The organism is Lactiplantibacillus daowaiensis, from assembly GCF_005405085.1.
Taxonomy (GTDB): Bacteria; Bacillota; Bacilli; order Lactobacillales; family Lactobacillaceae; genus Lactiplantibacillus; species Lactiplantibacillus daowaiensis.
Window position 1 is genome coordinate 113,345 of the sequence record NZ_BJDJ01000003.1, and the last position, 57,671, is coordinate 171,015.

Here is a 57,671-nt window from a genome sequence, read left to right on the forward strand (position 1 = left end):
GGTATCGGGGAACAAGCCGTCTATGACATGAACCAATTTGCCACTGAAGGGCTAACACCGGATTTAACGTTGTACTTTGATGTCGATGCGGCAGTAGGTCTGCAGCGGATTCAGACCCATCGGCAAAATGAAATCAATCGCTTAGATGTTGAAGCCTTGAGTTTTCATCATCGAGTTCAAGCGGCTTATTTGGCACTTTTAAAACAGCATCCTGAACGGATTAAACGGGTCGATGCGAGTCAACCATTGGCACAAGTCGTCACCCAAAGTTTGGCAATCATGCAAACGCAATTGCCACAATACTTTACCACCGAAGGGAAGTCGAAAATATGAAATTAATTATTGCGATTGTCCAAGATAAAGATAGTAATCGATTAAGTAATCAATTCATTGAAGCTAACGTTCGGGCCACAAAATTATCGACAACCGGTGGCTTTTTGCGGTCAGGTAATACAACCTTTATGATTGGTATCGATGATGATCGTGTTGAAGAAGTGCTGGCAATGATCAAAGAAACGAGCCATGCCCGGGACCAATTTATGACCCCACCAGTTAACTTGGATGTCACCATGGATGGGGCTTCGGCTTACCCGGTGGAAGTTCAAGTCGGTGGCGCAACGGTGTTTGTCTTACCAATTGAACAATTTCATCAATTTTAAAAGTTAGGTGGCGCTTATGACAGCTGAGACCATTGCCACCACACTAGCGGCGAAACAACCGCATTTACTGGCGGCTTTTAAACATATTATTGACCAAAATCACTTGGCCCATGCCTATTTATTCGCTGGAATGGAAGGCGCTGGCCAACCAGAACTCGCGACTTGGATTGCCCAACGCCTATTTTGTTTACATGTGACAGCTGGTGAGCCCGATGGCACGTGCGAAGAGTGTGTGCGGATTGCGACTCATCAACATCCGGATATCGTGATGGTCGCACCCGATGGGCAAAGTATCCATGTGGATCAAGTGCGGTATTTAAAATCAGAGTTTTCAAAAAGTGCCGTTGAGGGTAATCGCAAGCTCTTTATTATTAGTGACGCTGAAAAAATGACGGCTAGTGCAGCGAATAGTTTGTTGAAGTTCATTGAAGAGCCAAGTGGCAATGTCACCGCCTTTTTATTAACGACTAATCGGCAACTGATGCTACCGACAATTATTTCACGGACACAAGTGATTGAGTTTCCACCATTGCCAGCACCAGTGCTACAACAAACGTTTGAAGCGGCTGGCATTTCGGCGCAAAATGCGCAAACACTGCGGCATTTAACCAATAGTTTGACGCAAGCACAGCAATTATTGACCGATGATTGGTTACCAACTGCGGTCACACAACTGTGGCAATGGTTCCAACAAGCGGTTAAAGGGGATCCCCGAAGTTTCGTCGCGGTACAGACCCGTTTGGTGGGCTTAGCGAAAGAACGCGATCAGCAATTAGTGGTCTTAGACTTAATTGCGGCGCTATTTCAGGATTTATTGCAGTTACACTTTCAAGTGGATGCTGCAAGTGAGTTGAGCTTTGGCCAATACCAAAGTCAATTAACCGTGTTAACGACTAATCTGACGGCTGATCAATTGGTAACGGCAACTGAACTTGCGTTGACTGCGAAGCGCCAATTAGCTAGCAATATTAGTTTTCAAAACGTCTTAGAAGGCCTAACGTTGCAACTATGGCCGATTTTTAAAACGAACGCTTAAAAAATAGGAAGATGAGGGTGAGCGTGTGGATAAGCGTGATTTGTACGATAGTTTTGGCGACATGGAACAACAGATGCAACAAATGCTCGATAAAATGGCGCAATTACGGGCAGATATGACAACCGTGTTAGAAAAAAACGCCGAACTAGTGATTGAAAATGAACACTTACGAGAACGGATGGTTGAAATCGAAAATGAAGCGCCAAAAAAGACCACCAGTACCACCACGCTATCCAAATCGCGTCAAAACTTGGAGAAGTTGTACGACGAAGGGTTCCATGTCTGCAATCAATTTTATGGCAAACGACGAGATGATGATGAATCGTGTGTATTTTGTCTCGAAGTCATTTATGGTGAACGGGCGTAGGTAGGAGGAAAAAATTTGCAAACGCAACAAAGTTTTGCTGACCATGCTGGTGTTGGCACATTGTATCTCGTACCGACACCGATTGGTAATTTACAAGATATGACGTATCGGGCAGTCGCCACGTTAAAAGCAGTGGATTTAATTGCCGCTGAGGATACGCGCAATACGCAGAAGTTACTTAATCATTTTGAGATTACAACGAAGCAAATTAGTTTTCATGAACATAATACCCAAGAACGCATCCCACAATTAATTGAAAAACTGCAGCAAGGTCAAGATTTGGCACAAGTGAGTGATGCGGGGATGCCATCGATTAGTGATCCGGGAACGGAGCTCGTTGCAGCATGTGTTGCCCAAGGGTTACCGGTTGTCCCATTACCGGGCGCTAACGCGGGGTTAACGGCGCTGATTGCATCGGGATTAGTGCCGCAACCATTTTATTTCTATGGTTTTTTACCACGGAAAAAACAAGAACAAAAAGCGGCTTTAGCCGAACTGGTTCAACGTTCGGAAACGGTGATCATTTATGAATCTCCATTCCGGGTTGCAAAGACCTTGACGAATTTGGCAACGGTTTGTGAGCCGACGCGTCCAATCGTGGCCTGTCGGGAATTGACTAAACGCTATGAAGAGTTCGCACGCGGGTCGTTAGCAGAAATGGTGACCTGGTCGCAAGATCATCAGCTAAAAGGTGAGTTTGTCTTGTTGATTGGTGGCAATCCGGTTGAACCAACAACCGCATCAACTGATGAGCTGGCCGAATTACCTTTGAAGGCCCAAGTTGAAGCTTTGATTGCAGCAGGTAGTAAACCTAATGCTGCGATCAAGGAAATTGCCAAACGGCGTCAATTGCAACGACAAGTTGTTTACAATGATTTTCACGGGATTAATTAGAGATGAGGGACGATGAGATGGCAACCTTAGGGGCACAGGCAAGTGTATACACAGAACAACATCGGATCACTTATTACGAATGTGATCGGACCGGGCGGGCAACTTTATCGACGCTGATCAATATCGTAATTTTGGCGTCACAAGACCAAAGTAATGCACTCGGGTTAACCACTGAATTCGTACAAGGTCACGGTGTTGGTTGGGTTGTGACCCAATATTCAATGGCCATTACGAGAATGCCACACTTAGATGAAACCGTAACACTGGCCGTACGCGGGTCAGCCTATAATCCATATTTTGCGTTCCGGGAATTTTGGGTTCGGGATGCTGATGGTGAAACGTTGGCTTACATTACCAGTATTTGGGTAACGATGAGTCAAACAACGCGGCGTATCGTGAAGCTTGATGAAGATCTCGTCACACCATACCATTCCGAAATGGTTAAGCGGATTCCAAGATTACCACGGCCCATTAGTTTTGAAGCAACTGATGCGACGATTAGTAAACCATATCAAGTGCGCTTCTTTGATATCGATCCAAATCGGCATGTCAACAATGCGCACTATTTCGATTGGTTATTAGATACGTTACCAGCCGACTTTTTGTTGCAACATGATTTGATTCACGTCGATGTGCGGTATGAAAATGAAGTTCAATATGGACATACGGTTACTGCTGAAGTCAACGTGTTACCAACGAATGATGATGGCACGGTGACGACCAGTCATCGGATTCGCGTGGCGGATGAAAAATGTTGTGAAGTGACGATTCAATGGCAACCGACAACAGTTGCGTAACCCTTAATTCAAACGAGCTGACAGTGAAAACTGGCGGCTTTTTTTGACTGAAATTATAAGGGTGAGTATGCTATGATAAGATTATTCTTTGTGGGAGGTACACTATGTCAATTCTTGTTTTAGGTGGGGCCGGTTATATCGGTTCTCATATGGTTGATCGATTGATTGAAAACGGCACCGATACGGTGGTCGTGGATAATCTGGTGACTGGGCATCGCGCAGCAATCAATTCGCAAGCCAAGTTTTATCAGGGGGATGTTCGCGATGCGGACTTCTTAAACCATGTTTTTGATCAAGAATCAATTGAAGCAGTTGTTCATTTTGCGGCATTTTCAATCGTACCAGAATCAATGGCCAAACCATTGAAGTATTTCGACAACAACACGGGTGGTATGATTACGTTGTTAGAAGTGATGCAAGCACATGATGTTAAGCAAATTGTCTTCTCATCAACAGCAGCGACGTATGGGACACCCAAACAGATTCCAATTAAAGAAACTGATCCACAATTACCGATTAACCCATATGGGGCTAGCAAGTTGATGATGGAACAAATCATGCATTGGGCTGATGTTGCCTATGGTGTTAAATTTGTCGCTTTACGTTACTTTAATGTGGCTGGTGCTAAGCCAGATGGCAGTATTGGTGAAGATCATGGTCCTGAAACGCATTTAGTGCCAATCATCTTACAAGTGGCACAAGGAAAACGGGATGAATTAAAAATTTTCGGTGATGACTACCAAACACCAGACGGCACGAATGTCCGAGACTATGTTCATGTGTTAGATTTAGCCGATGCGCATATCTTGGCGTTGAAGTATTTGGCAGCTGGTCATGATAGTAATGCCTTTAATTTAGGCTCATCAACTGGTTTTTCTAATAAGCAGATGTTGATGGCAGCTCGTGAAGTCACTGGACAACCGATTCCAGCAACGCTAGCAGCTCGGCGTCCTGGTGACCCAGATTCATTAGTTGCGGCTAGTGATAAAGCACGTGACGTGCTTGGCTGGCAACCACAATATGATGATGTCAAAGAAATTATCAAAACGGCTTGGGCTTGGACACAAGCACATCCAAACGGTTATGATGACCGTCATTAATTAAATGAAAAGAACTGGTCCATCTGACTCGTGTTTGAGTCGGATGGACCAGTTCTTTTGTGTCTCACTTATTGATTTAATTGTTGATAATCGCCGATGATGGCTAAAAGACGATTGATATCAGTTGTATCAACATCACCAATCGTACCAATTCGGAAACTAGGAATAGTGGATACTTTTCCGGGATAGATAACGAATCCACGGGTTTTGATAAATTGATAGAAATCATCAAAATCAAAATTAGTGTGTGGATACTTGAATGATGTAATGATTGGTCCTTGGTAGGCAGGGTCAATGACTAACTCAAAGCCTAAAGCTTGCATGCCAGTACTTAAAGCACGTTGACTGGCGGCATAACGTTGATAGCGTTCATTGACGCCACCTTCATCAGCCAGTTCAGTTAACGCTTGTGCAAACGCGTGAACAACGTGGGTTGGGGATGTAAATCGCCATTTTCCAGGTTGTTGAGTCATCGTTTGCCATTGTGCGAATAAGTCGAGGCTCAATGAACGGGCATTGCCAGCAGTTTTTGCTAATTCAGCTTGTTTAGCAATGATAAAGGCAAAACCAGGGACACCCTGAACACACTTGTTAGCACTACTGATTAAGTAGTCGCAATCGAGTTCATCAACGTTGATCGGAACGCCACCAAGACTAGACATGGCATCAATAATACTGATGATACCGCGATCCTTTAGTAGCGGCATTAACTGTTCAATGGGATTTAATACCCCGGTTGTTGTTTCACTGTGAACAGTTGCAAAGTGGGTGACTTCAGGATGATCAGCTAATGCTTGTGCAATCCGTTGTGGATCAACGACTTCGTCATCAGCAAAGTCAACATCGATATGAGTAATCTCATAGTAGTCGGCGATTTCACTAATTCGACGTCCATAAGCCCCATTGATGGCAATCATTAAAACCGCATCAGTACGAGGAACCGCAGAACCAATTGTCGCTTCAACCCCGTAACTACCACTCCCTTGAAGTAAAACGGTGGTGTAAGTCGTCGGGTCAGCTTCAGCCAGCGCTAAGATCTCTCGGCGAATGGTTTCCGTAACTTGACGATAATCGCTATCCCAAGTGCAGTAATCAATTTGCATCGCTGCTTTAACCGAGGCTGTCGTACTTAACGGACCTGGTGTTAACAATAAATAAGGTTGCTTCATAGGTTAACAAAATCTCCTTTATACAGCTTATTGAATATCGCTTACTGGGGCATTGATTGAATCGATTAACGCTGGTAATTCAGTCATAGACATTAAAATATGGTCGGCACCAGCTGCTTCATATTGTGACGCTACTTTGGCCCGCAATAAGGCTTGTTGTGGACGAGATAAAGCGTCAAATTCAGTGGCCGATAAGCCCATTAAATTACTACCTTCGACAATCCCAACGGTAATCGCATCAGCATTTTGCCCTTCTAAGATGTCATTGATCGAGTCGCCAACTTTTAAGACTTTAGTAAAGTCGGTGACTTCTAGCTTGTCACAAGCGAGTTCTAACATAGCAGGTGCTGGTCGTCCAATCCCATTAGTTTGTTCAGATGTGACATTGATCGCTGGATGATAGCCTTGATTAGCTGCAATTGGTGCCACGATAGCAAGCATTTCTTCATCGTAACCAGTAGTTGTCCCATAGGCAATGTGATTAGTCGTTAGATAATCGATCACAGCGGACATGCCAGGTTTTAACTGCGCAAAGTCAGTTAATGAAGCTAATAAAATATCTTTAAAATCTAAATAAATTCGGTCACAATCATCGTTAGTTGGTAGCACTTGGAAACGCGCTTGCCAATTGTTTTGGACAACCGGTAAGTTAATGATCTTGTGGATATGGGTGTATTTATCTAAACCCATATCTTTGCGAATTTCGGCTTCAGTGATTTGAACGCCAACGTTAGCGAAGGCTTTTTGAAATGCGACGATTGGTGCTCGACTACCGTAATCGATCGTGGTTCCAGCCCAATCAAAAATAACTGCTTGAATCGTCATGTATAAACTCCTTTAAATCGTGAGACTAGTTTTTCTTTAAATAGTGACCGCGTAATTTCATAGAAACAACTTCTAAGACAATTGCAACGCCTAACAATAGGTAAACGATTAAACCAACTTCATGGAAGTTAAAGTAGAACCCACTGGCCATGAAGAGATAGTACCCAATGTCGTCGGCACCGGCAGCAGCACCAACGGCAACCGCGTTAGCAAAGTTGATTTCAAAACGAATGAAAGTCCAACTAAGCAAGGCTGGAATAATTGATGGTAAGATGGCCTGGAAAATAATTGGCCAAAACCCAACACCACTAGCTTTCAGTGCTTCAATCGTATCGGATGAAGTTTCTTCGATGCTTTCTGAATAAGCTTTAACTAGATAGGCAATACTATGGAACGTCAGTCCAACGACGGCTGCGTTGGCACCTAGGCCCATAACAACAGAATAGATTAAGACCCAGAGAATCGTTGGAATAGCACGAATAAAGGCCATGACGGCTTTTATACTGGTGGCTAACCAACTAGGTGCCAAGTTACGTGCTGAGAAAACGGCAATGAAGAAAGCGAATAAAGCGCCCAAAAGGGTGGTCAACATGGCAAGACCGACACTGGTTGCTAGTGCTCTTAGTAGCAAGCCCCAAGAATCTTGACCGACACTTGGTTGCAAGAACATTGACTTTAAGTTAGCACCTAGACTTTGAAAGGCTTCGCCAAACTTTAAATTAGCAGTATCTAAAGTGGCCAATGAATAAACGGTAATGACCGCTAATGCTAATAGGACAGCCCGTAAAATTAAACGGGGTTTTGTCAGCAAGCTGATCCGTTTGGCTGGTTGGGCTGGCTGTAATGGTTTTGAACCTGGCTGACTATTTTCAATCATGCAATGGCCCTCCGAATCTGAGTTGAGGTAAGTTCCAATAGAATAACCAAAATGGCAATCAATAAGACGATTAAACCAGCAGCGTCATAACGGAATTGTTTGAAGTAATGATTGAAGAGAAAGCCAACGCCAGTCCCGGTTAAGATCCCGACTAAGGTGGCATCACGTAAGTTGTTTTCTATCATATATAACACCCAACTGGTTAATGTGCTGGCAACTTCTGGTAACACGCCACAGAACACGCATTGAAAATAGTTTGCGCCAACTGCTTGTAAGGCTTGTAACTTTTCACCATCTAGATCTTCAATGGTCTCCGTGAAAGCACGGGTAAGGTAGCCAAGTGTCATGAAGAAAAGCGCTAAGAAACCAGTAAAATCACTTTGCTTGAATGAAAAAAGTAAAATCATTGCCCAAGCGACAACTGGAATATTTCGTAAGAGGGAAGCCCCGAAACGAATAATCCAACGTAAAGCGGGTGTTGGGCTAGTTGTTTTTGCGCCGAGAATGGCGAAAATTAACCCTAATATGCTGGCACAAACAGTCGAGGAAACCGCGACAATCAAAGTTCGCCAGAGCTGATAAAGAATCGGTCCCAAGTAGGTGATTGAACGATCCGTAGGAACAAAATTCTTAAATAACCAAATCAAGCCGGCAGGGACTTGAGCCAAAGATGTTAACGTTTGAAAGTTAACGATGGCAACAGAACCGAAGTAAATGACCAATAAGACAGCCAAGACTACCCCAAGTCGGAGACGTCGTTGGCGAAAAAATTGTTGTGGTGATTGAAATTTATTGTTCATTAGCCGTAACCGCCTGTTCTGGTTGTGCTGCTTGACGATAAATCCGTTGTAAAACTTGGTCGTCCACGTCACCACTAGCACCTTCAAAGACAATTTCACCACTATTGATACCAACGATGTGGTCAGCATAGTCAAGGGCGATATCGATTTGATGTAGGTTGATTAAAATAATCAATTGTTTTTCTTGCGCCAGTTTGCGTAAGATATCCATGACAATTTTGGTTGACTTGGGATCTAATGACGCAATCGGTTCATCGCATAAAATCATTTTTGGATGTTGCATCAGCGCGCGCGCAATGCCGACCCGTTGCTGTTGACCACCACTAAGTTGGTCACAACGTTGGTAGGCGTATTCACCGAGGCCAACTTCTTTTAAAAGACTGAGTGCTTCAGCTTTTTCAGCGGCACTATACATACCGAAGACGCCAGCTAAAGTCGATTTAGCGCCCAAACGACCATGCAACACATTTTCCAAAGCAGTTAGCGGACTGATTAAATTATAATTTTGGAAAATCATGCCAATATGGTGACGGATTTTGCGTAATTCGGCTTTATTGGCTTGGCGAATGTCTTGATCATCGAGTAAGATTTGACCACCATCGTCGCGAATTAATTGATTAACACTGCGTAGAATTGTGGTTTTACCAGCCCCGGAAGGGCCGATAATTGCAGTCACTTCACCTGGTTGTGCAGTGAAGTTAACCGCTTTTAGTGAATGTTTGTTTTGACCATAAGTTTTATCGAGTTGGATTACCTTGAGCATAGCAGTTCCTTTCATGAAGCAGAGTTAGCGTGGTTTCTAGTAACCAACCAACTTGTGGGTTGGGGCATACCACTTGTCATTAACTTTGACTAATTGGCTCTTTGATGATGCTTTTTGGAAGAGTTTAGGCGTCTTTGCATTTGGTTCTGAGAAGATTTCCTTATTGTCAGCAAATGATTGTGATGTAAATTCTTTCGTGATCTTTTCTTGGTCAGACTTGCTTAATGCTTTGGTGTTGTAAACCCAAGGTGCTTGTTGAACTGGCATCATAGCAATGTTAACCACTTTCTTACCCTTCAAATTACCGAATGGTGCTTCAGCATCAGATTTGACTTCGAAAGTAGAACCAAGTTTGTTCCAAGAACCTTTGCTAACTTTCAAGTAAGGGAATAAGTCAGTATCATCAAAAGCAGCAACATCGACGTCACCCTTCAATAAGTTAACGGCTGAACCTTGATGTGACCCACCGTAGAGTACCTTACTAAAGAACTTGCCATTTTGAGTCAATGATTCTGAGTCCTTGAGCTTGAATTCACGTACGACTTCAGTTGTTGGCACTAAGAAACCAGAAGTCGAACTGTTTGAGACGTAAGACATCTTCTTGCCTTTGATATTCTTAATGCTATATTTACCATTTGATTGATACTTATTAGCATCTTTTTGTTGTACCATGAAATAGGAGTTGTATGAGGCCTTCTTCAAAGTACCTTCAGCATCAGATTGAGTGGCGAATGGTTGAACATCTTTGCTGATATGATTGGCTTGGATATAACCGTTAGCACCCATATAAGCGACTTGTGCTTTACCAGATGCAATCGCTTGAATCGCGACATTATAGTCAGTAGTTGTTTGTAGCTTAACCGTCTTACCAGTGACTTTTTCGATGCTCTTCTTTAGTGCATCCCGAGAACCGGAAAAGCTCTTAGCGGATTCGTTAGGATAAAACACCACGGTGATCGCCTTGCTTTTATCTGTGTTGTTGCTACTTGACTTATCACTTGTTCCCAGGCTTGTACAGCCAGCTAAACCTAACACTGAGATGAGTGACACACCTAAGATTGACTTACTGAGTTTTGACATAATTTCCAATTACCTCCAAGTAATTTATTTACTAGCGTAGCATATCAAGTGAATGTAAATGTGCTTACAATTATGCGTGAATAATATGTATAAGTTTTGTAAAGGAACTTTACGTACAGCATACATCGTAAAGGTTTGTCAAAAAGTAAGGTTAAGTGCGTCATGATTTTTGTGTCATGGCTTTCAATTCGCTAGTTTAGCGGATGTAAACGGCTTGATAGCTTTCAAAGCTAGTAAATTATGATAAGATATGTGAAGTAATTCAAAATGAGGAGTTTTTTATAATTATGAAGTTGTTGGCAATTGATACATCCAATCGTCCATTAAGTGTGGCGGTTTTAGATGATACAAAAATTCTCGCCACGACAACCACCACGGTCGGTCGCAATTCGAGTGTGACCTTGTTACCGTTAATCGAACAATCTTTAAAGCAAGCTGGGCTAACGCCAGCTGAGCTTGATCGCGTGGTAGTTGCTGATGGTCCTGGTTCATATACTGGACTGCGAATCGGGGTGACTACGGCAAAAACTTTAGCGTATACCTTGGATAAAACGTTAGTCGGCATTTCAAGCTTAGCGGCATTAGCCGGTAATATTGTTGCTGAAGGTCAGCTAGTGGCCCCACTATTTGATGCGCGGCGGGATAATTTATTTGCCGGGTTGTATCGGATTGAAAACCATCAACCAGTCAGTGTGATTGCTGACCAACATGTTAGTGTGACTGATTGGGCACAGAAGTTAGCTGGCTATTCAGAACCGATTATTTTTCTTGGTCAAGCAGTTGATCAATATCAGTCTGTTTTGCAAGCGGCTTTAACGACTAATTTTGTGCGGGGATTACCGCAGTTTGATTTACCACAAGCGGCAATCTTAGGTTTAATGGGGCGGACGGCCGCGCCAGTTGAACAGTTGCATGCCTTTGTGCCAAATTACTTACGGCTCACGCAAGCTGAAAGTGAATGGCTAGCCAAGCATCCGAAAGAGGACCACGCGCCATATGTTGAGAAGATTTAAGCAGTACTTTCATAAAATAAATAAAACACATAAGCATCGTCGTCAGAAAATTATGACGATTGAAAAACACATTGTGCCAGTGGGAGACCAGACTTATTATGTGTCACGAGCACTGATTACAGATGTGCCTGAAATGTTAGCGATTGAACGCGCCGTTTATGCTGGGAAAACACCATGGGACGAAAACGCCTTTAAGACGGAACTACGTCGTCAAAGTGGGCGGTTTTATATCGTGATGCGGCATGAAGATCGATTATGTGGGTTTTGTGGTTGTGCCTTTGATGATCGGCGTCAAGATGCCCACATTACCAATATTGCGGTTCATCCAGACTTTCAACAGCGGGGGCTGGGGCATTTTATGATGCAAACGATGATCAAACGGGCAGCCTATTTAAATTATCGGACGGTGACTTTAGAAGTCCGGTATAGCAATGTGCATGCGCAGCAACTTTATACTGCATTGGGATTTGAAAAAACGGGTATTAAAAAGCGCTACTATTTTGGTGATCATGAGGATGCGATTGATATGACTTATCATTTACCAGAAAAGGCGACTAATGAAGGCTGATTGGCAAATTGTTGAGGCCACAACTTGGACCGCTAGTGATCCGGTAGCTGTTTGTTACGCATTAGCCAAAGCCGCTTACCCGACTGGGGCGCCATGGCAGTTGGCGACGTTTGCGGCTGACTTTGCGTTAGCACCAACGCATTATTGGTTAATTGTCAGTAAGCAACAGCCCGTTGGATTTATCAGTTGTTCAACTTTATTTGATGAGACTGAAATTACCAATGTGGCAATTGATCCCGCTTATCAACAGCAAGGCTTGGCGACAAAATTACTGCAGACCGTGTGTCAACAATTGACGCCGCCAGCAAAAGTATTTTTAGAAGTGCGCCAAAGTAATCAGCCAGCACAGCGTTTATATACCAAGTGTGGCTTTACGACGTTAACGATTCGGCGTGGGTACTATCAAGCGACCGGCGAAGACGCCTTAATTATGCGCAAGATGATCAATTAAAGGATGGTAACTCGTGGAGAAGCGAAATTTAATTTTAGCATTTGAATCTAGTTGTGATGAAACTAGTGTGGCCGTTGTGGCTGATGGTCACGAAATCTTATCTAATGTGATTGCGACACAAATTAACAGTCATAAACGATTTGGTGGGGTCGTGCCAGAAGTGGCCAGCCGTCATCATATTGAACAAATTACGATTTGCATTGATGAAGCTTTAAAGGAAGCCAATGTCACGTATGCTGATTTAGATGCGGTGGCAGTGACTTATGGCCCAGGATTAGTGGGGGCGCTATTGGTTGGTGTCAGTGCTGCGAAGACGGTAGCCTATGCGCATAATTTGCCGTTGATTCCAGTGAACCACATGGCGGGGCATATTTATGCGGCTCGTTTTGTAAAGCCTTTTGAATTTCCGTTAATGGCACTATTAGTTTCGGGTGGTCATACTGAATTAGTTTATATGCAAGCGGATGGCCAATTTGAAATTATTGGTGAAACCCGTGATGATGCGGCCGGCGAAGCTTATGATAAAATCGGTCGGGTCTTGGGGGTACCATATCCAGCTGGTAAAGTGATTGATGAGATGGCCCATCAAGGCCAAGATACCTTTAAGTTCCCACGGGCAATGATTGATGAAGATAACTTTGATTTTAGTTTTAGTGGGTTAAAGAGTGCGTTCATTAACACGGTCCATCATGCGGATCAAATTGGTGAAACATTGGATAAGAATGATTTAGCGGCCAGTTTTCAGGCTAGTGTTGTCGATGTATTAACGACAAAGACGATGCGGGTGTTGCAAGACTATCCGGTTAAGCAATTAGTTTTAGCTGGAGGCGTTGCGGCTAATCATGGGCTACGGGAACGTTTAGCTGAATTATTACCAGCTAAATTTCCACAAACTGAGCTACTGTTAGCACCATTGAAATTATGTGGTGACAATGGTGCGATGATTGGCGCCGCCGGTTATATTCAGTATCAACAGCAACAATTTGGCGATGCGGCCTTAAATGCGGATCCAAGTTTGGAATTTGACTGGATGCCTAATATGGTTCATTAAATAGCCAACAGACTAAAAAAGCCACTTGTCGATTTTGACAAGTGGCTTTTAAGTTAATCTAAATTTTCTAGTGCTTCAGCTTGCTCGGTCCAATCGAGCTCAGCTTGTTCGTGCTCGGCATTGACAGCGTCAAGTTGCTTTTGAAAGTCTTGGAGTTTTCCAGAATCAGCGAAAGCATCTGGCTGTGACATTTGTTCTTGAATATGAGTTGCCTCAGTTTCTAAGTCAGTCATTTTTTCTTCAAGTGCGGCCACGGAACGTTCAAGTTTGCGGCGTTCACGTTGTTGTTGTTTGCTGGCTTGATAGTCTTGATGTCCCTTAGAACGAGTTGGATCGGCTGCTGGCACTGAACTAGCAGCCGGGGCAGCACTAGCGGCGTCTTCTGCCGCCGCACTTGCTGCAGCAGCGGCCAAGTCAGCTTGTTCTTGTTTCTTTTCTAGGTAGTAGTCATAATCACCCAAGAACAACTCAGTGCCTTCTGGTGAAACTTCAACGACACTAGTGGCAACTTGGTTGATAAAATACCGGTCATGAGAAACAAATAGCAACGTGCCGTCAAAGTCATTTAACGCGACTTCTAGGACTTCACGACTATCAATATCTAAATGGTTCGTCGGTTCATCCAGAATCAGAAAGTTGTCGTTTTGCATGGCAAGTTTGGTTAATAATAGACGGGCGCGTTCGCCACCAGAAAGGGCATTGATTGGCTTATCAACATCTTCACCAGTGAAGAGAAAGCTACCTAAAATGGTGCGGATATCTTTTTCTGGTGTGGTGGGATGTTCGTCCCATAACTCACTGAGCACAGTCTTTTTATCATGCAGATTTTTTTGTTCCTGATCGTAGTAACCGGTGATAACATTTGTGCCGAAGATGGCTTGGCCTTTAATAAACGGAATTTGGCCCAAAATACTTTTTAATAAGGTCGATTTACCGATACCGTTTGGGCCAACGATGGCAATGGCTTCATGCTTTTTGATATTTAAATTATCTGGCGCGGATAAAGTCTGTCCTTGATAGCCAACTGCAGCATCTTTAACCGTTAAGACAATGTTACCGCTTTGTTTAGCCGCGTGAAACCCAAAATGAGCCGTCTTTTCGTCACCTTCAGGTCGTTCAAGCCGGTCCATTCGAGCAAGTTGTTTTCGGCGTGCTTGGGCGCGCTTCGTCGTTGAAGCGCGGACAATATTACGATTAACGAAATCTTCAAGCTTACTAATTTCGGCTTGTTGTTTTTCATAATGTTTCCACTCCGCTTGAATGCGGGCCGCCTTCTGTTGGACATACTGGTCGTAATTCCCATTGTAATGGACCATTTCATGATGGGATAAGTCATAGACTTCGTTAACAACGCGGTCTAAGAAATACCGGTCATGGCTGACGATTAATAAGGCCCCACTATAAGATTGTAAATAGCCTTCTAACCAAGTTAACGTCTCAACGTCCAAATGGTTGGTCGGTTCATCCAAAATTAACAAATCACGTTTTTCTAATAATAGTTTTGCTAAAGCTAATTGGGTTTTTTGACCACCAGATAATTCGGTGACTGACTTGTCATAAACATCAGCATCAAATTGAAACCCATGTAACACGCCACGAATTTCGGCTTGATAGCCATAACCGTTTTTTTGTTGAAATTCGGTTTGAACTTGATCATAAGTTTTCAATGTTTGTTGATAGGTGGTGTCATCGGCCATGACGTTGGGATCACTAAGCTTAGCTTCTAAGCGATGCATTTGCGCTTCTAGCGTATGTAAAGTGGCAAAGACACTACTCATTTCTTCCCAAATCGTATTATCGCTGTTTAAACCTTGATCTTGAGCTAAATAACCAATAGTTAAGCCTTTACGCATGGAAATTTGCCCCTCATCAGGGACGGTCTCACCGGCAATCATTTTTAAGAGTGTCGACTTACCAGCACCGTTACGGCCAACTAGGGCCACGCGGGCATGGTCTTGAATGTCCATTTGTACGTTATCGAACAAGACATCGGCGCCAAAACGCCGCATGACTTGCTGTACTTGTAGTAAAATCACGTTTTTTAAGCTCCTTTCACGCTTGATTCGTCAAATAATTGTAGCATATTGTCGCGATTCTCCCTAGTGAAACGGAATAATGAGCGATTATTATTTCACAAAGTGACGGGTTATGCTAGAATAGTGTCAGCAAATTCACAAACTTTTAATAAGGAGGGTCGTCAAATGGCAGAAACAAAAATTCCCCGGGCAACGGCCAAACGCTTACCAATCTATTATCGGTATTTGAACATTCTGTTGGATGCTGACAAAAAACGAGTTTCGTCTACGGAACTCTCAGAGGCGGTTAAAGTTGATTCGGCAACGATTCGGCGGGACTTTTCATATTTTGGCGCTTTAGGCAAACGTGGTTATGGGTATGATGTTGAAAAACTATTGGCGTTTTTCAAGAAAATCTTAAATCAAGATACATTGACCAATGTAGCATTGATTGGGGTCGGGAACTTGGGCCATGCATTGCTTAATTTTAATTTTCACAAAAATAGTAATGTCCGGATTTCCGCGGCATTCGATGTTAACGAGGCGATTGCGAACACCGTTCAAAGTGGGGTTCCAGTTTATCCAATGACCGAGTTAAAGAAGCAATTGATTGAACAACAGATTGAAATTGCGATTTTAACGGTGCCAACTTCAGCGGTGCAATCAGTGACCGATGACTTGGTTGATGCCAATGTGAAGGGTATTATGAACTTTACCCCATTACGGATTTCGGTACCAGAAACGGTACGGGTCCAAAATGTTGATTTGACCAATGAATTGCAAACGTTGATTTACTTCATCGAACATTACGGTGAACAATTGGGCGATAAAAAGCTCGATAATGACGATCAACTCTAAACAAAAGACCATCACCATTAAATTGGTGATGGCCTTTTTTAATGTGTGATAAACGTGGACACAATCACGAAAGCGTTCATTAAAATATGTGCCAGCATTGAAGTCTGGATACGACCGGTATGTTGATATAGCCAGCAGAACCAAAGTCCTAAGCAAGCATATAAGATCAGATGACCGTCCGCATGTGCGAAGCTAAAGAGTACACTGGCAATTAAAGCGGCCCCAATGGTGCCAGTCAGTGGGGCGAGATTACCAAAGATGACCTTTCGAAAAACGATTTCTTCCATGATTGGTGCACCCACGAAAATGGCTAAGAAGAAGAAGGGATACTTTTGTCCTACTGTGAGTAAAGTCGATGTATTAGCGGAAGCAGCCGATTGGCCAAGTAGTTGGGTTAATTGCAAAATAACCATTTGACCGACCACCGCAACGATAACGCCAACTACTCCCCAAAAGGTCGTGGTTAGCCATGACTTAGGGTGTTGTTCAATGGGGTTGGCGGTTTTCCCGCGCCAAGCTAACCAAGCCAACACGACGGCACCGACAAGGTAGTCTAATGTTTGGATCAAAAAGACTTGACTGCCGAGGTGCTTGAAAGTGGCAACTAGTAAGCTAGGTAAGGCATAAATAATAAAGTAGACGATTAAAATCGTCAGTGATTGACGGCGATTTGCCATGGGCTCACATCCTTAAAAGGGGTTCAATAGTCCTATTATAATCGATTTGACTTTCTTTGACTAATTATTGACAAATTACTTGCATTCTCAGTTTAAAATGATATAGTTGATTTTGTGATTAGCACTTAACCTTTAGGAGTGCTAAAAAAGAAATAAATGGAGGGATTCACGTGTTAAAACCATTAGGAGATCGCGTTATCTTGCAACAACAAGCAGAAGAAGAACAAACTGTTGGCGGCATCGTTATTGCCAACAATGCTAAGGAAAAGCCCCAAAGCGGGAAAGTTGTTGCCGTAGCCGATGGTCGGATTTTAGACAACGGTACTAAGGTTGCCCCAAGCGTGAAAGTCGGCGATCAAGTATTGTTCGACAAGTACGCCGGTACTGAAGTTAAGTACGAAGGTACAACCTATTTAGTCTTGCACGAAAAAGATATCGTTGCAATTGAAGACTAATTCCATTTAAAACATTAGACGTATTAAAAATATAATTATGAGGTGAACACAGATAATGGCTAAAGAATTAAAGTTCTCTGAAGATGCACGTTCAGCTATGCTTAAAGGTGTCGACCAATTGGCTGACACAGTTAAATCAACCTTAGGTCCTAAGGGTCGCAATGTTGTTTTGGAACAATCATATGGTTCGCCTACCATCACTAATGATGGGGTGACGATTGCTAAGGCGATCGAATTAGACGATCATTTTGAAAACATGGGTGCTAAGTTAGTTTCTGAAGTTGCTTCAAAAACTAATGACATCGCCGGTGATGGGACCACTACTGCGACAGTTTTAACCCAATCAATCGTTAACGAAGGTATGAAGAACGTTACGGCTGGTGCTAATCCAGTTGGGATTCGTCGTGGGATTGAAGAAGCCACTAAGACGGCGGTTGATTCATTGCATGCCATGGCCCATGAAGTTAAGACCCAAGAAGATATTGCGCAAATCGCATCAGTTTCATCAGCAAGCCAAGAAACTGGTAAGTTGATTGCTGAAGCCATGGAAAAAGTTGGTCATGATGGTGTCATCACGATTGAAGAATCCCGTGGTGTTGATACGAGTTTAGACGTGGTCGAAGGGATGCAATTTGACCGTGGCTACTTATCACAATACATGGTGACTGACAACGATAAGATGGAAGCTGATCTTGACAGCCCATATATCTTGATCACTGACAAGAAGATCTCTAACATTCAAGATATCTTGCCATTATTACAATCAATCGTTGAACAAGGCAAACCATTGTTGATTATTGCTGATGACATTTCTGGTGAAGCTTTACCAACGTTAGTCTTGAACAAGATGCGTGGGACGTTTAACGTTGTTGCTGTTAAGGCCCCTGGCTTTGGCGATCGTCGTAAGGAACAATTACAAGATATTGCCATCTTAACTGGTGGGACGGTCATCACTGATGACTTGGGTCTTGAATTAAAAGACACCACGATCGATCAATTAGGGCAAGCCAACAAGGTTACTGTTACTAAAGACAACACCACTATCGTTGAAGGTGCCGGCGCTAAAGACACGATCAGTGAGCGCGTTGACTTTATCCGTAACCAAATCAGCGAAACCACTTCTGATTTCGATAAAGAAAAATTACAAGAACGTTTGGCTAAGTTAGCTGGCGGGGTCGCCGTTGTGCGGGTCGGTGCGGCAACTGAAACTGAACTTAAAGAACGTAAATACCGGATTGAAGATGCTTTGAATGCGACCCGTGCAGCCGTTGAAGAAGGCTTCGTTGCTGGTGGTGGTACGGCCTTGATCAATGTGATCAAAGACGTTGCTGCTTTGAAGGAAACTGGCGATGTGCAAACTGGGATCAACATTGTTAAACGTGCTTTGGAAGAACCAGTTCGTCAAATCGCTGAAAATGCTGGGCTTGAAGGTTCCGTTATCGTCGAAAAGATGAAGGAACAAAAGCCAGGTATCGGTTTTAATGCGGCAACTGATGAATGGGTTGATATGATTGAAGCTGGGATCGTTGATCCAACCAAAGTAACGCGTTCAGCATTACAAAACGCCGCTTCAGTTTCAGCCTTATTATTAACGACTGAAGCAGTTGTTGCTGAAAAGCCAGCGCCAGAAGCACCAGCGGCACCGGCAGCACCAAACCCAGGTATGGGCGGTATGATGTAAGCCATTAAGACTTTAAACACCTACTCTCTGATGAGTGGGTGTTTTTTTGCGTTATTGCAAAGAATATTATGACCGCCTGGGCCGATGATTGTTAGGTTTAGGCGAGTTCGGCCAACAAAAAAATCAGAAGTTCGGTTGAAACGTGTAGTATTTACGAATTTAAAGTAGTAAAATCATCTTTGACTTAGCACTTACTTGGGAATAATTATTTTGTGGATAAAGGAGTTATTAACATGTGGCGTTATTTAAAACGGTTGATTATCGGGAAACCGTTAAAGACCATGGACGAAGGTGGGCAGTCGCTCACTAAGTTCAAGGCGTTGGCGCTGCTCTCTTCAGACGCACTGTCTTCAGTAGCTTATGGGACTGAGCAAATTACAACGGTGTTAATTACACTATCAGCTGCCGCGTTAATGTATCAGCTATATGCTGCCGCGTTAGTTTTAGTACTATTGTTTGCGATTACGATGTCTTATCGTCAAATCATTCGGGCTTATCCCTCGGGTGGGGGCGCTTATGTCGTTGCTAGTACCAACTGGGGACGACCAGCCGGACTAGTTGCCGGGGGTTCTTTGTTAGTTGACTATATGTTAACGGTGGCGGTTTCGGTAACTTCAGGGACTGAAGCTATTACGTCAGCAGTACCAGCATTAGGTCCTTATCAGGTCCTAATCGCGGTATTGATTGTTATTGCGATTATGGCATTGAATCTACGGGGGATGCGGGAATCAGCGTCCTTTTTAACGTTCCCAGTGTATTTCTTCATCATCATGATTATTGGGATGATTTTATGGGGCGTTATGAATATTGCGAGTGGTAACTTAACTTACCATGCGGCTGCGCCAGTCGGCGGTGCGGTTCAGGGGATGACGTTGATTCTGTTCATCCGGGCCTTTTCATCGGGGTCTTCCTCATTAACTGGGGTCGAAGCTATCAGTAATGCGGTACCGAACTTTAAACGGCCTAAACGTAAGAATGCTGCTAATACGCTAGCAATTATGTCAGTGGTCTTAGCATTCTTCTTCGGGGGAATTACGTACTTAAGTTACTATTTAGGGATTAAACCACAAGCCGATAATACAGTCTTGTCACAAATCGCGTCATCGGTCTTTGGGCATGGCTTGTTTTACTACTTGTTACAATTAGCAACGGCGTTAATTTTAGCCGTTGCCGCCAACACTGGGTTCTCAGCGTTCCCAATTTTGGCCTATAACTTAGCAAAAGATAAATTCTTACCACATGCTTACATGGATCGTGGTGATCGCTTAGGTTATTCCAACGGGATTATTTCATTAGCGGTAGGCGCCATTGCGTTGATTTTTATTTTCCATGGGAAAACAGCGCTATTGATTCCACTATATGCGGTCGGGGTTTTCGTGCCATTTACCTTATCCCAATCTGGGATGATTGTGCATTGGTTCCGTGAACGCGGTCGCTGGTGGTGGATGAAAGCTTCAGTTAACTTGCTTGGTGCGCTAATGTCGTTAGGATTAGTGGTTGCCCTGTTTTGGTTACGTTTTGGCAATGTCTGGCCTTACTTGATCGTGATGCCAGCCTTGCTCTACATGTTTTATCGGATTCACATGCACTACAAGCGTGTGGCAGCCCAATTACGGGTCGTGGCTAAAGAAAAAGCCGAGTTGCATGATTATGATGGTGCAACGGTAATCGTGTTAGTGTCTAATGTGACGCGAGTTACGGCTGCAGCGGTTAACTATGCCCGTTCAATCGGGGACTATGTGATTGCGATGCATGTATCGTTTGATGAGAACCCAGAAAAAGAGCATAAGACGGCAGCCGAATTTAAATCGACTTTCCCAGATGTGCGCTTTGTGGATATTCATTCATCTTATCGGTCAATTGCAACGCCAACCTTACGTTTCTGTGATGTCATTGCGAAGCGTGCGGCTGAACGTAACTTCTCAACGACCGTCTTGGTCCCACAGTTTGTGCCGAAGAAGCCTTGGCAAAATATTTTGCATAACCAAACGAGTTTACGCTTGCGGGCGGTTTTAAACTCACGTGAAAATATTATTGTGTCGACGTATAACTATCATCTTAAAGAGTAGTACCCTAAATTTAAGACGTTATTAGCCCAAATTCAGGGTTAATAACGTCTTTTTTATGTTAAAAGCACGCTCAAATCTGAACTTTCTGTGAATCGAGTTGTCAAGGCTGGTTTAGATTTGTATAATTATCAGTAATTAACGAAAGAGGGGTTACGCGCAAATGATTAGATTTGAAATCTTAGTCTGCTTAATGGCGACCATGATGATCTCGGCGATCTTGACGCCGTTTGTGCGAAAACTTGCGTTTAAAATTGGCGCAGTTGATAAACCGAACCAACGGCGGGTCAATAAAGTGCCAATGCCAACCATGGGGGGCTTGGCCATTTTCTTGGCCTATACGATTGGTTCGACCTTACTGTATTTGATGCATCAATTTCCAACGCGATTGTTTTTCGCGCTACTCGGCAGTGAGCTGATTATTTTAGCGACTGGGGTCATTGATGATGTTTACGAATTAAAACCCCGTCAAAAAATGCTGGGGATTACACTGGCCGCGTTAGAAATTTACTTTATTGGCGGCGTTAAAATGACGACTTTTACCTTCCCATTTGTTGGTCTGATTCATTTTCATTGGTTAAGTTTACCGATTACGTTGTTATGGATTTTAGCCATTACCAATGCGATTAACTTAATTGATGGTTTGGATGGGCTAGCGACGGGCGTCTCGATTATTGCGTTGAGCACTTCTGGAGTCATTGGGTTGTTCTTTTTAAATGCCAATACGTTTGTTTCTTTGATGATTTTTACATTGGTGGCGGCGATGTTGGGTTTCTTACCGTATAATTTTTTCCCAGCGCGAATTTATTTAGGTGATACGGGGTCGTTGTTCATTGGGTTTATGACAGCCGTATTCTCGTTGTTTGGCTTAAAGAACGTTACGTTGATTTCAGTCGGGATTCCGGTCATGATTTTAGGCGTACCAATTACTGATACGGTCTACGCCATGATTCGTCGGATTTTGAATAAAAAACCGATTTCGCAAGCCGACAAGCATCATCTCCACCATCGATTAATGCAACTTGGGTTGACGCATCGGCAAACGGTGATGGTCATCTATGGGATTGCGTTGATTTTCTCATTTATTTCCTTGTTATACCCGATTTCATCAATTGGTGGGTCGATTTTACTGACAATTGGCTTACTATTCGGTCTGGAACTTTTCGTGGAAGCGATTGGGTTAGCTGGTGATAATCGCCAGCCACTACTTAATTGGATTAAACGAACAGTTGCACGGTTTACGTCTAAAAGCAGCCATTAACTTTAGATTGTTACAGCCTGGTCACCGTAAACGGTGCTCAGGCTTTTTTGTTGGCATAGGGTTCCTTGTTGAGTTCACATAAATAGCCTTTACAGAAACTATACAAGGGATTTACATAAACATCATTTTGAATTTACAAACGACTCGTAGTATTAAAACTGTTCCAACGGCAATCAATATTACGTGACCATCAAACGGTGATCATGCTCGTATCACAATAAGGCACTTCCTACCCAGACCTGCTGGCTTTGATGACGCAATGTTGATTGCTCTAATTTTGATAGTAAATCGAGAAGGGGAGTTTCTTATGATGAAAAAAGCAGTGACATTTGGGGCGCTGGCCGTAACGATGACCGTCTTATTAGCCGGTTGTGGTAGTAGTTCTGCTACGAGTACCAAGAGTAGTAGCAGTAGTAGTGATAGCAAGTCAAAAACGACTAAAATCGTGGCAACTGGTTCAACGGCGTTACAACCATTAGTTGAACAAGCAGGCCAACAATATCAAAATGAACATGCCAATGTCACCATTAACGTCCAAGGTGGTGGTTCTGGGGCTGGGTTAAGCCAAGTTGCCAAAGGTTCTGTTAACATCGGTAACTCTGACTTATTCGCCCAAGAACAATCAGGACTCGATACAAAAGGGCTAGTCGATCATAAAGTAGCGGTTGTCGGTATGGCACCAGTTGTAAACAAGGATGCTGGGGTAACCAACATCTCGAAGGCACAACTCGTTAAAATTTTCCAAGGGAAGATCAAGAACTGGAAAGACGTCGGTGGTAAGAATGAAAAAATCACTGTTGTTAACCGGGCCCAGGGAAGTGGGACGCGAGCAACCTTTGAAAAGTGGGGCCTTAACAACGCCAAAGTCGCGACAAGCCAAGAACAAGATTCAAACGGGACAGTCCAAAAGATTGTTTCGACAACGCCTGGGGCGATTAGTTATTTAGCTTTCTCCTATGTTAAAAAAGATCTCCAAGCCCTTTCAATTGATAACGTTAAGCCAACTGAAGCTAACGTAGCTGATAACAAGTGGAAAATCTGGGCTTATGAACATATGTATACTAAGGGCAAACCAACCGGTGAATTGGCTAGCTTCTTAACTTATATGACATCTAAAGGTGTTCAAGGTTCACTAGTTAAGAAACTCGGCTATATTCCATTGACGTCAATGAAAGTTGATCGTGGTTTGTCAGGAAAGATTACCACACTTAAATAAATTAACTCGTAAATATACAAAAAGTCGGTTACCTCAACAGGGTAACCGGCTTTTTTAGGCTGTTGGTGGAACTGGCACTTCATTGAATTGAGGCCCCTGGTCAGCAAACGTCACTTGACCGCTCAATAAGTCGTTGAGTGCAGATTCAGTTTCACTGATCGTTGCTTGATCAACGGCGATGGTTACGGTAACGGCGACACCATAGTCAGTTGCTAAAGTTGGAATCGTATGTTGGGTCAAATAATAATTTAATGAGTCAACATGCCGATAATCAATGGTAATCGCCAGCTTAGTTTGTAAAACGCGTTGGACTTTACCAATTTGTTGAATTGCTTGAACGGGTATGCCGTTGTATGCCCGAATAAGGCCGCCAGCCCCGAGCTTGATACCACCAAAATAGCGGGTAACGACTGCCAATACATCGTGAACTTCATTTAGCTTTAAGGCTTCTAAGATTGGGACACCAGCGGTTCCAGATGGCTCGCCATCATCACTCATCCGTTGAATGTGATCGTCGTCACCTAACACATAAGCAAAGCAATGATGTGTCGCCTTAGGTGCCGCTGCTTTGATGGCTGTAATTTTTTGTTGCGCATCGGCTTCATCACTAATTCGAAAGAGTTGGGCGATAAAACGGGACTTTTTAATCACTTGTTCAAAGGTTGTATCACTGGTAATCGTGTAATACGGAGTTGTCAAAACGTGAAACCTCCTGAAATCTTTTTTTAGTTTTTACGGAGTTGCTGCGTAGGAGGGACAACTATGCAAGCAACTGAATTATATGGGCGCCAAATATTACTAACACCGACAGAGGCAGTGGCGCTACCACCCGGGACACAACAGCTACCAGCGATGACGGTGACCCCGCAACTGGTGCAGTGTCGCCGATGTGGTAGTGTTCTTGATCGACAGTTAGCACAATTGCCGCATCAGCAGTTTTATTGTTATCAATGTTTAACCTTAGGTCGGGTCAGTACGTTAACTTCATTGTATCATCTTCCGGAGCCAAACCACTTTTCAAAACGACCTGAGTTAACTTGGACGGGACAATTAACAGCAACTCAGACCGCTTGTGCGACTCAAATTAAACAGGCCTTTATTCGGCATGATCGTCATTTACTATGGGCCGTTACCGGTGCGGGTAAAACGGAGATGCTCTTTCCTGGTTTAGCTTGGGCATTGCAACACGGTTTAAGAGTCGCAGTGGCGTCACCACGAGTTGATGTATGTTTAGAATTAGCGCCCCGCTTGCAAGCAGCTTTTGCAACAACTACTGTTGCAGTATTACATGGGCGCCAACCAGAACCATACCAATATCAACAACTGACAGTTTGTACGACCCACCAATTACTTCGATTTCGAGCGGCCTTTGATGTTTTGATCATTGATGAAGTTGATGCATTCCCGTTTGCTGCTAATCCGCGCTTATACTATGCGGTTGAACAAGCCCTTAAACCAACCGGGGCGTTGTTATATTTGACGGCAACACCTAGTACCGCGTTATTACAGCAGGTTCGACAAAAGAAGTTGACCATTAGTTATCTGCCATTGCGTTTTCATCGGCATTTATTACCAACGATTCAAGTAACTCTGGCACCAAAATGGTTAGCCAAACTACAACGTGGACAACTTATCAGGCCACTACAACGGTGGTTAGCGGCGTATGCGACGTCTGGACAGCGATTTTTAGTGTTTGTGCCCCGAATTAGTCAATTGGCAAAGGTACAGGCTGCCATTCAACAAGCACAACCGACGCTAATCGGTTTGACAGTGCATGCTGCTGATCCAGATCGACTGACGAAAGTGCAGCAAATGCGTCAAGCGCAAGTGCAATATTTGGTAACGACGACGATTCTCGAACGTGGGGTCACATTTCCAGGCATTGATGTCATTGTCTTAGGTGCGGATGATCCCGTCTTTTCAACGGCGGCCTTAGTTCAAATTGCCGGTCGTGTTGGTCGTAGCAAGCAACGACCAACGGGAGCGGTGCGAATGATTGGGGCCAGTCATAGTCGCCGACTCAAACAGGCACAGCGACAAATAAAACTGGTCAATCGGAAAGGACGGCGTTTATTAAATGACATGTCTACTTTGTCAGCAACCACTAACGACTAAACTAACCTTGGCTTGGGTGTTAAGCTGGCAGGCGTTACCACGACCCGTTGTGTGTGACACGTGCTGGCATCGTTTTCGGCCAATCGAGTCAGCGACGGCTTGTCCAACTTGTGGTCGCGCTCAAGCACAACGCCAAGTTTGCCAAGACTGCCGTCAATGGCCGACGGAGCCGCGTTTTTATAATCAAGCGTTATTTACATATAACGATGCGATGCAGGCTTACTTTAAAGCTTATAAATTTGGTGGTGATTTCCGGTTGCGAACGGTGTTTCAAAATGTCATCCAACAACGACTGGCGCAACTTAGTGGCGACTTGGTGGTGGCAATTCCCGTTAATCCTAGTACGATGCAGACCCGCGGTTTTAATCAAGTTACCGGCTGGTTGAGTCATGGTGAAAATACTAGTCTGCTAAAAACCAAAGCCAGTCATAAAGCAGTGGGACAAGCGGCCAAGAATCGACAAGACCGCTTGTTAACGACGCAACCGTTTCAATTGGCTACATCAACACCAGCGTTGACTGAGCAGACCGTGATCTTGGTCGATGATGTTTATACGACGGGGCGGACGATTCGGTATGCCGCGGCTGAATTGCTGGAAAACGGTGCCAAAGCTGTTATATGGCTGACTTTAGCGCGTTAATTATGATGAAAGTTGGCGTTTGGATTGTTTATTATAGCGCTTTCTATTATAATGAATTTAAGCAAAGTAATGGGAGAGTGGTCCTTTCATTACTTTGGGTACACAGTAATGTGTGTGAAGGGAGAGAAGATCTATGCTTAATTTTAATATTCGCGGTGAAAATATCGAAGTGACTCAGGCTATTCGTGACTACGTTCAAAAACGGGTGGGTAAGTTACAAAAATTCTTTGACAATAACGTTGACTCAATTGCCCACGTAAACTTAAAGATTCACCCAGACAAGACTGCTAAAGTCGAAGTAACGATTCCACTTCCCTATTTAGTTCTCCGGGCAGAAGAAACTTCTCCTGATATGTATGCCAGCGTTGATTTGGTAACCGACAAACTCGAACGCCAAATTCGCAAGTATAAGACTAAAGTTAACCGCAAGTCTCGTGAAAAAGGCTATAAGGCGATTGACTTTGCAGCAACTGACGAAACTGTCGCTGCTGCTGATAACGATCAGGACGATAAGTTAGATGTTGTACGTACGAAGCGGGTTTCTTTGAAACCAATGGATAATGAAGAAGCCATTCTCCAAATGGACATGTTAGGTCATGATTTCTTTATCTATGAAGACGCAGAAACGGATGCGATTAACATCGTTTATCGTCGTAACGATGGTCGTTATGGTTTGATTGAAACTGGCGACAATCATTAATATCAACGAGTAATTAGGAGGGCTGGTCAACGACCAGTCCTTTTTATTAACTAATTAACCGCGCGATATCGGTTTCATTCGGATTGCGCGGTTTTCATTAGCGCTAAAAAATGGTAAAATGACAGTTGATATTTTATTTCAAAATATGCTATTGAATCGGTACTTAAGAATTATTATTTGGAGAGGATTAAGTAAATGGCCAACATTTTAAAACGCTGGGTTGAAAGCGACAAGCGCATCATTCGGCGTCTGGATAAGACGGCGAATAAAGTTGAAGCTTATGCTGACGAATATGCCAAGCTAAGCGATGCCGACTTGCAAGCCAAAACCCCAGAATTTCGTGAACGATATAAAGAAGGCGAATCATTAGATGATTTGCTCCCCGAAGCATTCGCGACCGCCCGGGAAGGCGCCAAGCGCGTGTTAGGTTTATACCCCTTCCACGTTCAAATTTTAGGTGGGATCGTGTTACATCAAGGCGATATTGCCGAAATGAAAACTGGTGAAGGGAAAACTTTGACGGCGACGATGCCCGTTTATTTAAACGCGATTGCGGGTAAAGGGGTCCACGTCGTTACAGTTAATGAATACTTATCAGCGCGTGATGCGACTGAAATGGGTGAACTCTACAATTGGTTAGGGATGAGTGTCGGGATTAATGGCGCTAATAAGTCACCGGAAGAAAAACGGGAAGCTTATAACGCGGATATCACTTATTCGACTAACGGTGAAATTGGGTTCGATTACTTACGTGATAACATGGTGGTTTATCGTGAAGATATGGTTCAACGACCATTAAACTTTGCCATCATTGATGAAGTTGACTCGATTTTGATCGATGAAGCGCGGACGCCGTTAATTATTTCTGGTCAATCCGAAGGGACGACTGGGATGTACAAACGGGCGGACCGCTTTGCTAAGACGTTGACCAAAGACGAAGATTACAAGATTGATTTGGAATCTAAGACGGTTGCTTTATTGGATGAAGGGATTCGTAAAGCTGAAAAATACTTTGGCTTAGACAACTTGTATGATACGGATAACACCGCTTTGAACCATTATTTGGATGAAGCATTGCGGGCCAACTATATTATGTTAAAAGATAAAGATTACGTGATTCAAGACGGTCAAGCATTGATCGTTGATTCCTTTACGGGTCGGATCATGGATGGTCGGCGTTTCTCAGATGGCTTACATCAAGCGATCGAAGCTAAGGAACATGTTGAAATCCAAGAAGAAACCAAGACCATGGCCAATATCACTTACCAAAACTTATTCCGGATGTATAAGAAGTTATCTGGGATGACTGGGACGGCCAAAACGGAACAAGAAGAATTCCGTGAAATTTACAACATGGAAGTTATTACGGTGCCAACTAACCGGCCAATGGTTCGTGATGATCGCGCTGATTTACTCTACCCAACATTGCGGAGTAAGTTTAACGCGGTTGTCAAAGAAATTTCAGAATTACACAAAAAAGGCCAGCCGATGTTGATTGGGACCGTGGCCGTTGAAACTTCTGAATATTTGTCACAACGATTAGAAGAAGCCAATATTCCACACGTGGTCTTGAATGCCAAGAACCATGCTAGAGAAGCTGATATCGTTGCTAATGCTGGTCAACGTGGTGCTGTCACGATTGCCACCAACATGGCTGGTCGTGGGACGGATATTAAATTAGGACCTGGTGTCAAAGAACTTGGCGGTTTAGCGGTTATTGGGACGGAACGTCATGAATCACGACGGATCGATAACCAGTTACGGGGCCGTTCAGGGCGTCAAGGTGATCCTGGTATGTCACAATTCTACTTGTCATTAGAAGATGACTTGATGTTACGATTCGGTTCTGAACGCATCAAGAATTTCTTAAGTCGGATGCAAGTGGAAGATGACGATGCGGTGATCCAATCACGGATGATTACCCGTCAAGTTGAAGGGGCGCAAAAACGGGTCGAAGGGAATAACTACGATTCGCGGAAGAACGTCTTACAATATGATGATGTCATGCGGGCACAACGTGAAGTTATCTATGGTGAACGGCAACAAGTCATCATGGAAGAAAAGACGTTGAAGCCAGTCATTATGCCGATGATTAAGCGGACTGTTGAACGGACCGTGCAATTGCATACGCAAGGCGATCAAAAGGATTGGGACTTAGAAGCCATCGTTGACTTTGCACAAGCTGCAATGGTTAATGAAGATTCAATCACCATCGATAACTTAAAGAATAAATCGCAAAGTGAGATTGAAGATTACTTGATGGGTCGCGTTAAAGATATTTATGACGCCAAAGCCAAGCAACTTTACGATGAAAATCAAATGCTCGAATTTGAAAAAGTTGTCGTTCTGCGAGTGGTTGATTCACATTGGACTGACCATATCGATGCGATGGATCAATTGCGGCAATCAATCGGGTTACGGGGCTACGGTCAGTTGAACCCATTGGTTGAATATCAACGTGATGGTTATCGAATGTTTGAAGAAATGGTCGCGGATATCGATTACGATACGACCCGTTTGTTCATGAAGTCCGAAATTCGTCAAAATATCCAACGTTAATTAAACAACGTCATAAAAACGTAGTTGGACTCAATCTGGGGCCGACTACGTTTTTTGCAAAAATAAATTAAATAATAAGTGGAAAGAAGGTCCCTTTGTGGAATTAAGTGAATACAAACATTTAATCGAAGAAATGCAAAGCGCCGTCGTCGACTTTAGGGGGTCGCTTTGACTTAGATGCTTTGAATGAAAGTATCCAAGAAAATGAAGCCCGAATGGCGGAACCTGGTTTTTGGGATGATCAAGCCGCAGCCCAAAAAGTAATTGATGAAAATAATGCGTTAAAGGGTAAATTCGATGCCTATCAGACGCTCGCTAATGAAGTTGAAGACTTAGCCGTTGCATATGAGTTATTAAACGAAGAACCGGATGCTGAGATGCAGGCCGATTTTGAACGTGACTTTGAACAGGCACAGCATGATTTACAACAATATCGGTTAAACTTGTTGCTAGATGGTCCTTATGATCGTAATAATGCGATTGTTGAAATCCATCCTGGTGCTGGTGGGACTGAATCCCAAGACTGGGGGGCAATGTTGTTGCGAATGTATACCCGCTGGGCCGCTAGTCATGCGTTTAAAGTTGAAACCGTCGATTACCAAGCTGGTGATGAAGCCGGGATCAAGAGTGTGACCTTATTAATTAGTGGGCATAATGCGTATGGTTACTTACGCGCTGAAAAAGGGGTCCATCGGTTGGTCCGCATTTCACCATTTGACGCGGCCGGTCGCCGGCATACATCCTTTGCCAGTGTTGATGTGATGCCAGAGTTAGATGATAATGTCGATATCGACATTCGGCCAGATGACATGAAAGTTGATGTTTATCGGGCCAGTGGTGCTGGTGGTCAGCATGTTAATAAAACGTCGTCAGCAGTTCGAATCACGCACATTCCGACGGGCATCGTTGTTGCCAGTCAAGCCCAACGGTCGCAATTGCAAAACCGGCAAACGGCCTTAAATATGTTACGGGCGAAGTTGTACGAATTAGAAGAAGCTAAAAAGGCCAAAGAACGTGCAGCTATTCAAGGTGAACAGTTAGAGATTGGTTGGGGCTCTCAAATTCGGTCATACGTCTTCCATCCTTATACGATGGTCAAAGATCACCGGACTAATTATGAGACTCATGACGGTCAAGCCGTGATGGATGGGGATTTAGATCCATTTATCGATGCGTATTTACAATGGAAATTAGCGCAACGCAATCCGCAATAAAGCAAAAAATACTAAGTTGACTTAGCAATCGGTGAGTCAATTTAGTGTTTTTTTAGTTATCAGCATTATAATGAAATGGTATTAATGCATTAATATCAAGGGTTTGTTGCGATAATCAGCATTGGTCTGAACCAACAAAAATGCTATACTAACTTCAGAGTTTAACGTTAGGAGTAACGCGCATGCAGGTATTGAAAGTATTGGAATTGTTCTTGTTACAACCATTGGTCTGGCTAGGGCTAATTCGCAGTGGCTTATCCGCGCGGCAACGCGTCAATTATGAACGGCGACATTTTAGAAGTGCGATTGAAGCGCGTTATGTTGAAGTTCGCAATTTTTTTAAGGACGGCTTGCTACTTGGTATTGGTGCAACGCTGATTGGTTTATTATTAGGATTAACGGTCTCGCCAGTTTGGGTCGTGATTTATGAGGCGCTGGCTTGTTTAAGCTTGCTAGTGGTCCCATTTGGCCTTATCCCAGTGACGGTATTGGGTTTCAGCTGGCTGATTTATTGGGCGTTTAATCCGCGCCTAAGTGGTGTTGCGGCCCAGCTGCAAACACATGGGGTAACCACGACTAGTTTAAGTAGTGGCTTGGTTTTAAACGGCTTAGTCATTTTAGCAGTTGTTTTACTCAGCACGGCTTGGTTATTGACGCGGCACAATACTCAGTTGAATTCACCACAAATTCGACCTGATCAACGCGGCAAACGAATCGTTCGCTACCGGTGGCAACAACTTTTAGTTGTTCCAATGGGCGTCTTAGTTCCTGGCGATTGGTTTCAAGGGATGTTTAGCTGGTGGCCCGTCTTTCAAATTGGCCAACAAAGTTATAGTATCCTTTTATTACCACTATTTGTTGGGGTCAGTGCCCAAGTTTATAAACAATTACCACAAGATGCTTGGCGGCGGTTAGCCTTGGGCTATAGTGCTTTAGCCGGGGTTAGTTTGTTGATGGCCGTGGTGGCACGCTTTACGACTTGGGGGCCACAATGGTTATTAGGATTACTGGGATTAGTCATGGTGGCGACTTGGTTATTACTTGGCCAACATCGCTATCATGATGCGCATCAACAATTTTGGTATTCAGACACTGACCTAGGGGTTCGGGTCATTGGGTTACGGCCTAAAACGCCAGCGGATAAGTTAAATTTGAGTATTGGTGATGTGATCTTAGAATGTAATCGTCAGCCAGTACATACTGAAGCGCAATTTTATGCGGCGTTGCTTAAGAGTCCGACCTATGTTCATTTGAAGGTTCGAAATCGGCAACAAGAATTGATCATCACAGAAACAGCAATTTACAATGGGGCACCACACGAGTTAGGGATAGTATTATTCACTGATCAGGAGGATTAAAGACCATGGATAAGATTTTAGTGGTAGATGATGAACCAGCCATCGTAACGTTATTATCATATAACTTAAAGCAGGCTGGCTATGAAGTGGTAACGGCGACTGATGGGGAAGAAGCGTTAGAATTGGGGTTAGCGCAGCCGTTTACTTGTATCTTGTTAGATCTCATGCTACCAAAGTTGGATGGGATGGAAGTGACAAAGCGGTTACGACAAGAAAAAGTACGGACGCCAATTATTATTGTGACAGCCAAAAATGATGAATTTGATAAAGTGTTTGGCTTAGAATTGGGCGCCGATGACTACATTACCAAACCGTTTTCACCACGTGAAGTTTTGGCCCGGATTAAGGCGGTGATTCGACGGGCGGTCCCAACTGATGCGACACCAGCACCAGAACCAACGCCACAGCCGACCAATCGGGCGATTACCATGATCGGTGATTTGCGGATTGATCAAAACAAGTATCGAGTTACTCGCAATGGGGAAAAAATTAGTTTAACGCCCAAAGAGTTTGAGTTGCTCGTTTACTTTATTGAACGAGAAGGTCGGGTCTTGAGTCGTGATGCGATCTTGAACCATGTGTGGGGCTATGACTATGCTAGCGAAACACGGATAGTTGACATTCACATTTCACATTTGCGTGAAAAAATTGAACATGATCCTAAAAAGCCGAAGCTAATTCGTACAGTGCGTGGCTTTGGTTATGAATTTGTAGGTGATGAGCATGCCTAATCAGTGGCAACGCACGTTACGGCTATTAACGCTAGAGAATATCTTAACGTTAGTGCTTGGCATTGTTGTGTTGCAGCATTTTACGAAAATTCATTGGTCAACTGCATTAGTCGGTTGGCTAATTTTAGTTATAGCTGGTTTGGCAGCCATTGAGATGGGTGTCGTTTGGTTCCAACAGCGGGCCCGGCAAAAAACAATTGATCGCATGGAAGCTAAATTACGGCAGATGAGTAGTCGTCAATTTCCACCGCATATTTTGTTGCCACAAAGTGATCCATTATATAGTCTGTCACAAGCTGTTAATCAACTGGAAACCTACCAACGAAGTCAAACGCAACGTGCACAGCTACAAGAAAAAGAATTAATGATGATTATGCGCTATTTACCAGTTGGTGTGATGGTGATCGATCATCATCGGCAAGTACAATTATCTAATCCGGCGATGGCTGAGCTATTGCAGCAGTCAATCAATGCTGTTGCGCACTTATATACGAAAGATATTCAACTCTATGCGCTAACAAAACTGATTGAGGATACGATTGCGACCCAACAAAATCAGCGGGCCACGATAACATTAACGCCAGCACCGAATACGCAAGTTGTCGAGGCTACAACGGTCTATATCCAAAATAGTCGCTCACATTTTCAGATTGTTTTGATGCTCTATGATATTACTGAAGTTTATATGATTGAGCAGATGCAAGATGACTTTGTTAGCAATGCCAGTCATGAGCTAAAGACACCGATTACTGCGATTGCAGGTTTTACGGAAACCTTACTTAGTGGTGCCAAGGATGATCCCGAGACGTTAACGCAATTCTTACAAATTATTGCTGATGAGAGTCAGCGTTTGATTGATTTAATCCAAGATGTTTTATCGTTGTCACGTATTCGAGCCCAGAGTACGACGAGTTTGGCGTGGCAGACGGTCGCATTGCAACCGATTGTTGCGCATGAGACGTCCTTATTACAGCAGGCGATCAGTCGTAAGGATTTGACGATTCAAAATCAAATTGCGTCAGATATGATGGTTACCGTGGATGTTCAGAAGTTAAATCAAATTATAAAGAACCTACTTTCAAATGCCATTAAATATAATCGTCCCGGTGGACAAGTCACTTTGTCAGCTACCGTATCGACTGATCAATGGCAACTAAAAGTACAAGATACTGGGATTGGAATCAGTGCCGATGATCAGCAACGGATTTTTGAACGCTTTTATCGCGCAAGTCCGTCGCGGTCACAACAAGTGGTGAGCGGGACTGGCCTTGGGTTAGCGATTGTGCAAGAACTCGTTCATGCGTTGCATGGTCATGTGACCGTCACGAGTCAACGTGGGGTCGGGACGACCATGACTGTCGTTTTACCAATTAAGCCACCGACCACGATAGCAACTAATTAACAGTTAGTCACAGCATTCAGCTGTCACTAACTGTTTTTTTGTGCACCGATTGATTAAAAATTAACGATATTTACACAATCTTTACAAAACGCATATTAAGCATTTACACAAAATTAGTAATATATATTTTGAGCAATGGGTAGGAGGTATTTTGTTATGAAAAAAAGTCGGGTCATCCAATTAGTAGGACTGATCTTGATTGGCATTGCACTTGGTTTCGGCTACACCCACCGGACTAATTCCAATGCTGGCGAGTCAATCACCGCAGTTGGTTCCACCGCCTTGCAACCACTAGTTGAAGCGGCGGGTGAACAATACAGTTCCAATCACACTGGGGTGTTCATCAACGTGCAAGGAGGCGGTTCTGGGACCGGCCTTAGTCAAATTCAATCGGGCGCTGTCGCTATCGGTAATTCAGATATTTTTGCTGAAGAACAAAGTGGGATCAATGCTAAGAAACTTAAAGATCACCGTGTTGCCGTTGTCGGGATTGCCCCGATTGTCAACAAAAAAGTTGGGGTTACCAACTTAACCAAGCAACAACTCATTCAGATTTTTACGGGTAAGGTAAAAAATTGGCGCGACGTTGGTGGCAAGAATCTGCCTATCGTGTTAATTAATCGGGCCCAAGGTTCCGGGACGCGGAAAACGTTTGAAAGTTATGCGTTAAACGGGCATGCTAGTGCTGACTCACAAGAACAAGATTCATCGGGATTAGCACGTTCAATCGTTGCCAGCACACCGGGCGCAATTAGTTATGTGGCCTTTTCATATTTAAATTCATCGGTAACGACTGTTAAGGTCAATGGTGTTCGGCCAACGGATACCAACGTGCAGACTAATCGGTGGAAAATTTGGTCATATGAACATTTATATACGAGTCAACAACCAAATCAATTAACAAAAAACTTTATTAATTATATTTTATCGGCCGCTGTTCAAGAAAAGTTGGTCAAACAGTTAGGTTATATTTCGGTGCATACGATGCAAGTACAGCGGAGTGCGACCGGGAAAATCACGGCAGTGAAATGAGGGGTATCGTATGGATAAAATTCGAGCGAGTTTATTAAAAAAGTCGGTCGCAAGTAAAATTGAGCGTCGGGGTAAGATTATTAGCTTATCTTGCTTGGCACTAATCATTCTGGTCGTCTTTTTGATTTTTTACTTTGTGGCGTCCCGGGGGTTAGCAACCTTCTTTTCAAATCATATTAACTTGTGGTCCTTTTTAAGCGGTACGCAGTGGAACCCAGGAACGGTTGGCACTAATGGTCAACCAGCAGTGGGTGCGTTACCAATGATTGTCGGCTCGTTTTTAATTACGATTTTTTCGGCGATTGTAGCAACCCCATTTGCAATTGGCACGGCGGTCTTCATGACCGAAATTTCACCACGTCGCGGGGCCAAAATCTTACGACCAGTAACGGAGTTACTAGTGGGTATCCCATCAGTTGTTTATGGGTTTATCGGGTTACAAGTCGTGGTCCCATTTGTGCGGAGTACTTTTGGTGGTAGTGGTTATGGGATTTTGTCTGGGACCTTTGTCTTGTTTGTCATGATCTTACCAACTGTGACGTCAATGAGTGCCGATGCGTTAAATGCAGTCCCACGATATTATCGAGAAGCTTCATTAGCCTTAGGGGCAACCCGTTGGCAAACGATTTATAAAGTTGTTTTGCGGGCTGCGATTCCTGGCATGCTAACTGCGATTGTGTTCGGGATGGCCCGTGCCTTTGGGGAAGCTTTAGCTGTTCAAATGGTCATTGGGAATGCGACATTGTTACCACAAAACTTAGTTTCCCCAGCGTCAACGTTAACGAGTATTTTAACGATGGGGATTGGGAATACAGTTATGGGCTCACTACAAAATAATGCTTTGTGGTCCTTAGCCATGATCTTGCTTTTAATGTCACTCTTCTTTAACTTAGTGATCCGGTATATTGGTCGAAAGGGGAAATTAAATCATGAACGCTAAACGAATCGATAAAGTAGCAACTGGCATTTTATATGCAATTGCCGGTTTTGTGGTCATTATTTTGATTGCCTTGCTTGGCTATATTCTTGTTCAAGGGGTGCCTGAAATTTCCTGGCACTTCTTAACATCACCAGCGCTGGCGTTTGAAGCTGGTGGGGGGATTGGCATTCAGTTGTTTAATTCCTTTTATCTCCTGCTTTTAGCGTTGCTGATTTCATTACCAATCTCGCTAGGTGCTGGGATTTACTTGAATGAATATGCTGGTCAGAATACCATTACTGGTTTAATTCGTACCACGATTGAAATTTTAAGTTCACTACCGTCAGTTGTCGTGGGGTTATTTGGCTACTTATTCTTCGTAGTCCAGTTCAAACTGGGATTCTCAATTCTCTCAGGTGCGTTTGCATTAACGGTTTTCAACTTGCCGATCTTGACTCGAAGTATTGAAGAAGCTTTGGCGAATATCTCAGATAGTCAACGTGAAGCTGGCTATGCTTTAGGGTTGTCACGTTGGGAAACCGTCACTAAAATTGTGGTACCAGCAGCCTTACCAAGTATTATTACCGGGGTAGTCTTAAGTGCCGGTCGGATTTTTGGGGAAGCTGCGGCCTTGATTTACACGGCTGGTCAAAGTGCACCGGCACTAGATTTTAGTAATTGGAACCCATTTGATATTAGTAGCCCACTGAGCCCATTACGGCCAGCTGAAACGTTGGCGGTACACATTTGGAAGATTAACTCTGAAGGTATTATGCCTGATGCCAAGGCTGTTTCAGCTGGTGCATCAGCGGTCTTGATTATCGCCGTCTTATTGTTTAACTTCTTGGCGCGCTGGCTCGGCAAGCGCTTGTATAAACACTTAACGGCAGAATAGGGGGTCCTTTTAAATGCAAAATGACAATATGGAAACGAGTCAACGTAGTATTATGCACTTTGATCCAAAAGCGCATGAAATCGCGTTATCAACTGAAGATTTACATGTGTTTTATGGTCAAAGCGAAGCTATTTCAGAAGGTGATTTGCAATTTGAACGGTATAAAATCAGTTCATTAATTGGGCCTTCTGGTTCGGGTAAATCCACGTTCTTACGTTCGTTGAACCGAATGAACGACCGGATTGCAACCGTTAAGGGTAAAATCATGTATCGCGGTCTTGATATCAATAGTAACGATATTGACGTTTACGAAATGCGGCGCCATATTGGTATGGTGTTTCAACGGCCTAACCCATTTGCAAAGTCGATTTATGAGAACATTGCTTTTGCGTTACGCCAACGTGGGACGAATAAAAAACAAGAATTAGATGAAATTGTTGAGACGTCATTACGGCAAGCAGCCATGTGGGATCAGGTTAAAGATGATCTCAATAAGAGTGCTTTAGCACTTTCTGGTGGGCAGCAACAACGGTTGTGCATTGCCCGGGCGATTGCGGTCAAGCCAGATATCTTACTGTTAGATGAACCGGCCAGTGCGTTGGACCCTGTCTCAACGAGTCAAATTGAAGATACGTTATTAGAATTAAAACAAAATTACACGATCATCATCGTGACACATAATATGCAACAAGCATCACGGATCAGTGATTACACGGCATTTTTCAATATGGGTAAAGTTTTGGAATATGCTGAAACCGGGGATATCTTTACGAATCCAAAAGTCGATATCACCAATGACTATATTTCCGGGAACTTTGGATAGGAGGACTGTTGATGAGTACGATTTTAACGACGGAAAACTTATCATTATTTTATGGTAAGAAAGAAGCCCTTAAAGGCATTAATATGAGTTTCGAAAAGACTGGAATCACTGCTTTGATCGGTCCTTCTGGGTGTGGTAAGTCAACGTTTTTACGGTGCCTAAATCGCATGAATGACTTAATTCCAGGGGTCACGATCACTGGTGATGTGAAGTTTAATGGCAACAATATCTACGCCCCAACCACCGATACCGTACAATTACGAAAAGAAATCGGCATGGTGTTCCAACAACCCAACCCATTTCCATTTTCGATTTATGAAAATGTGGTTTACGGTCTGCGATTGGCAGGCGTTCGTGATAAAGAACGTTTGGATGCGGCTGTTGAAAAGAGTTTGAAGCAAGCAGCCATTTGGGATGAAGTTAAAGATCGCTTGCATGTTAATGCGCTATCGCTATCTGGTGGGCAACAACAGCGGGTTTGTATTGCCCGGGTATTGGCTGTAGAACCTGATATTATTTTATTAGATGAAGCAACCAGTGCCTTAGACCCGGTTTCGAGTCATATGATTGAAATGACCCTATTGAATTTACGGCATGATTACACTATCATAACTGTTACGCATAATATGCAACAGGCTTCACGAATTTCTGATCGGACCGCCTTTTTCTTAAATGGTGAATTGATTGAGGCGAATGATACCAAACAGATTTTCATGAATCCGGTTAAACAAGAAACCAATGACTATATCTCAGGACGATTTGGTTAGGAGGATGAACCATGCGACGACTATTTGACGATGAGTTAAATGATATTGATGCTAATTTCACTGAAATGGGGATGATGGTGAGTGAAACCATCGAAAAGTCAGTGAAGGCTTTTATTGACCATGATCGTGAATTGGCCCAAGAAATCATTGATAATGATGCGAAGATCAATCAACGTGAAGTTGAGCTTGAACAAAAATCATTTGAAATGATTGCGTTATACCAACCAGTGACTTCCGATTTGCGCGAAATTGTCACAATTTTAAAGGCTGTTTCCGAATTGGAACGAATGGCGGATTATGCACGAAACATTGCGCATGCGACGATTCGTGTGAAAGGCCATGTCCGGGTCCCTGAAATTGAAGCCCAACTATCCGAAATGGGTAACCGGGTCCGCAAAATGGTCGAAGAAATGTTAACGGCCTATGTTAAAAGTGATGATGTTGCTGCCCGTAAAGTGGCGGCTAAGGATGCTAAAGTTGGCGAGATGTATGACAAAATTAACGCCAACGGTATTTCCAAAATGGAACGACATCCTGAGACCGTTATCGGTTCAACGGATTATTTAAACGTTGCGAGTTATCTAATGCGGATTGGGGCGTTAGTAACTAATGTCGGCGAATGGATTGTCTATTTAAATACCGGGAAGATTGTCGAATTAAATCCCGAAAGTTCGAACTTAGTTTAGTCAATCATAAATAATGTCTAAAGGTGATTCCTCAAATTTGCAAGTCGGATTTTTAATCGGTAAGATAGAGTTAGACCAGATAAATTCGAGGAGTCGATCTTATGAAAACTAAAACTAATCGTAAATTAACTAAATCAAATGATCGCGTTTTTGCCGGTGTCTTAGGTGGTATCGCGGAATATCTACAATGGAATCCTACTGTATTACGTGTTTTATTTGTCCTTTTAACCATCGCTTCACACGGGGCGGGATTGTTGATCTACTTGTTATTGATGACCATTATGCCTAGCAGACCTGAAAAGGCGGGCTTTTTTGAACAAATGCGCCAGGCCGGCCAGACCGGCTCGACGCAGGCGGCACGTGAACCTAAAGGGCGTAAAGCAATTCATAATGTACATGAAGAAGATGAACCGCGCCATCAAGATTAATGGAGTGATAGTGAAGTGGGTTTTTGGAAACGAATTTTAATTAATACAGTGTTATTCATCGCAATTGCAGGCTTTTTCCAGACTAGTTTTCACGTGGCTAATATTTGGGTCGCGTTGATTGCAAGTTTTGTCTTAGCCATTTTGAATGCCGGCGTCAAACCTTTTCTTGTCCTACTGTCCTTACCGATTACGTTTTTAACGCTAGGGTTGTTCAGTATTGTGATTAACGGCTTGATGTTGCAACTAACCTCATTTTTTATGGGTCATGCGAACTTTGGCTTTTCAAGTTTCGGGATGGCGATGTTAGTGTCAATTTTGATGTCTATTGCGAATGCGATTGTTTCTAATTTTTTCGCTAAGAGTGCTTAACAAGGATGAATAAAGCGCTTTAAAGTGCTAAGATTAGAAGATAGGAATGATCCGTTTCGATCAAGGAAGCACGGTCGGCTTGAAAGTTGGTGGCAATAGCGACCATGGACATGCCGATGGTGCTTTTTTTGATTAACGGAACCGATTTGGGAGGGATTAACTTGGCTGGAAGTGTAACCGTTGCCGATTTAGTGAAAAATACCCGCTTGGATGTTTATCATGGCGCCAAGCTATTAGATGATAAGGTCATTACGACTAGTGATATTTCACGTCCGGGGCTCGCGCTCACGGGCTATTTTAACTACTACCCGCGTGAACGGGTGCAATTATTGGGAAAAACTGAAACCGCTTATTCGAAAAATATGAGTCATGATGAACGGCTGATGATTTTCCGGAAGATGTGTCAATTAACGACACCGGCTTTTGTGATTTCGACTGGTTTACCAGTACCAGAAGAATTGGTTCAGGCTGGTGAAGAAAACGGGGTACCAATTTTAGGTACCAAAATGACTTCTTCACGTGTTTTGAGTAATATGACCAACTACTTGGAAGGTAAGTTGGCAGAACGCCAATCAGTTCATGGCGTCTTAGTGGATATTTATGGTTTAGGCGTTTTGATCACTGGTGACTCTGGTGTGGGTAAAAGTGAAACGGCATTGGAACTTGTTAAGCGGGGCCATCGGTTAATTGCTGATGATCGTGTGGATGTTTATCAACAAGACGAACAAACTTTAGTTGGTGAAGCACCTAGAATCTTGAATCACTTACTTGAGATTCGGGGGATTGGGATTATTGATGTCATGAACTTGTTTGGTGCTGGTGCGGTGCGGCAAGATACGGATATCGATTTAATCGTACACTTAGAGAATTGGACGCCTGATAAGCAATTTGATAGACTAGGGAATGGAGAACAGTCCCGTAAGTTCTTTGATGTGGAAGTACCTGAAATTTCGATTCCAGTTAAAACTGGTCGGAACTTGGCAATTATTATTGAAGCTGCGGCGATGAACTTCCGGGCTGAAAGCATGGGTTACGATGCGACAAAGGTTTTCGATGATAATTTGAACTCCCTCATTAAAGAAAATTCGGCACACGATTCTCACAAGCATTAAGGAGATGGCAACAGCGTGAAAACCGTCTTGGGGGCGTTAAACCCGATTGCGTTACGTTTAGGGCCGATTGAAGTACATTGGTACGGGGTCTTTATTGCGACAGCCGTTATTATTGCGGTGGCCTTAGCTGTTCGAGAGGGTGCGTATCGGCACATTCGTTCGGACGACATTTATGACATGATTTTGTGGGCGTTGCCATTTACATTGATTGCAGCGCGGACGTATTATGTTGCATTTCAATGGTCATATTACAGTCAGCATCCGGGCGAAATCGTTCGTATCTGGGATGGTGGGATTGCCATCTATGGTGGCCTAATTGGGGCTGCGATTGTGGTAATCCTATTCTGCCGATCACGATTGATTCCAGTATGGTTGATGTTGGACGTGGCAGCGCCAACCGTAATTATGGGCCAAGGGATTGGTCGCTGGGGTAACTTTATGAATCAAGAAGCCTTTGGCCGGGTAACTAGTTTAAGCTTCTTGCAAGGGTTACATTTACCAGACTGGTTGATCTCGCAGATGTATATTAATGGTGCTTACCGCCAGCCGACGTTTTTATATGAGTCGGTGTGGGATATCTTAGGATTCATCTTGTTAATGACAACGCGGCATCGGCCGCACTTGTACAAACAGGGCGAAGTCTTCTTGACCTACGTGGCGTGGTATTCTTTTGGTCGGTTCTTTACCGAGGGAATGCGAACTGATTCGTTAATGTTATTTAACGTGATTCGAATCTCACAGGCATTATCAGTTGTCTTGTTCATCGGTAGTATTGCCTTAATTATTTGGCGCCGGCGACATTTGACAGCTAATCGTTGGTATTTAGACGGTTCTGGTCAAAAAATGTCGTAGAAAAAAATTAGATTAGAGGGTTATTGGTATGGCAGAAAAAATTGCCGTTTTAGGAGCTGGCTCATGGGGCAGTGTCCTTGCAAATTTACTAGATGAAAATGGAAACGATGTCCGACTTTGGTCGAACAATCCTGACCAAGTAGCTGAATTAAATGAAAAGCATACCAACGAACACTATGTTCATGATTTTCATTATTCCGAATCTTTAAAAGCATACACTGATTTGGATGCTGCTTTAGATGGCGTTGCCGCCATTTTATTCGTGGTACCAACTGGTGCGATTCGGATTGTGGCCCAACAAGTTACTGCTAGTTTACAAAAGTCTGGCAACCAACCAATCATTATCCATGCAAGTAAAGGGTTGGAATTAAATACCCACAAACGTTTATCACAAGTCTTATCAGAAGAAATTCCAGCGGACTTGCGGCAAGCTGTCGTGGTCTTATCAGGACCTAGCCATGCTGAAGAAGTGGCTAAACGCGATATTACTTTGATTACTGCAGCTAGTGCTGATAATGCAGCTGCGAAATTTGTCCAAAAATTATTTATGAACGATTACTTCCGTATCTATACGAACAATGATGTCATTGGGGTTGAATTAGGGGCCGCATTAAAGAACATCATTGCGTTAGGAGCCGGTGCTTTACACGGTTTAGGCTATGGGGATGACGCTAAGGCGGCGTTAATGACTCGTGGTTTAGCAGAAATTAGTCGCTTAGGGGTGGCTTTAGGGGCCCAACCATTAACCTTTATCGGGTTGTCTGGGGTTGGGGACTTAATCGTGACCGCTACCAGTGTGCATTCACGGAACTGGCGAGCTGGGAACGAATTAGGTCAAGGCCAAGACTTGAAGACGGTTGTTGATACGATGGGCATGGTTATCGAAGGGATTCCTTCAACCAAGGCTGCATATGAATTAGCGCAACAACAAGATATCGAAATGCCAATTACAGAAGCCATTTATGATGTCTTGTATAATGCCGCCGATATTAAACAAGTGATTCCACAATTGATGCAACGTGAAGGTAAACCAGAAATTCAGTAGGCTTGAATTAAATATTTTACATTCTTAGGAGGATCAGCACATGTCAAAAGTTAGAAAGGCGGTTATTCCAGCTGCCGGTTTAGGAACGCGTTTTTTACCTGCTACTAAAGCGATGCCCAAAGAAATGTTACCAATCGTTGATAAACCAACGATTCAATTCATTGTTGATGAAGCCCGCAAATCGGGTATCGAAGACATTGTCATTGTTACTGGGAAGAGCAAGCGTAGTATTGAAGACTATTACGATTCCAATCCAGAACTGGAAGATAATCTCCGGGCTAAGCATAAAGAAGAAATGTTGAAGCTTGTTCAAGAAACAACGGACATCAACTTGTACTTTATTCGCCAATCACACCCACGCGGTTTAGGGGACGCGGTCTTAACGGCCAAAGCCTTTGTCGGTGACGAACCATTCGTTGTGATGCTTGGTGATGACTTAATGGAAGATAAAGTGCCGTTGACCAAACAGTTGATGAATAGCTACGACAAAACCCATGCTTCAACTTTGGCTGTGATGAAGGTGCCTCACGAAGACGTTTCAAAATATGGTGTCATTAATCCTGAGAGTGAAAAAGAACCCGGCTTATACAATGTGAACAACTTTGTTGAAAAGCCAAGTCCTGAAGATGCCCCAAGTGATTTAGCGATTATTGGTCGTTACTTGCTGACACCTGAAATTTTCAATGTGCTTGAAAATCAAAAACCAGGTAAAGGGAATGAAGTGCAATTAACTGATGCGATTGATACATTGAATAAGACGCAACGCGTCTTTGCACATGAATTCAAAGGGACTCGGCATGATGTTGGCTATAAGTTCGGTTATTTAAAGACAACGATTGAATACGGGTTGACCCATCCAGATGTTAAGGCCGATTTACGGACTTACATCAAGGATCTCGGGGTACAATTAACTAAAGAAGATCAAGCGGCGGCTAAAAAAGCGCCTAAGAAATAGGATTAAAAAAATCACCTTGAATGGTTAACATTCAAGGTGATTTTTTTAATGGTCTGCTTTAAGTTTGAATAGATGGGGTTTACCGTAGTAATACCCTTGGCGAAGCGGAATTTCAAGGTCGTCTGCCAATTGATCTTCTTCATCATTTTCAACGCCTTCAAGAATCAAACGCATATCATGTTCATTGGCGACGTCGTGCCAGAATTTAAGCTGATCAGGAATCTCATCGGCACGCTCTTCGTTACGGAAGTTTTGCATGGCAAATTTGATTTCTTCGGCATAGCCCAACAAAGGTTTGATGTGATCGTAAACATTGATCCCAGTACCGACATCGTCGAGACTGAATTGTAAGCCATGTGATTTGATTAGCTCAATTTGCTGTTGCATATCACACAACGAATAGTTATCTTCACCAGGTTCTTCGGTGACTTCGACGATCACTTTAACTGGGAATAACTTGGCCTGAGCATCAATGACGGCGGCCGCGATGTCCGGATTTAAGAATTGCTTGCGATTAAAGTTAATTGATACTGAGCCGATTTTTAGCGAAAGCTCACTGGCCGTCGCCTTAAGTAATTCAATTTGAACATCAATTGGAATAGCTTCAAAATTATCTGGCAAAGTCCAACGGTCGTCCGCTGTTTTCCGATAACGAATGAGCATTTCATAACCAATTAAAGAATTATTGAATTTATCTAATTGTGGCTGAATAAAATAGCGATACATAGACTTGCCCCTTGTATGATTTAAAATAGATGTGCGAAAAATCCCCTACTTATCATGATAACCTAATTGTCCCATGAGCGGAATAATTAACCCTTCAAATTTTTAAGGTGCTAGTGGGATTATTTGATAAGTTTGAGTTACGCCACAATCACAATAATGCCTTAGTATAATATTTTTTTATATCAATTACCACTAATATCCCTGCAAGTAAGGATTAAAAGTTCTTTAAATATTAATATTATTAATATTGGCTTAAAGATAATCACTTTTATTGGTATAGTTAGTGTCAGGTTCCTCGCAAGTAGCATTCGCTTTAATTACTGTGCTACTCAGTTAAAAGTGGGCTTTTTTGTTTGAAAACAGCCCGCCAGTCGGATAATTAAAGTATAATTGAAACGGCATTATTATATTTATATATAATCGGGAACAAGACAACTATTGGTGGCATTAGTTGAGCGAAAGGTAATCGTATTAAAAAGTGGAGGTTTACTTAAATGAAAATTGTGATTGTCGGTTGTACGCATGCAGGTACATCAGCAGCTGCCCAAATTTTAAAGGATCATCCAGAAGCAGACGTGACGATTTATGAACGTAATGATAATATTTCGTTCTTATCGTGTGGGATTTACTTATATCTTGGTGGCAAGGTCAATCGATTAGAAGATATGTTTTATTCATCACCAGCCGATCTTGAAAAACTAGGGGCGACTGTCCATACCAAACATAACGTGTTGAAAATTGACTCAGAAAAGAAAACGTTGCAAGTTGCAAATATGGATAACGGTGATGTTTTTGAAGATACTTATGACAAATTAATCATGACCACTGGTTCTTCAGTTAAAGTGCCGCCTATTTTTGGTATCGATGAATCTAAGGTGTTGCTTTGCAAAAATTATGACCAAGCACGTGAAATTTACAAAACGGCTAAAGATAATCAACGGATTGCCATTGTTGGTGCTGGGTATATTGGGACTGAATTATCTGAAAGTTATGCCAATACCAAACACGAAGTGACCTTATTCCAATCACATGATCAAATTTTAAATCATTATATTAGTAAAGATATGTCTAATCGCGCAGTCACGTTATTACAACAACATGGCGTTGACGTCAAATTAAACCATCGGGTGACTTCATTCACAGGTAATGATAATGGTGAATTGGTGATTGAAACCAATCAAGGTGACTTTGTGGCGGACTTGGCAATCGTGGGGACTGGGTTTGTACCGGTAACGGAATTATTACGTGGCCAAGTCGAGATGGACAAGCATGGTGCGATTATTATCAACGATTATGTGCAAACTTCTAACCCAGATATTTACGCTGCGGGGGATTCGTGTGTGGAAAACTTTAATCCAACCGGGGTATCGGCGTATACGCCATTAGCGACGAATGCGGTTCGGCAAGGCGCTTTGGCTGGGATGAATGTTTTTGGAAACATTCAACGCTACATGGGCACCCAGGCCACTTCAGCGATGCAATTATTCGACCATACGTTGGCGACGACTGGATTAACTTATGATATTGCCAAACAAAGTCATTTACCGGTTGAACGGGTGGTTTTTGAAGGCAATTGGCGGCCAGCTTACATGGATTCAACCGATCCATTGACGATTGAATTAACGTATAATCCAGAAAATCGTAAAATTTTGGGCGCTCAATTCTGGAGTCCTCATGAAGTTGCACAATCAGCGAATGCACTATCGATTGCGATTCAAAATGGCAATACGATCGATGATTTGGCATTTGTGGATATGTTATTCTCACCAAATTTTGATGATCCATTTAATTATCTTAATTTAGTGGCGCAAATGGCAGTTGAACAAGAACGCCAAAATGGTCGTAATCAACCACGGATTACTGCGGTTGGCGACTGGGCTAAAGAAAACGACCAAGCTTTAAAGTAGGGGTAGAAAAGGGGTCATGTCATGCGGTGGTCAAAGTTAATTTGGTTGATCTTACCAATGCTACTAGTCAGTGGGTGTGCAAAAAAGGTGACTGTTACAACACCAAAACAAGCACCGACGACCTTTGCTACGACGACAACTTATGCGAATGCGACTGATCAGCGGCATGCGCATAAGTTGGCCAAGTTTATTCAAACGGGGTTGGTCACCAACCAGGGCTTATATACTAATTATTTGGATACTAAGCAACGGACGAAGGCAACTGCGACTGGTCATGAAATGTTAAGTGAATCTTCAGGGATGTGGTTACAATATTTGGCGATAACACATCAGTGGACGAAGTTCCGCACGTTTTATCAAGCAACTAAAACCACGTTCGATGATCATGGTCAATTCAGCTATCGTTATGATCCACGAACTAAAAAACGCTACCGAGTCAATGCGACGCTCGATGATTTGCGAATCATCCGCGCCCTATTGGCGTACGATCAAATGCATCAGACGAATACGTATCGGCATGAGGCTACGACGCGGTATCAGACGTTAGTGAACACGAGTATTAAAGATGGACACCTAGTGGATTATTATGATATGCAGACAAAAAAAGCCGCGTCGACGGCTAGTTTGGCGTATTTTGACTTTAAGACGCTGAAGTATTTTGAGCAGGGGACTAAAAAGGGTCGCAAAGCTTATCGAGATCAACTAACGGTCGTTAAAGGTGGCTATCTGGGCGATGTCTTTCCGTTGTATGCGGCTAATTATCAATGGACAACTAGTCAGTATGGTAGTGTGAATTTAAACACGTCAGAAGCCTTAGAAACTTTGCTACATTTAGCCGAGATTGGCCAATTAAAGTCGACGAGTCGACGGTGGTTGATTCAGCGCCTAACCCAAAACAACTTACAAAATGGGTATACCACGACTGGGACTGTCAGCGTGACCGGTCAATCGGCAGCTAATTATGCTTTAGTTGCCATGATTTTTAAGGTAGTGCATGACCGGCCACACTATCAACAAGCGATGCGGGCAGTTTGGAAAATGCAGGTGACACAACCTAGTTCAACCATTTTTGGCGCAATTGGGGATGCCAAGTCACGACAAGTCTATTTATATAGTAATCTGACGGCTTTAAACGCGGCGTTACAGTAATTTGGAGGTATTCAGGTGACAACATTAAAACGACGGGTAGCGCGTGCTATCCGGGTATTTGAAAAAATAATGCCACCACCATTACTGGCAGTGCTGATTTGTGCGTTATTAGCCGGTTATTTGACGTTTGTGCCCCCCATCAATGGGCTGGCTGATAATGGGGATTACTACCGCGCGATGTACAGCAATGGTATTTATAAATTGTTGGGGACGCATTATAACTATTTCGGCTACGTCACTCAGAAATTTGGGTTGATGAAATATTATAACGAATATCGATCGGTGAACTTTTCATCACAACCATTGTTTGTTAAGTTAGCAATTTGGTTGAATAAGTTATTTTATAGTAAATCCATCTTTGATATCCGCTTTATGGGACTCGTCAATTATGGGTTCTACTTAGGCAGTATTTATATGATTACCGATGCCTTTACTTATCCAGCTAAACGCTTACGAAATTATGTTATTGCTGGTTTGGTTGTCTTTATCTTTGGTGATTCGTCATTTACGTTATATTTCAATTCGTTTTTTGCAGAGCCACAAATGTTGAGCATGACGTTGTATTCTTTTGCAGCAATTTTATTATTGGCACGGCAACGTTATCGTCATCGATGGCCGTTAATTATCTTATATGCGATTAGCACGATGCTTTTGATCTCTAGCAAATCACAAAACGCACCGTTAGCATTAAGTTATGTGGTTGTTACGCTTGGTTTGTTGTTTTTACCGAACTTTAAAGCGCAACGACTTTATATCTTTGTGGGGATGGGGTTGTTATTAGTCACTGGTGGCCTGACTTATAAATTGATTGGGTCGAGTTTTACTGATATTAATCAGTATCAAGCGTTTTCCCATGGGGTCTTAACACAGACCGGTGATCCAAGCAAGGACCTAAAGAAGGGCGGAATTGATGAACAATATGCGCTCATGAAAGATCAAGATTATTACGCCAAGCAGTTTGCGACCATTCAACCCTCACAATCTTATGTGAAAAAGAACTTGTTGCCGAATTACAACTTTGCGTGGATTGTTAAGTATTATGCGACGCATTTAAAGCAGTTCGGTCGCTTAATGGATTTAACCGCCGCTGACGTCATGATTACGCAAGTCAAAGCGGTGGGGGACTATACGAAAGCTTCTGGGCAACCGGCGGGAAAACAAGTCACATTCTTTACGGGCTGGAGTCAGCTCGCAGGTGCATTCTTCCCACAAAAGTTTGCCTTTGATTGTTTGTTAGCAGTTGCAATAGCGATGGTATATGCCGTTGGTTGCTACAATGATTTGCGCAACCATGAAAGTGAAGGTGTCTTACGCTTCTTCTTAGTTCTAGGATTATTAACGATGTTTATTTTTGTGCCAATCATTTCAATTGTAGGCGATGGCGATGCTGATTTAGCAAAACACATCTTCATGGTGCCAGTCAGTATCGACTTGATATTTATTTTGTTCGTGTCGGATATCTTAAACCATCGATTATGGCACGCTTATCATGAGGAGGATCAAACATCATGAAACTAAAGTGGTGCCGCTGGTTGCTAAGTATAAGTATCGTTTGGTGTGGTTGGTTATTTGCGACGCAGTTACCGGTACATGCGCAAACAACGCCAACGGTTTTGTTAGCTTACGATTTCCAAAATGTTGCCAATAACGATCAGAATAAAATTGCGGCGATTCAACGAATCTTAACCAGCTTGAATGTGCAGGTCAAAACTGAAGCAATAGCCGATTATCAGGCCGGCGATATGCAAAAATATACTGGTGTGATCACATTGATCAATTGGCCCCAGACTAAGCTCAATAATGCTGCCTTTGAACGTGATCGACAGCACTTTAAAGGGATTAAGTTGCACATTGGTCAAAACTTGACTGCGACGGAAGCAGCAGGGTTACAAGCAAAACGGCAAATGCTGTACCATCAGCAACTAATGTTACAAAATCATGCTGGTAGCATTCATCAATTATTAGCATTCAGTGAAACCATGTTGACGCTGAAGCAGCTGCCAGCTAAGGCCCAAACGATTGGCTATTTAAAAAGCCAGTCAGTTGATCAGCGACAATATCCGTATGGCACGATTGTCGGTCAGCAAGGGTATTTACCGTATTTTTCAACTGGCGGGTATAGCTTAGTCTTAGCCGCCCAAACATTGGCTAAATTATTTGGTCAAGTCGGCCATTACCAACCGCTTTTAACGATTACAAAAGTTACCCCTTATTCTAAAATGGCGGTGTTAGAGCGACTCAGCCGGGATTTGTATCAACGGGGGATTCCGTTTGCCATCAGCACGACGACGGTGGGGGCCAATGGACACTTTAAAGCCTATCAGCGCTTTGCTAAAGTATTACGGCTAGTTGAAAATCGTGGGGGCGTCATCTTCTTAAAGACGCCCGCAGTCGGTGGGGTCACTGCTAGCAGTGGTCCCGGGTTAGCAACGTTAATGGATGATTATCTCGTTCAATTTGCACAGAATCAAGTTTTTCCGGTCGGTATTAGTACCTCGGCGTATTGGAATCAGGATCGGATTTATCGCAACTATGCGTTAAAAAAAGCGGATCATGTCTTGTTGTTGCCTAATCCGACTAATCCGGTGTATGCCAAGCAAGACAACCAATCGATGGTCTTTAAACAAAGTATCTATGGTTTAGATGCTGCTTCACTCGAAACAGTGGCCAAAGGGTCATCGTTAGGGCAATTGGCATTAGACTTTCCAATGCCCACAGCGGTGACTTTCACCATGCCGAATAGTCTGAAAAGTTTAAAAAATATGGAGCGGCGGATTACCAAGTTGAACTATCAATGGTTCAATCCAGCCACTCAAGGGACGACAACAAAGATTACGAGTGGGACGGCCACTTTTGAGTTTCAGCATGGCACTTACTTTTTAAATGGGCAAGCCACGACGATTAAAACCGGGGTGACTAAAGCAAAGACCCTTGCGCCAGTGAAACCGACGGAATTATGGGTCAATCGCTTCTTTAAAACGCAAGGAACCGTGTTATTAGTATTTTTTGTCGTCACGTTTGCCGTCTTTATCCTGTTTATATTCGTCGGTCGGCGCGTTTATTTGAACATGTTTAAACGTAAATAAGGTTAGGAGGGGTTTTAATCTCTATTTTAGATGGCTTTTTATTTGTTGCGATTTTGGCAATTTGGGGTATTTTGGTGGTAAACGTTATTTTGACGATTGCCGGTTACGTGAATTACTTGCAGAAATCACGGCAACCAGAACCTAAATTACCAGCAGAAGTCCCGTTTGTCTCGATCATGGTACCCGCATATAATGAAGGTATCGTGATTGTGAAGACCCTCCAATCCTTACTTAACTTTGACTATCCGCATGATCGGTATGAAATCATTGTTATTAATGATAATTCGGATGACAATTCCGCTGAATTGTTAGCACGCATGCAAACCTTATATCCGCATCGAAATTTAGAAGTTATCAATACGGATAAAGTGACTGGTGGTAAGGGAAAATCAAATGCGTTAAACATCGGGCTAAAAAGGGCTCGGGGGTCTTTGATTTCGATCTATGATGCGGATAATACCCCACAAGCTAGCGCATTACGGTATTTGGTTGCCGAATTAATGAGTGATGACCATTTAGCTGCCGTAATCGGTAAGTTTCGGACGCGTAATAAAAATGCGTCGTTATTAACGCGGTTTATTAATATTGAAACCTTGTCTTTTCAGTGGATGGCCCAAGCTGGCCGAGAAAAGTTGTTTAAATTGTGTACGATTCCCGGCACCAATTATGTGATTCGACGGGATATTTTGGAGAAAATTGGTGGCTGGGATGTTAAGGCCCTAGCTGAGGATACTGAAATTAGCTTTCGGGTGTATCGAATGGGCTATCGGATTCGATTCCAACCACTAGCAGTGACGTGGGAACAAGAGCCGCAAACGCTTGATGTTTGGTTTCATCAACGCACTCGTTGGGTCAAAGGCAATATTTATGTTATTTTGAAAAATGCGCGGTTAGTCTTCACAAAGACTGGTCGCCCGATTCGGTTTGATTTACTGTACTTTTTAGCAATTTATTTTCTATTGATGACATCGTTGATTCTATCAGACACGATGTTTGTCTTATCAGTTGCCGGGGTAGCGCATTCGGATTTAATTGGGTTTAGCAACGCGTTGTGGTTAATGGCCGTGTTAACTTTCGTTATCAGCACATTTGTGACGATTACGACCGAAAAAGGTGAGATGACATTTGCCAATTTAATGATCATTATTTTTATGTATTTAGTTTATAGTCAGATGTGGTTAGCCGTTGCGGCACATGGAATGGTGGGGTATATACGTGAACAAGTTTTTCATCAACAAGCCAAATGGTACAAAACAAAACGGTATCAATAAGTGGTGTCAACTCGTGATGGTGTTTGTCTTAGTTGCAGCCTTGGGTCTCAGTTCATTAGCACTACCAACCGAAACAGCAACTGCCGAAACGACGACTAAAACGACCACTAAGCAGCAACAAAAAAAGGCCAAAAGTAAAGCCAACTTAAAGTCGTACACGCAAGCCTTTCAAAATGCGACGACGACTTTATCGGGGCGCTCGGTTGAAGCCAATATGTATTTTATTAAAATGGATTATTGGCGTGTGAAAAAAGTGACCTTGAACTTGAATTTTCAGATTTCGCAATTAGCGAATCGGCAAACGTCAGATATTACCTTGTCACTGAATGGCACTAAGTTTTATTCATTTCGACCACAAAAACGGACGGGATTACAGACCAAAGCGATTTCGGTACCGTTACGGTTGATTCAAGGTGAAAATCAATTAAAAATTAGTGGTCAAATTTTAAACAAGGCTGGCAATAAACAATATCAATTAGCCCAAACACCAGCCAATTGGTTAACGATTTATGATGGGGCTAATGTCAATTTCCAGTACTATTTGCAGCCACCAACGCAAGCTATCAAGTCATTTTACGCGCATTTTTCTGGGACTGATACGATTGCTTATGAAAATTCAGTAATCACGTTACCTAAGCAGGCTGGTAATGGTGAGCTGACTGCAGCAATGTATGCATTATCGGGTGAAGCACGAACGATTACGACCGAAAATTCGCAAATCCAAGTGACGACTTTTGATAATGCCGCTGCTAAAAAGAGTGCGTATAATCTGGTGATTGCACGTTATGATCACTTACCGGCGCGTTTTAAGCGACTGCTCAGTCGCAAGCAACTTCAGCAGCGCGCTGCCATCAAAACGGTCTATCAAGGTAACAAGCACTACTTAATTGTGACCGCACCGACGGATAGCTTGTTGAAGAAGGCCAGTCGCTTTATTGCCAATCAGGAATTAATGCAAGAGACGCAAGCTAGCACCAAGTATGTGAGCGATCAGACGCGGACTTATACGTCGGAATTACAATATGATGGTAGTTATCAGCTAACAAGTAGCGATGATACATTAACTGGGTCTCAGCATCAATCAAGTACGTATTTTGTCAGTTTACCAGTTGATCGGACGAATGCCGATGGCTCCCAGATTCGCATTCATTTTCGGTATGCCAAGAATCTGAATTTCAAGCGGGCATTAGCGACGGTTTATTTGAATGGCAGTCCTTTAGGAAGTAAAAAGTTAACGGCGGCTCACGCCGATAATGATAGTTTAACGGTCACCTTGCCTAAAGGCCAAGCACTGGGACACACGTTTACGATCCAAGTGGCATTCGATCTTGAAATGAAGGATCAAAGTAGTTCCGACAATGCTCAAACACCATGGGCGACGATTGAATCGGATTCCAAAGCTTATATCAAGTCCAAGCCGGTTAGTGATTTATTATTTACAAATTATCCGAACTTGTTCTTAAAAAATGACACATTCAATAATATTGCGGTCGTACGACCGAAGACACTGACCAGTTATGACTATCAGACGCTAACTAACATTTTCAATTTGATTGGTAATTATGCGCAAAGTAATACCGGTAACGTACAGTTTTATACGCAAAAACCAAGCAAATCCGTGTTAAAAAATAGCAACGTCATCGCGTTTGGGACACCCCAACAAAATCAGTTCATCAAAGATTTGAATTCGAAGTTATACTTCAAGTTTGGCAGTGGTGATCATGGTTTTGTTTCTAATGAAAAATTGAGTATTGAACAACAATATGGTCAAAATATTGGGACGGCCCAGCTACTGCGGTCACCATATAATGCCAGTTCAGGCTTGTTAGTCGTGACGGCTGGGAAATCAAGCGATGTCTATCGCGCCTCAACGCAGCTTAACTTCCAACGTAATATTGCCCAATATAAGGGCGATGCAATCGTGGTCGATCGTGATAATAATCATTACAACTATCGGTTTAAGAAGCGTAAGTCAGTCGATGATCAAGTGAGTGTGAAGACTGTGATTTCGAAAAATTCGAAGTTGGTGATTTATCTGGTGATCGCATTAGCGGTACTGGTCTTAATTGCTTTTGCAGCTTTCTTAATTCTACGCAAAAATGGCTTAATGACACGAAAGGGGCGGCGACATGAATGACGATCAACGCTCAGCTGTAATGGCTGATATCTACTTGTTGTTGTTTTTAGCACTGTTTAGTGTCACGGCGGTCTTAATGACGTTGACGAATGACTTGACCTTAAATACGATTTATTTAGGGCTGACACTAGTCATGATTTTGATGACATACTTTTTTGGCGCGATTACCGGGTTAACAGCCAACTTGATCTTTATTTTTGCCCAAGCCGTTGTGATGATTTATATCAATTCAACACATCATTCAGAAATCCCGATGATCATGGTTTTTTGGCTAATTATGCCGTTATTGTTATCGGCAACCTTTTATGGCATGACGCGGCGGTTGACCTTACTGCAAACGGCCAACGCTAAGTTACGGGCCGATATCATGAAGCGCGGGGCTTTTGATGAACGAACCGATTTGCGAACGACGGTGGCATATATTCAAGATGCGCAAGTCTTTATTGAAACCAACCGCCGTTTTCAATTACCCGTAACGACCGTGATCATTCGGATTCGCTACTTCAATGAAATTAAACGAATGATGAGTGAGCAACAGTTTTCTGATTTATTACGGTTGACGTCGGATACGATTGCGGCCACGACCCGGGATAATGATATTACGTATTCACTAGATCAAGAGAATCCCACTTGGGCGATCTTATTGTTCTCCGATACGCCGGGCGCCCAAATTGCCGCTGATCGAATTAAGGCGGCTTTTGATAAACGACTTAAAGAATCGGTGAGTTTAAGTTCACTGGAAATTTTGATGGTCGTGGGGATTGCCAGTTGGGATCCCGACAAGATGAAGAGTCCATATGACTTTATGAATACCGGGATTAAAGAAACTGAATATGATGTCGCCGGTTAAACCGTGACTTTTTCAGTTGTGTACAAACAAGTTAGTCGACAAACGTAAATTTTGGGGGTATATTAAGCCACATAGGAATTTGAGGCATTTAGCGAAAGGGGTCTTTTAGACATGGCAAAGCGTTACGACGTGATTATCATTGGTGCCGGTCCCGCGGGGATGACGGCAGCTTTATATGCATCACGCGCCAACTTATCAGTGTTACTGTTAGATCGCGGTATTTACGGTGGTCAGATGAACAACACCGCCGCAATTGAAAATTATCCGGGGTTCAAATCGGTCTTAGGACCTGACTTAGCCAAGGACATGTATGAATCGTCAACCCAATTTGGGGCTGAATATGCTTACGGCAGTGTTGAATCGGTTGAAGACCAAGGTGACATTAAGGTCGTTAAAACGGATTCTGACACGTTTGAAACCAAAGCAATCATTATCGGGACGGGTTCTGAATATCGGAAACTCGGGGTTCCTGGTGAAGATACTTATGGTGGCCGGGGTGTCTCATACTGCGCGGTTTGTGATGGGGCGTTCTTCCGTAACAAGCACGTCGTTGTCGTTGGTGGTGGTGACTCTGCCATTGAAGAAGGCACTTATTTAACCCAATTAGCAGCAAAAGTGACGGTTATTCACCGGCGCGATCAATTACGGGCTCAAAAGATTTTGCAAGACCGGGCATTTGCCAATGATAAGATGGAATTTGTCTGGAACAGCAATGTGACTGAGATTGTTGGTGACGATAAGAAGGTCACGGCCGTTAAAGTTAACAATAACAAGACTGGTGAAGACAGTGAGATTGCCGTTGATGGCGTCTTCATCTATGTCGGCATCAACCCAATCACCAAGCCATTTACTAACCTCGGGATTACCGATGAAAATGGCTGGATTGAAACTAACGATCACATGGAAACTAAAGTCCCAGGTATCTTTGCGATTGGCGATGTTCGTAAGAAGGACCTCCGTCAAGTTGCGACCGCTGTTGGTGAAGGTGGGACTGCTGGTCAACAAGTTTATAACTACATTACCGCATTAGGAGACAAAGCGCGCGTTTAATGGCGCCTGGACTAGTGCTGCATACAAATGGCCGCCTGATGGCATATTGATTGTCATCAGGCGGCCATTTTTTTGTTGGGGATACTTAATGTTGATAAGGAAACAGCAATAGCTGCTGGTTGGTATAAGTCCCTAGATAAATATCACTGATTTCGTAGTGTTTGGCAGCTAACTGTGCGTCCAACCAAGCACGGTCATGTTGACTAGTGGCTAACGCATCGACATTGAGCTGACCGTCGACGATCAGTGGGTACTTGATGGCATCGTCGCCAACTTGAGTAATCGTCAATTGACCGTTTTGTTCCAGAACGGCGCGTTTGACATAGCGAATGTCGGTAATGCCTTCGGTACGTAAGCGAAAGGTTAAATCGTTAGCGCTCATCCCATTTTTTAAAGCAGTCGCTACCATGAGTTCACCGTTTTTGATCAAAAGTTGCGGCTTGCCGTCGATCAGTTGTTTTAAGTAACGATTGTGGTGGGTCAAAAAGCGTAAGACCAAAACGAGAATCGTCCAAATCAGTAAGACCAAAATATATTGCAAGACCGTGACACTAGTACTATAAATCATGCCACCGACGATTGCCCCGAGCACATAGTTTTGGACTTGATCTAAAGCACTGATGGGTGCTAAATTGCTCTTTCCAGACAAGTTAATTTGTAAAATAATCGTTAATAGACCTAGTGCTAATTTAATGGTGACATCCCAATATGAGAACATTTAGCTTCACTTCCTAACAGTTTTAATTGGTTGGTTAATCGGGGTAGCGGGCGTTAACGTATAGCTATTGCCATCAGTATTAACCGTGACATTATAAATATGGCCTTGTACGTAGACGAGCATCCCACTGCTGACTGTTGACGTATTTGACTGGACCTGACTTGGTTTGACGCCTTTTTCTTTGGCGATTCGCTGCATAATTTGGGTGACTTGTGATTTTTGCGAAAAAGTGGATTGCAAGGTCTGCCATTCATTGACCTGAATGCCAACGAGTAAGAGCAAGACGAGTACCATGATAATGAATAAGTCACGATACTTTAGGTCCGTTTTGTGCCGATACCATAGCCAACTCAATAGTGCGATGACTAGGATGATGATACTAATGACAGCTAGTTGAAGAATGGTATGATTGCTATTTTGATTGATCAAATAATCGTAAGTATAAAAAGTCATCAAAAATCCCTCCATAAAATTAATTATATCAAGTTTGTCAGTT

General features: G+C 43.1%; 57 protein-coding genes (1 of these 57 cut by a window edge). 45 read left to right on the top strand and 12 right to left on the bottom strand.

Annotated elements, in window-relative coordinates:
- The 7 genes from tmk to galE all read left to right on the top strand — a co-directional run.
- Positions 1 to 333: the final stretch of a dTMP kinase gene (tmk, locus tag FFM75_RS03195; RefSeq protein ID WP_137627837.1), read on the top strand. It extends 333 nt beyond the left edge of the window; only the last 333 of its 666 coding nucleotides appear in the window; its start codon lies off the left edge, out of view; the stop codon is at positions 331 to 333.
- A complete protein-coding gene (locus tag FFM75_RS03200; protein WP_137627750.1) occupies positions 330 to 659 on the top strand; it encodes a cyclic-di-AMP receptor in 330 nt (109 codons plus the stop codon). Before tmk ends, FFM75_RS03200 begins: the two co-directional genes overlap by 4 nt.
- 16 nt (positions 660 to 675) lie before the next feature.
- Positions 676 to 1,695, top strand: a complete 1,020-nt coding sequence (gene holB / locus FFM75_RS03205) for a DNA polymerase III subunit delta' (protein WP_137627751.1) — start codon at positions 676 to 678, stop codon at positions 1,693 to 1,695.
- A 25-nt stretch (positions 1,696 to 1,720) separates the two neighbouring features.
- A complete protein-coding gene (locus FFM75_RS03210; RefSeq protein ID WP_137627752.1) occupies positions 1,721 to 2,062 on the top strand; it encodes a DNA replication initiation control protein YabA in 342 nt (113 codons plus the stop codon).
- A gap of 15 nt (positions 2,063 to 2,077) precedes the next feature.
- Positions 2,078 to 2,956, top strand: coding sequence for a 16S rRNA (cytidine(1402)-2'-O)-methyltransferase (rsmI, locus tag FFM75_RS03215; protein WP_137627753.1), 879 nt, complete (start codon positions 2,078 to 2,080; stop codon positions 2,954 to 2,956).
- 17 nt (positions 2,957 to 2,973) lie between these two features.
- Positions 2,974 to 3,753: an acyl-[acyl-carrier-protein] thioesterase gene (locus FFM75_RS03220; RefSeq protein ID WP_137627754.1), complete on the top strand. Its 780-nt coding sequence runs from the start codon at positions 2,974 to 2,976 to the stop codon at positions 3,751 to 3,753.
- A 104-nt stretch (positions 3,754 to 3,857) separates the two neighbouring features.
- On the top strand, positions 3,858 to 4,853 hold the full coding sequence (galE, locus tag FFM75_RS03225) for a UDP-glucose 4-epimerase GalE (RefSeq protein ID WP_137627755.1): 996 nt from the start codon (positions 3,858 to 3,860) through the stop codon (positions 4,851 to 4,853).
- A gap of 68 nt (positions 4,854 to 4,921) precedes the next feature.
- On the opposite strand, the gene phnW is transcribed toward galE, so the two are convergent.
- From phnW to FFM75_RS03250, 6 genes are read right to left on the bottom strand one after another with little or no spacing between them, the layout of a single operon-like run.
- Entirely contained in the window at positions 4,922 to 6,022 is a 1,101-nt protein-coding gene (gene phnW / locus FFM75_RS14015) for a 2-aminoethylphosphonate--pyruvate transaminase (protein WP_223876598.1), read from the bottom strand.
- A gap of 27 nt (positions 6,023 to 6,049) precedes the next feature.
- Entirely contained in the window at positions 6,050 to 6,847 is a 798-nt protein-coding gene (phnX, locus tag FFM75_RS14020) for a phosphonoacetaldehyde hydrolase (RefSeq protein ID WP_223876599.1), read from the bottom strand.
- 25 nt (positions 6,848 to 6,872) lie between these two features.
- Positions 6,873 to 7,724, bottom strand: coding sequence for a PhnE/PtxC family ABC transporter permease (locus tag FFM75_RS03235; RefSeq protein WP_137627756.1), 852 nt, complete (start codon positions 7,722 to 7,724; stop codon positions 6,873 to 6,875).
- Positions 7,721 to 8,524, bottom strand: a complete 804-nt coding sequence (gene phnE, locus FFM75_RS03240) for a phosphonate ABC transporter, permease protein PhnE (protein ID WP_137627757.1) — start codon at positions 8,522 to 8,524, stop codon at positions 7,721 to 7,723. Before phnE ends, FFM75_RS03235 begins: the two co-directional genes overlap by 4 nt.
- Positions 8,514 to 9,287: a phosphonate ABC transporter ATP-binding protein gene (phnC, locus tag FFM75_RS03245; protein WP_137627758.1), complete on the bottom strand. Its 774-nt coding sequence runs from the start codon at positions 9,285 to 9,287 to the stop codon at positions 8,514 to 8,516. Before phnC ends, phnE begins: the two co-directional genes overlap by 11 nt.
- A 36-nt stretch (positions 9,288 to 9,323) precedes the next feature.
- The gene (locus FFM75_RS03250) at positions 9,324 to 10,367 is read right to left on the bottom strand and encodes a phosphate/phosphite/phosphonate ABC transporter substrate-binding protein (RefSeq protein WP_137627759.1); all 1,044 of its coding nucleotides are present in this window, start codon (positions 10,365 to 10,367) and stop codon (positions 9,324 to 9,326) included.
- 287 nt (positions 10,368 to 10,654) lie between these two features.
- Here FFM75_RS03250 and tsaB point away from each other — a divergent pair, with 287 nt between their 5' ends.
- The 4 genes from tsaB to tsaD are packed head-to-tail and all read left to right on the top strand — an operon-like array spanning position 10,655 to position 13,450.
- Positions 10,655 to 11,380: a tRNA (adenosine(37)-N6)-threonylcarbamoyltransferase complex dimerization subunit type 1 TsaB gene (gene tsaB / locus FFM75_RS03255; RefSeq protein ID WP_137627760.1), complete on the top strand. Its 726-nt coding sequence runs from the start codon at positions 10,655 to 10,657 to the stop codon at positions 11,378 to 11,380.
- A 52-nt stretch (positions 11,381 to 11,432) separates the two neighbouring features.
- Positions 11,433 to 11,948, top strand: a complete 516-nt coding sequence (gene rimI / locus FFM75_RS03260; RefSeq protein ID WP_379831764.1) for a ribosomal protein S18-alanine N-acetyltransferase — start codon at positions 11,433 to 11,435, stop codon at positions 11,946 to 11,948.
- Positions 11,938 to 12,399, top strand: coding sequence for a ribosomal protein S18-alanine N-acetyltransferase (rimI, locus tag FFM75_RS03265; RefSeq protein ID WP_137627762.1), 462 nt, complete (start codon positions 11,938 to 11,940; stop codon positions 12,397 to 12,399). The genes rimI (FFM75_RS03260) and rimI (FFM75_RS03265) overlap by 11 nt, the downstream gene beginning before the upstream one ends.
- Positions 12,400 to 12,412: 13 nt before the next feature.
- Complete coding sequence (tsaD, locus tag FFM75_RS03270) at positions 12,413 to 13,450, top strand: tRNA (adenosine(37)-N6)-threonylcarbamoyltransferase complex transferase subunit TsaD (RefSeq protein ID WP_137627763.1); 1,038 nt, start codon at positions 12,413 to 12,415, stop codon at positions 13,448 to 13,450.
- 53 nt (positions 13,451 to 13,503) lie between these two features.
- On the opposite strand, the gene FFM75_RS03275 is transcribed toward tsaD, so the two are convergent.
- Entirely contained in the window at positions 13,504 to 15,486 is a 1,983-nt protein-coding gene (locus FFM75_RS03275; protein WP_137627764.1) for an ABC-F family ATP-binding cassette domain-containing protein, read from the bottom strand.
- A 165-nt stretch (positions 15,487 to 15,651) separates the two neighbouring features.
- Here FFM75_RS03275 and FFM75_RS03280 point away from each other — a divergent pair, with 165 nt between their 5' ends.
- Positions 15,652 to 16,323 carry a redox-sensing transcriptional repressor Rex gene (locus FFM75_RS03280; protein ID WP_137627765.1) on the top strand — a complete coding sequence of 224 codons (672 nt, stop codon included), beginning with the start codon at positions 15,652 to 15,654 and terminating at the stop codon, positions 16,321 to 16,323.
- A 38-nt stretch (positions 16,324 to 16,361) separates the two neighbouring features.
- Here FFM75_RS03280 and FFM75_RS03285 read toward each other — a convergent pair whose 3' ends face one another.
- Positions 16,362 to 17,000 carry a CPBP family intramembrane glutamic endopeptidase gene (locus FFM75_RS03285; RefSeq protein WP_137627766.1) on the bottom strand — a complete coding sequence of 213 codons (639 nt, stop codon included), beginning with the start codon at positions 16,998 to 17,000 and terminating at the stop codon, positions 16,362 to 16,364.
- A 170-nt stretch (positions 17,001 to 17,170) separates the two neighbouring features.
- On the opposite strand from FFM75_RS03285, the gene groES reads away from it, so the two are divergent.
- From groES to FFM75_RS03310, 5 genes are all read left to right on the top strand, one after another.
- A complete protein-coding gene (gene groES, locus FFM75_RS03290) occupies positions 17,171 to 17,455 on the top strand; it encodes a co-chaperone GroES (RefSeq protein ID WP_137627767.1) in 285 nt (94 codons plus the stop codon).
- Positions 17,456 to 17,510: 55 nt separating this feature from the next.
- Complete coding sequence (gene groL / locus FFM75_RS03295; protein WP_137627768.1) at positions 17,511 to 19,136, top strand: chaperonin GroEL; 1,626 nt, start codon at positions 17,511 to 17,513, stop codon at positions 19,134 to 19,136.
- A gap of 233 nt (positions 19,137 to 19,369) precedes the next feature.
- Positions 19,370 to 21,205 (top strand): APC family permease, encoded by a 1,836-nt coding sequence (locus FFM75_RS03300; protein WP_137627769.1) that lies wholly within the window; start codon positions 19,370 to 19,372, stop codon positions 21,203 to 21,205.
- Between the two features lie 160 nt (positions 21,206 to 21,365).
- On the top strand, positions 21,366 to 22,463 hold the full coding sequence (locus FFM75_RS03305) for a glycosyltransferase family 4 protein (RefSeq protein ID WP_137627770.1): 1,098 nt from the start codon (positions 21,366 to 21,368) through the stop codon (positions 22,461 to 22,463).
- Between the two features lie 310 nt (positions 22,464 to 22,773).
- Positions 22,774 to 23,679, top strand: coding sequence for a phosphate ABC transporter substrate-binding protein PstS family protein (locus FFM75_RS03310; protein ID WP_137627838.1), 906 nt, complete (start codon positions 22,774 to 22,776; stop codon positions 23,677 to 23,679).
- 54 nt (positions 23,680 to 23,733) lie between these two features.
- Here FFM75_RS03310 and FFM75_RS03315 read toward each other — a convergent pair whose 3' ends face one another.
- A complete protein-coding gene (locus FFM75_RS03315) occupies positions 23,734 to 24,378 on the bottom strand; it encodes a YigZ family protein (RefSeq protein WP_137627771.1) in 645 nt (214 codons plus the stop codon).
- A 63-nt stretch (positions 24,379 to 24,441) separates the two neighbouring features.
- Here FFM75_RS03315 and FFM75_RS03320 point away from each other — a divergent pair, with 63 nt between their 5' ends.
- From FFM75_RS03320 to galU, 20 genes are all read left to right on the top strand, one after another.
- Positions 24,442 to 25,794 (top strand): ATP-dependent helicase ComFA, encoded by a 1,353-nt coding sequence (locus FFM75_RS03320; protein ID WP_137627772.1) that lies wholly within the window; start codon positions 24,442 to 24,444, stop codon positions 25,792 to 25,794.
- Positions 25,757 to 26,434 carry a ComF family protein gene (locus FFM75_RS03325; RefSeq protein WP_137627773.1) on the top strand — a complete coding sequence of 226 codons (678 nt, stop codon included), beginning with the start codon at positions 25,757 to 25,759 and terminating at the stop codon, positions 26,432 to 26,434. Before FFM75_RS03320 ends, FFM75_RS03325 begins: the two co-directional genes overlap by 38 nt.
- A gap of 133 nt (positions 26,435 to 26,567) precedes the next feature.
- Positions 26,568 to 27,134, top strand: coding sequence for a ribosome hibernation-promoting factor, HPF/YfiA family (hpf, locus tag FFM75_RS03330; RefSeq protein WP_137627774.1), 567 nt, complete (start codon positions 26,568 to 26,570; stop codon positions 27,132 to 27,134).
- 195 nt (positions 27,135 to 27,329) lie between these two features.
- A complete protein-coding gene (gene secA / locus FFM75_RS03335) occupies positions 27,330 to 29,693 on the top strand; it encodes a preprotein translocase subunit SecA (protein ID WP_137627775.1) in 2,364 nt (787 codons plus the stop codon).
- Between the two features lie 97 nt (positions 29,694 to 29,790).
- Positions 29,791 to 30,907 (top strand): peptide chain release factor 2 gene (prfB, locus tag FFM75_RS03340; protein ID WP_137627776.1). Its coding sequence is split into 2 segments (ribosomal slippage): positions 29,791 to 29,862 and positions 29,864 to 30,907, totalling 1,116 coding nucleotides; the frame shifts between segments, so codons are not numbered across the junction.
- Between the two features lie 182 nt (positions 30,908 to 31,089).
- Positions 31,090 to 32,265, top strand: coding sequence for a PDZ domain-containing protein (locus tag FFM75_RS03345; protein ID WP_137627777.1), 1,176 nt, complete (start codon positions 31,090 to 31,092; stop codon positions 32,263 to 32,265).
- A 5-nt stretch (positions 32,266 to 32,270) separates the two neighbouring features.
- Positions 32,271 to 32,996 carry a response regulator transcription factor gene (locus FFM75_RS03350; protein ID WP_137627778.1) on the top strand — a complete coding sequence of 242 codons (726 nt, stop codon included), beginning with the start codon at positions 32,271 to 32,273 and terminating at the stop codon, positions 32,994 to 32,996.
- Positions 32,989 to 34,398 carry a two-component system histidine kinase PnpS gene (gene pnpS, locus FFM75_RS03355; protein ID WP_137627779.1) on the top strand — a complete coding sequence of 470 codons (1,410 nt, stop codon included), beginning with the start codon at positions 32,989 to 32,991 and terminating at the stop codon, positions 34,396 to 34,398. The genes FFM75_RS03350 and pnpS overlap by 8 nt, the downstream gene beginning before the upstream one ends.
- Before the next feature lie 156 nt (positions 34,399 to 34,554).
- Positions 34,555 to 35,430 (top strand): phosphate ABC transporter substrate-binding protein PstS family protein, encoded by an 876-nt coding sequence (locus FFM75_RS03360; RefSeq protein WP_137627780.1) that lies wholly within the window; start codon positions 34,555 to 34,557, stop codon positions 35,428 to 35,430.
- Between the two features lie 10 nt (positions 35,431 to 35,440).
- Positions 35,441 to 36,370 (top strand): phosphate ABC transporter permease subunit PstC, encoded by a 930-nt coding sequence (gene pstC / locus FFM75_RS03365; RefSeq protein ID WP_137627781.1) that lies wholly within the window; start codon positions 35,441 to 35,443, stop codon positions 36,368 to 36,370.
- Complete coding sequence (pstA, locus tag FFM75_RS03370) at positions 36,360 to 37,244, top strand: phosphate ABC transporter permease PstA (RefSeq protein ID WP_137627782.1); 885 nt, start codon at positions 36,360 to 36,362, stop codon at positions 37,242 to 37,244. Before pstC ends, pstA begins: the two co-directional genes overlap by 11 nt.
- 13 nt (positions 37,245 to 37,257) lie before the next feature.
- On the top strand, positions 37,258 to 38,067 hold the full coding sequence (gene pstB / locus FFM75_RS03375) for a phosphate ABC transporter ATP-binding protein PstB (RefSeq protein ID WP_137627783.1): 810 nt from the start codon (positions 37,258 to 37,260) through the stop codon (positions 38,065 to 38,067).
- Between the two features lie 11 nt (positions 38,068 to 38,078).
- Positions 38,079 to 38,834, top strand: a complete 756-nt coding sequence (pstB, locus tag FFM75_RS03380) for a phosphate ABC transporter ATP-binding protein PstB (protein ID WP_137627784.1) — start codon at positions 38,079 to 38,081, stop codon at positions 38,832 to 38,834.
- Between the two features lie 11 nt (positions 38,835 to 38,845).
- Entirely contained in the window at positions 38,846 to 39,520 is a 675-nt protein-coding gene (phoU, locus tag FFM75_RS03385) for a phosphate signaling complex protein PhoU (protein ID WP_137627785.1), read from the top strand.
- A gap of 101 nt (positions 39,521 to 39,621) precedes the next feature.
- Positions 39,622 to 39,948 (top strand): PspC domain-containing protein, encoded by a 327-nt coding sequence (locus FFM75_RS03390; RefSeq protein ID WP_137627786.1) that lies wholly within the window; start codon positions 39,622 to 39,624, stop codon positions 39,946 to 39,948.
- Between the two features lie 15 nt (positions 39,949 to 39,963).
- On the top strand, positions 39,964 to 40,317 hold the full coding sequence (locus tag FFM75_RS03395; RefSeq protein ID WP_137627787.1) for a phage holin family protein: 354 nt from the start codon (positions 39,964 to 39,966) through the stop codon (positions 40,315 to 40,317).
- A 161-nt stretch (positions 40,318 to 40,478) separates the two neighbouring features.
- Complete coding sequence (gene hprK / locus FFM75_RS03400; RefSeq protein WP_137627788.1) at positions 40,479 to 41,429, top strand: HPr(Ser) kinase/phosphatase; 951 nt, start codon at positions 40,479 to 40,481, stop codon at positions 41,427 to 41,429.
- Positions 41,430 to 41,444: 15 nt separating this feature from the next.
- A complete protein-coding gene (gene lgt, locus FFM75_RS03405; protein WP_137627789.1) occupies positions 41,445 to 42,281 on the top strand; it encodes a prolipoprotein diacylglyceryl transferase in 837 nt (278 codons plus the stop codon).
- Positions 42,282 to 42,309: 28 nt separating this feature from the next.
- On the top strand, positions 42,310 to 43,326 hold the full coding sequence (locus FFM75_RS03410; RefSeq protein ID WP_137627790.1) for an NAD(P)H-dependent glycerol-3-phosphate dehydrogenase: 1,017 nt from the start codon (positions 42,310 to 42,312) through the stop codon (positions 43,324 to 43,326).
- Between the two features lie 40 nt (positions 43,327 to 43,366).
- Complete coding sequence (gene galU / locus FFM75_RS03415) at positions 43,367 to 44,281, top strand: UTP--glucose-1-phosphate uridylyltransferase GalU (protein WP_137627791.1); 915 nt, start codon at positions 43,367 to 43,369, stop codon at positions 44,279 to 44,281.
- A gap of 45 nt (positions 44,282 to 44,326) precedes the next feature.
- Here galU and FFM75_RS03420 read toward each other — a convergent pair whose 3' ends face one another.
- Positions 44,327 to 45,007: an EAL domain-containing protein gene (locus FFM75_RS03420; RefSeq protein WP_137627792.1), complete on the bottom strand. Its 681-nt coding sequence runs from the start codon at positions 45,005 to 45,007 to the stop codon at positions 44,327 to 44,329.
- A 494-nt stretch (positions 45,008 to 45,501) separates the two neighbouring features.
- Between FFM75_RS03420 and FFM75_RS03425 the strand changes: the two genes are divergently transcribed.
- The 8 genes from FFM75_RS03425 (at position 45,502) to trxB (ending at position 56,457) form a co-directional block, all read left to right on the top strand.
- Positions 45,502 to 46,914, top strand: a complete 1,413-nt coding sequence (locus FFM75_RS03425; protein ID WP_137627793.1) for an FAD-dependent oxidoreductase — start codon at positions 45,502 to 45,504, stop codon at positions 46,912 to 46,914.
- A 21-nt stretch (positions 46,915 to 46,935) separates the two neighbouring features.
- Positions 46,936 to 48,063 (top strand): glycosyl hydrolase family 8, encoded by a 1,128-nt coding sequence (locus FFM75_RS03430; RefSeq protein ID WP_137627794.1) that lies wholly within the window; start codon positions 46,936 to 46,938, stop codon positions 48,061 to 48,063.
- 15 nt (positions 48,064 to 48,078) lie between these two features.
- Positions 48,079 to 49,575, top strand: coding sequence for a glycan biosynthesis hexose transferase WsfD (gene wsfD / locus FFM75_RS03435; protein ID WP_137627795.1), 1,497 nt, complete (start codon positions 48,079 to 48,081; stop codon positions 49,573 to 49,575).
- Entirely contained in the window at positions 49,572 to 51,149 is a 1,578-nt protein-coding gene (locus FFM75_RS03440) for a hypothetical protein (RefSeq protein WP_137627796.1), read from the top strand. Before wsfD ends, FFM75_RS03440 begins: the two co-directional genes overlap by 4 nt.
- A 17-nt stretch (positions 51,150 to 51,166) precedes the next feature.
- Positions 51,167 to 52,420: a glycosyltransferase family 2 protein gene (locus FFM75_RS03445; RefSeq protein WP_137627797.1), complete on the top strand. Its 1,254-nt coding sequence runs from the start codon at positions 51,167 to 51,169 to the stop codon at positions 52,418 to 52,420.
- Positions 52,344 to 54,557: a cellulose biosynthesis cyclic di-GMP-binding regulatory protein BcsB gene (locus FFM75_RS03450; protein WP_137627798.1), complete on the top strand. Its 2,214-nt coding sequence runs from the start codon at positions 52,344 to 52,346 to the stop codon at positions 54,555 to 54,557. Before FFM75_RS03445 ends, FFM75_RS03450 begins: the two co-directional genes overlap by 77 nt.
- Positions 54,550 to 55,407, top strand: a complete 858-nt coding sequence (locus tag FFM75_RS03455) for a diguanylate cyclase (RefSeq protein WP_137627799.1) — start codon at positions 54,550 to 54,552, stop codon at positions 55,405 to 55,407. The genes FFM75_RS03450 and FFM75_RS03455 overlap by 8 nt, the downstream gene beginning before the upstream one ends.
- 111 nt (positions 55,408 to 55,518) lie before the next feature.
- Positions 55,519 to 56,457, top strand: coding sequence for a thioredoxin-disulfide reductase (gene trxB, locus FFM75_RS03460; RefSeq protein WP_137627800.1), 939 nt, complete (start codon positions 55,519 to 55,521; stop codon positions 56,455 to 56,457).
- An 85-nt stretch (positions 56,458 to 56,542) separates the two neighbouring features.
- On the opposite strand, the gene FFM75_RS03465 is transcribed toward trxB, so the two are convergent.
- Both FFM75_RS03465 and FFM75_RS03470 read right to left on the bottom strand, forming a co-directional pair.
- Complete coding sequence (locus FFM75_RS03465; RefSeq protein ID WP_137627801.1) at positions 56,543 to 57,175, bottom strand: DUF421 domain-containing protein; 633 nt, start codon at positions 57,173 to 57,175, stop codon at positions 56,543 to 56,545.
- Between the two features lie 6 nt (positions 57,176 to 57,181).
- Positions 57,182 to 57,628 (bottom strand): DUF3290 domain-containing protein, encoded by a 447-nt coding sequence (locus tag FFM75_RS03470; RefSeq protein ID WP_137627802.1) that lies wholly within the window; start codon positions 57,626 to 57,628, stop codon positions 57,182 to 57,184.
- Positions 57,629 to 57,671: the final 43 nt, after the last annotated feature.

Coding starts and splice junctions, on each gene's coding strand:
- FFM75_RS03200 (WP_137627750.1), top strand. CDS start 330: ATGAAATTAATTATTGCGATTGTCCAAGATAAAGATAGTAATCGATTA.
- holB (WP_137627751.1), top strand. CDS start 676: ATGACAGCTGAGACCATTGCCACCACACTAGCGGCGAAACAACCGCAT.
- FFM75_RS03220 (WP_137627754.1), top strand. CDS start 2,974: ATGGCAACCTTAGGGGCACAGGCAAGTGTATACACAGAACAACATCGG.
- galE (WP_137627755.1), top strand. CDS start 3,858: ATGTCAATTCTTGTTTTAGGTGGGGCCGGTTATATCGGTTCTCATATG.
- phnW (WP_223876598.1), bottom strand. CDS start 6,022: ATGAAGCAACCTTATTTATTGTTAACACCAGGTCCGTTAAGTACGACA.
- phnX (WP_223876599.1), bottom strand. CDS start 6,847: ATGACGATTCAAGCAGTTATTTTTGATTGGGCTGGAACCACGATCGAT.
- FFM75_RS03235 (WP_137627756.1), bottom strand. CDS start 7,724: ATGATTGAAAATAGTCAGCCAGGTTCAAAACCATTACAGCCAGCCCAA.
- phnE (WP_137627757.1), bottom strand. CDS start 8,524: ATGAACAATAAATTTCAATCACCACAACAATTTTTTCGCCAACGACGT.
- phnC (WP_137627758.1), bottom strand. CDS start 9,287: ATGCTCAAGGTAATCCAACTCGATAAAACTTATGGTCAAAACAAACAT.
- FFM75_RS03250 (WP_137627759.1), bottom strand. CDS start 10,367: ATGTCAAAACTCAGTAAGTCAATCTTAGGTGTGTCACTCATCTCAGTG.
- tsaB (WP_137627760.1), top strand. CDS start 10,655: ATGAAGTTGTTGGCAATTGATACATCCAATCGTCCATTAAGTGTGGCG.
- rimI (WP_379831764.1), top strand. CDS start 11,433: ATGACGATTGAAAAACACATTGTGCCAGTGGGAGACCAGACTTATTAT.
- rimI (WP_137627762.1), top strand. CDS start 11,938: ATGAAGGCTGATTGGCAAATTGTTGAGGCCACAACTTGGACCGCTAGT.
- FFM75_RS03280 (WP_137627765.1), top strand. CDS start 15,652: ATGGCAGAAACAAAAATTCCCCGGGCAACGGCCAAACGCTTACCAATC.
- FFM75_RS03285 (WP_137627766.1), bottom strand. CDS start 17,000: ATGGCAAATCGCCGTCAATCACTGACGATTTTAATCGTCTACTTTATT.
- groL (WP_137627768.1), top strand. CDS start 17,511: ATGGCTAAAGAATTAAAGTTCTCTGAAGATGCACGTTCAGCTATGCTT.
- FFM75_RS03300 (WP_137627769.1), top strand. CDS start 19,370: ATGTGGCGTTATTTAAAACGGTTGATTATCGGGAAACCGTTAAAGACC.
- FFM75_RS03305 (WP_137627770.1), top strand. CDS start 21,366: ATGATTAGATTTGAAATCTTAGTCTGCTTAATGGCGACCATGATGATC.
- FFM75_RS03310 (WP_137627838.1), top strand. CDS start 22,774: ATGAAAAAAGCAGTGACATTTGGGGCGCTGGCCGTAACGATGACCGTC.
- FFM75_RS03320 (WP_137627772.1), top strand. CDS start 24,442: ATGCAAGCAACTGAATTATATGGGCGCCAAATATTACTAACACCGACA.
- FFM75_RS03325 (WP_137627773.1), top strand. CDS start 25,757: ATGACATGTCTACTTTGTCAGCAACCACTAACGACTAAACTAACCTTG.
- hpf (WP_137627774.1), top strand. CDS start 26,568: ATGCTTAATTTTAATATTCGCGGTGAAAATATCGAAGTGACTCAGGCT.
- secA (WP_137627775.1), top strand. CDS start 27,330: ATGGCCAACATTTTAAAACGCTGGGTTGAAAGCGACAAGCGCATCATT.
- FFM75_RS03345 (WP_137627777.1), top strand. CDS start 31,090: ATGCAGGTATTGAAAGTATTGGAATTGTTCTTGTTACAACCATTGGTC.
- FFM75_RS03350 (WP_137627778.1), top strand. CDS start 32,271: ATGGATAAGATTTTAGTGGTAGATGATGAACCAGCCATCGTAACGTTA.
- pnpS (WP_137627779.1), top strand. CDS start 32,989: ATGCCTAATCAGTGGCAACGCACGTTACGGCTATTAACGCTAGAGAAT.
- FFM75_RS03360 (WP_137627780.1), top strand. CDS start 34,555: ATGAAAAAAAGTCGGGTCATCCAATTAGTAGGACTGATCTTGATTGGC.
- pstC (WP_137627781.1), top strand. CDS start 35,441: ATGGATAAAATTCGAGCGAGTTTATTAAAAAAGTCGGTCGCAAGTAAA.
- pstA (WP_137627782.1), top strand. CDS start 36,360: ATGAACGCTAAACGAATCGATAAAGTAGCAACTGGCATTTTATATGCA.
- pstB (WP_137627783.1), top strand. CDS start 37,258: ATGCAAAATGACAATATGGAAACGAGTCAACGTAGTATTATGCACTTT.
- pstB (WP_137627784.1), top strand. CDS start 38,079: ATGAGTACGATTTTAACGACGGAAAACTTATCATTATTTTATGGTAAG.
- phoU (WP_137627785.1), top strand. CDS start 38,846: ATGCGACGACTATTTGACGATGAGTTAAATGATATTGATGCTAATTTC.
- FFM75_RS03390 (WP_137627786.1), top strand. CDS start 39,622: ATGAAAACTAAAACTAATCGTAAATTAACTAAATCAAATGATCGCGTT.
- FFM75_RS03410 (WP_137627790.1), top strand. CDS start 42,310: ATGGCAGAAAAAATTGCCGTTTTAGGAGCTGGCTCATGGGGCAGTGTC.
- galU (WP_137627791.1), top strand. CDS start 43,367: ATGTCAAAAGTTAGAAAGGCGGTTATTCCAGCTGCCGGTTTAGGAACG.
- FFM75_RS03420 (WP_137627792.1), bottom strand. CDS start 45,007: ATGTATCGCTATTTTATTCAGCCACAATTAGATAAATTCAATAATTCT.
- FFM75_RS03425 (WP_137627793.1), top strand. CDS start 45,502: ATGAAAATTGTGATTGTCGGTTGTACGCATGCAGGTACATCAGCAGCT.
- FFM75_RS03430 (WP_137627794.1), top strand. CDS start 46,936: ATGCGGTGGTCAAAGTTAATTTGGTTGATCTTACCAATGCTACTAGTC.
- FFM75_RS03440 (WP_137627796.1), top strand. CDS start 49,572: ATGAAACTAAAGTGGTGCCGCTGGTTGCTAAGTATAAGTATCGTTTGG.
- FFM75_RS03450 (WP_137627798.1), top strand. CDS start 52,344: ATGGAATGGTGGGGTATATACGTGAACAAGTTTTTCATCAACAAGCCA.
- FFM75_RS03455 (WP_137627799.1), top strand. CDS start 54,550: ATGAATGACGATCAACGCTCAGCTGTAATGGCTGATATCTACTTGTTG.
- trxB (WP_137627800.1), top strand. CDS start 55,519: ATGGCAAAGCGTTACGACGTGATTATCATTGGTGCCGGTCCCGCGGGG.
- FFM75_RS03465 (WP_137627801.1), bottom strand. CDS start 57,175: ATGTTCTCATATTGGGATGTCACCATTAAATTAGCACTAGGTCTATTA.
- FFM75_RS03470 (WP_137627802.1), bottom strand. CDS start 57,628: ATGACTTTTTATACTTACGATTATTTGATCAATCAAAATAGCAATCAT.